Raw genomic sequence first — 57,671 nt, 5'->3', positions numbered from 1 at the left:
GTGCGTGGGCTCGCCAGCTGCGACCGGCACGTCCTCAGCATAGTGCTCCGATGCTTCCTGATGCAGCCGCTCCTGGATAGGCTCCGCATCAGCCTCGGCGTAATGAACAGCCGCCGGCGCCTGCACCTGCGGCGCCTCGAACCATTCCTCTACCGGCTCATGGTCGTCTGCGGACTGGTGCTGAGCGTGCGCGGGCTCCTCATAGGCGCGCTCCTCGTAAGCAGGCTCCTGGTGGGCGGGCTCTTCGTGGGCGGGCTCTTCGTGGGCAGGCTCTTCGTGGGCAGGCTCTTCGTGCACCGGCTGATAAGCGGTGACCTCTTCCTGCCTATGAGCCTCCGTATAGAGGGGTGGTGCCTCCTCGACATGGGGCTCTACAGCGGCATGATGTTGTTCAGGGGGCGCATGTTGCGGCTCCTCCTGCACCACGGGCGCTTCCGCCACGGGCTCTTCAGCGACCGGCAACGCCTCCGCATGCTCGGCTTCCACCTCGACGATCGCGGCTTCAAGCTTGTCGAGCTGACGGCGAAGCATCTCCTCCGGCGGGCGCGGCTTCATGCTCTCGAGCTGCCGCTGGACGGCACCACGAGCCCGCTCATAAACCTTGACCCGCATCTCGGGAGTATTATCGGCCAGGCCATCCACGGCCCGTCGAATGACTGCTACAAAATCCGCCATCAGTACTTTCTCATGATGCCCGGCATGTAGCCGGACCGGGATTCGTCATTGATCCGCGACATTAGTCCTCAAACGGATCGGTCACAAGTATAGTGTCTTCGCGCTCCGGGCTGGTCGAAAGCAGCGCGACCGGCGCGCCGATCAGCTCCTCAACCTGCCGGACATATTTGATCGCCTGCGCCGGCAGATCGGCCCATTTGCGGGCGCCAACCGTCGATTCCTTCCAGCCTTCGAGCGTGATGTAGATCGGCTCGACGCGGGCCTGCGCGGCCTGGCTCGCCGGCAAGTAATCGATCTCCTTGCCATCCAGCTTATAGCCGACGCAGATCTTCAATTCGTCGAGACCGTCGAGCACGTCGAGCTTGGTTAGCGCAATGCCGGTAATGCCGGAGGTCTTCACGGTCTGGCGAACCAGCACGGCATCGAACCAGCCGCAACGGCGTGGACGACCGGTATTGACGCCAACCTCGCGGCCGACCGTCGACAGGTGTTTGCCGATCTCATCATGCAGTTCGCACGGGAACGGGCCTTCCCCGACGCGCGTCGTATAGGCTTTTGTGATGCCCAGCACATAGCCGAGCGCCGTCGGCCCGAGACCGGAACCGGCGGCTGCCTGGCCGGCGACCGTGTTGGACGATGTCACGAATGGATAGGTGCCGTGGTCATTGTCCAACAATGCGCCCTGCGCGCCTTCGAAGAGGATGCGAGCACCCGCCTTGCGCTGCTCGTCGAGCAACCGCCAGACCTGATCAATATAGGGAAGTATGTGTTGTGCGACGGAGGTAAGCTCGTTATGCAACGCATCGAAGGAAATTTCGTCGAGGCCCATGCCGCGGCGCAGCGCGTTGTGATGCGTCAGCAGGCGGTCGATCTTGGCCGGCAGCGTTTCCGGTTCGGTGAGATCGACGACGCGGATCGCGCGACGGCCGACCTTGTCTTCATAGGCCGGGCCGATGCCGCGGCGCGTCGTACCGATCTTCGTGCCACTGTTGGAGGCGGCATCTTCGCGCAAAGCGTCTAGGTCGCGATGCAGCGACAGGATGAGCGGTGCGTTTTCGGCGATACGCAGTACGTCGGGTGTTACTGCGATGCCCTGGGCGCGCAACTTATCGACCTCGGCGACGAAATGATGGGGATCGACGACGACACCATTGCCGATCACGCTCAGCTTGCCGCGAACAAGCCCCGAGGGCAAAAGCGCGAGTTTGTAGCTGACACCGTCGACAACCAGCGTATGACCGGCATTGTGGCCGCCCTGAAAGCGCACAATCACATCGGCGCGTTCCGAAAGCCAGTCGACAATTTTGCCCTTGCCTTCGTCACCCCATTGCGAACCGATCACAACTACGTTCGTCATTTCTCCATACCCGCTTCCTGCGCACAAAGGCGCGCCTTGCTCAAACCCGCGCATCTATAAAGCTTTGTTTTTGGGAAAGCGACCCTGTTGTCTCAGCAGATTCGGCTTTTTAAGTGACGAATTAGCGCCTCCAACAGGATTTTTCCCGTCGGCGCTCCGACAGAGGCAATGTCACGATCGCGGCTTAGTCATTGCCGCTTCACAGGGAAACGCCGTGTGATTCTTGGAAATGTCTGGCCCCGAGGCAACAACGTTGAACTTCGTGGCCGGCGAGGTGATGGAACGATCGCCTGTCCGGTCAGACCGAACGGCCGATCTAGCCGAGTTCGAGCGTCGTTACCGCAAAAACGCGGCCAAGCGGCATTTCGGGTGCTTCGCCACGATACATTCGAGCCGTTTCGAACACGGGCGACAGCCCGAAAGTTTCGGCAAGCCTGATCGCGGCAGCGTTCTCTGCGGGCACGTCCAGATAGACTGGCCGACCCTTGGCCTCCGGCAGCAACTTGGCCAAAAGGGCCGATGCCACATCGGCACTGTTGGCAAACAGCGGGCCGATCTTATAGCCCTCGAAACATCGCCGGATCGTGCCGTAGCCGCGAATCTTGCGGCCGCTACCGACAATGAAGGATTTTCGTTTTTCCGGCGCGTTGCACCAGGCCGTCAGGAAGGAATAACGCAGCCCCGGAAAAATGCCGGCGTCGTATCGCAGCAAGCCTTCGAGCTTGTCCTGCTTGACCGGACCGACGTCTATCCCCCCTTCGTCCACATCGGACATTTCCGGAATGCCGCCATAACGCACGGTACGATAGGCCACTTCAAAGCCGTTGCGGCGATAGTATTCCTGCTGTGTCGCGACGCCGTCGAGACCGATCGTACGATTGCCCGCGAAGGCAACGCCCTTGTTCCATAGCGTCTTGCCGTAGCCTTGACCGCGAAATTCGGGATGGACGATGAAGAGGCCGAGAAAGGCAAAGCTTTCGCCGTAACGCACGACGGAAATGCAGCCGACGGGCACCTCGCCGATCGCACCGATAAAGAAGCCGGAAGGGTCCGCCTCCCAAAACGCCAGGGCATCATCGACACCGGGATTCCATCCCTCCTGCCGCGCCCATTCGAGAGCGAGCTCCAATTCCCCAGCCCGCATTGCACGCACGGCGAAAGTTGACTTCATGCAACAGCCCTGAACCGCCCATTCCACACCGTCCCCCACTGGACGATGTGCCCGTTTCATCATGGTGCAACGCGATAGCAATCACAAGCGATATGCTGTCATATGCCTAACGGGCCAGATCGCTGCCGGCGCTGGGCGCGTAAGTGGCGGGATCGACCGATTGCGGCCGGCCCTCGAGCGACAATTTTGCGATCCGCGCCGGCGTCTTGCTGATCACCTTGCCGCGTCTGACGACAAAGAGCCTGGTGGCGCGCAAGCGGATCGCTTCGATCGGATCCCGAGCCTGCAGCACCACGAGATCGCCGTTGCAACCAACCTCCAGCCCGTAACCGTCGAGACCCATTGCTTTGGCCGGATTGACGGTGACCGCGTCGAAACAGAACCGCATGGCCTCGCGCGACGTCAACTGGCCGACATGCAGTCCCATGTGCGCAACATCCAACATGTCGGCGCCGCCTAGCGAATACCACGGGTCCATGCAGCAATCCTGGCCGAAAGCGACGTTGATGCCGAATTCGCGCATCTCCTTGACCCGGGTCATTCCACGCCGCTTTGGATAGGTGTCATGGCGTCCCTGCAGCACGATGTTGATCAGCGGGTTGGGGATCGCATGCACCCCTGCCTCCGCGATCAGCGGCAACAGTTTTGAGACGTAGTAATTGTCCATCGAATGCATCGAGGTCAGGTGCGAGCCAGCCACCCTGCCCTGAAGCCCGAGCCTCACCGTTTCGGCGGCCAGCGTCTCGATGTGGCGCGACAGCGGATCGTCGGTTTCGTCGCAATGCATATCGACCATCAGACCGCGCTCTTCAGCGATCTGGCAGAGCGCACGCACCGAATGCGCGCCATCGTCCATCGTCCGCTCGAAATGCGGAATGCCGCCGACGATGTCGACGCCAAGATCGAGGGCACGCTCCAGGTTCCGTGCGGCCGTTGGCGAACGGTAGTAACCGTCCTGCGGGAAGGCGACGAGCTGAAGATCGAGATAGGGCGCGACTTGCCTCTTCACCTCCAGCAGTGCTTCGACGGCGAGCAGTCGATCGTCGCAAATGTCGACATGGATTCTGACCGCCAACAATCCCTGCGACACCGCAAGATCGCAGTAACGCCGCGCCCGCTCCGCCACCGCTTCATGCGTGAGCAACGGCTTCAACTCCCCCCAAAGCGCGATTCCCTCCAGCAGCGTGCCCGACAAATTCAGCCGCGGCAAGCCGAGCGACAGCGTCGCGTCCATATGAAAATGGCAGTCGACGAACGGCGGTGAAACCAATTGCCCATCGGCATCGATCATACGCCCCGCCTCACCCTGCACGCCCGGCTGAATAGCCACGATCCTACCGCCGTCAATGGCGATATCATGCCCCTTCCGGCCATCGGGAAGGTTGGCATTGCGGACGATGAGATCGAACGTCATGGGGATTGCCTTTGGATGAGTGGAAGGCTTAGCCGGAATGTCTAGCATGCCACACCGCGCAGGCAAGCCGCTCTATCGGTCGAAACAACGCCGCCGAGCGCAGGTTGTCTTTATGACACTTCTGTCTCAACCGGCTGGATAAGCACCGTCCCGTATAGGCGTCACCAGCGATCCTGTGTATAAGCGCAGGCAGCCGCCAAAGACGGGATCGCGTTTCGACGCTGAGCCCGGCATTAGCAAAAGGATTGAAGTTTCATGCACATCACGATGATCGGTTCCGGTTATGTGGGTCTTGTGTCCGGCGTCTGCTTTGCCGATTTCGGCCATGACGTGATTTGTGTCGATAAGGACGCAAACAAGATCGAGGCATTGCGCAAGGGCGAAATCCCGATCTTCGAGCCGGGCCTCGAGCAGCTCGTAGCCGACAACGTCCGCGCCGGCCGGCTGTCCTTTTCGACCGATGTCGAAACCAGCGTTGCCGCCAGCGACGTCGTCTTCATCGCGGTCGGCACGCCGTCGCGTCGCGGCGACGGCCACGCCGATTTGTCCTATGTCTATGCGGCTGCCCGCGAGATCGCCCAGCACGTCAAGGGCTTTACAGTGATTGTCACCAAATCGACCGTGCCGGTCGGCACCGGCGATGAAGTCGAACGCATCGTGCGCGAAACCAATCCGGAAGCCGACGTTGCTGTCGTCTCCAATCCGGAATTCCTGCGCGAAGGCGCAGCCATCGAGGACTTCAAGCGCCCCGACCGCATCGTCATCGGCCTCAACGACGAGCGCGCCCGTGGCGTCATGACGGAGGTCTACCGACCGCTCTATCTGAACCAGGCGCCGCTGCTCTTTACCGCCCGCCGCACCTCGGAGCTGATCAAATACGCCGCCAATGCCTTCCTTGCGATGAAGATCACCTTCATCAACGAGATAGCCGACCTCTGTGAGAAAGTCGGCGCCAATGTGCAGGAAGTGTCGCGCGGCATCGGCCTCGATGGCCGCATCGGCTCGAAATTCCTGCATGCCGGGCCGGGCTATGGCGGCTCCTGCTTCCCAAAGGACACGCTGGCGCTCGCCAAGACCGCGCTGGACCACGACAGCCCCGTGCGCCTGATCGAGACGACGATCTCGATCAACGACAACCGCAAGCGCGCCATGGGCCGCAAGGTAATCGCCGCCATGGGGGGCGATGTCCGGGGCAAAACCATTGCCGTGCTCGGCCTGACCTTCAAGCCGAACACCGACGACATGCGCGACAGCCCGGCAATCTCGATCATCCAGGCGCTACAGGATGCCGGCGCTTCGGTGACTGGCTACGATCCGGAAGGTATGGACAATGCGCGCCAGCTGATCGACAACATCGCTTACGCCGACGATGCTTATGGCGCGGCGCGCGGCGCCGATGCGCTTGTCATCATTACGGAATGGAACCAGTTCCGCGCACTCGATTTCGCCCGGCTGAAATCCGTCATGAACGCCCCGGTCCTTGTCGACCTCAGGAACATCTATCGCCATGACGAGGTCACAAAGCACGGCTTTGCCTATACGAGCGTCGGAAGACCCTCAAGCGACGACACACTCTAAGCAAAGGCCGATCCATGCGTTATCTCATCACCGGCACCGCCGGCTTTATCGGATTCCACCTTGCCAAGCGCCTGCTCGAAGAGGGCCATTTTGTCGTCGGCTTCGATGGCATGACGCCTTATTACGACGTCAGGCTCAAGCAAAAGCGCACCGCCATCCTTGCCCGATCCAACGGCTTTAAGGCTGTCACCGGCATGCTGGAAGACAAGGCGGCGCTGGATCGCGCTGCTGAATTGGCCGAGCCCGACGTGATCGTCCATCTCGCCGCCCAGGCCGGGGTGCGTTACAGCCTGGAAAATCCGCGGTCCTACGTCGATTCCAACGTCACCGGTTCGTTCAATGTGTTGGAGCTGGCAAAAAGCCTGCGGCCGAAACACCTGTTGCTTGCCTCGACCTCCTCGGTCTATGGCGCCAACGAGAAGATCCCCTTTGCGGAGAGCGACAAAGCCGACGAACAGATGACGATCTATGCGGCGACGAAGAAGAGCATGGAGCTGATGGCGCACAGCTATGCCCATCTCTTCCTTATTCCGACCACCGCCTTCCGCTTCTTCACGGTCTACGGTCCCTGGGGCCGTCCGGACATGGCGCTGTTCAAATTCGTCGACGCCATCAGGAACGACCGGCCGATCGAAATCTACGGCGAAGGCAAGATGAGCCGCGATTTCACCTATATCGACGATCTCATCGAGGGCATTGTCCGGCTGATCGATGTCGTGCCATCGGAAGATAACCGCATCGTTTTGGAAACGATCACCGATACGCTGTCGAAACAAGCGCCCTTCCGCATCGTCAATATCGGCGGCGGCCAGCCGGTCGGGCTGATGAGCTTTGTCGAGACCATCGAGGCGATGCTCGGCAAAAAGGCGATCCGGCATATGCTGCCGATGCAGCCCGGCGATGTGCACGATACCTATGCCGTGCCTGACCTCTTGGTGGCCTTGACCGGCTTCAAGCCGCGGATCGAAGTCGAAGAAGGCGTACGTCGCTTCGTCGAATGGTATCAGGAAAACTATTGAGATCGAATGATCCGGCCTATCCGGCGGGGTGATAGGCTCGGTCGAAATAGATGAGCCCCTGCCCGCCGTCGCGCAGGCGGATGGTGTCGACTTCGCACATCAGGATATCGTGCGTGCCGCCATCGGCCTGATGCACGATACGGCAATCGAACGAAACGAGCGCATCTTCCAATGCCGGCGAGCCAGTCGACAGTTCCGACCAAGCGGCCGCGGCAAAACGCTCCGCTACCGGCGTCTTGCCGCCGAAAAGGCGCGACAGGCCCTGATGACCCTCGGACAGCACGTTGACGCAGAGCACGCCGTTTTGCGTAACAGCCGGATGAACCGAAGCAGTCCGGTTCAGACAGACGAGCAGTGTCGGCGGACTGTCGGTGACGCTGCAAACAGCAGTCGCTGCAAACCCTGCCATCCCCGCCGGTCCATTGGTGGTCACGATGCTGACGGCAGCCGCCATCCGCGCCATGGCGTTGCGGAACTCGGATTTGACCATATCGGGATCGGCGACGGGCACCGCCTTCTCGATCGCCACGGATGTTTTCATATTCATTCCATCATCCCCACAACTCGCGCCGGATCTGGGGAAAGGTAGTGGGTCAAGACGCTTGCCTCAAGCAACGGCATTTCACAGAACCTGCCTTTGACGAGCAATTAGTTTTCTATAAAATCTATAAACAAACAGAAAACCAGTTCCGTTCCGACCCATATCGCATATTTCTTGAATTTGGAAAAGCGGACCATCGTTGACATCATTAAGCGCAACCCTTATAACTGAGGATGTACTCACTCATTAAATGAATTGAAGCCATGGCACGACCCCTCAGCGAAGAAAAGCGTAGCGCCATATTGGCGGCAGCCGCCGAGGCCGTAGCGTCTCTTGGAGTTTCCGCCTCGACCGCGAAGATCGCCAAGGATGCCGGCATCGCCGAGGGGACATTGTTTGTCTATTTCCCGACCAAGGACGATTTGCTCAACGAGCTCTACCTTGCGCTCAAAACGGACATGAAGGCTACAATCGCTGCCGGCTATCCGACAGAGGCGAGCGTGAAAGCACGTTGCGAGCACCTGTGGAACCAATCCATCGATTGGGGAGCGAAAAACCCGGCAAAACGGAGAGCGCTGCGCCAGCTTGGCGTTTCGGACAAAGTGACCGAGGCGACCCGCAAGGCCGGCATGGCCACTTTCCGAGATATCCAATCGATGCTGGAGGAGGGCTTTCAATCAGGCATATTCCGGCAGCAGCCGAAGGACATGCTTAGCGCCACCACCGACGTGCTGACTGATATGGTCCTCGAATTCATCCACCGCGATCCTGGCAATATCGAAAGCTACCGTCGCTCAGGCTTCGAGACCTACTGGGGCGCGATTTCCAATAAATGATCCCTTTTTATTTCGGCATATAATGAGCATGTACTCACTCAAAAGGAGACGAAGATGTCAAAGACATGGCTGATAACAGGAAGCGCCAGTGGACTGGGGCGCACGCTCGCCGAGGCCGTTCTCGGTAATGGTGACCGTCTGGTGGCGACGGCACGCAATCCGGGTCGGCTGGATGACCTGGCGAAACAATATGGCGATCGGATCACGATCGCCACCCTCGACGTCACCGACGCCGCCGCGGCGAAAGCGGCGGTCCAAATAGCCGTCGATACCTTCGGCGGCATCGACGTGCTCGTCAACAATGCCGGCTTCGGACATAGGTCGCCGTTCGAACAGACATCGGATGACGAGTTCAAAGCGCAGATCGACACGAACTTCTACGGTGTCGTCAACCTGACGCGAGCCGCCCTGCCGGTCATGCGCGCGCAACGTTTCGGCCACATCATCAACATCTCCTCAGTCGGCGGCCGCGTCGGCACACCAGGCCTCAGCGCCTATCAGGCGGCCAAATGGGCGGTCGGTGGCTTCACCGAGGTCCTCGCCAAGGAAGTCGCATCTTTCGGCGTCAAGGTTACGGCGCTCGAACCCGGCAGCATGCGCACCAACTGGGCACAGACTGCTGCCGGCACCAATGTCGAACTGTTACCCGACTATCAACCGAGCGTCGGTGCTGTCTATGGCATGCTGAAGCATCTCGCGGGCAAGGAATTCGGCGACCCGCAAAAAATCGCGAAGGTAATCCTCGATCTGGCGCAAAGGGACACTCTGCCCAACCACCTCCTCCTCGGCCGCGATGCCCTCTTCGTCTTTGGCTTGGCGGAAGCGGCGCGCACAAAGGAAGCGGCGGAATGGGAGCAAGTTAGCCGCTCAACCGATTTCGAGGGCAGCGACCTCTCGGTCTTTACCGGCGGTGCGCTCGAATGAAGCCTTGACTGGCATTTACAGCCATCCTCAGGAGACGGAGCTTCGCGGCCGATAACGGTCGCGATGCTGGGTGCGCACGACGTGCACGCAAAAAGGCAGCACCACGCCCGCAAATTGATGCTTTCCCCCGCTATCATCCTTGCCGTATCCGTTACAAAAGCGAAGCGCATGAGAGGAATTGGCGATGGCAAAGCCCTTCTATTGGAACGAACTGACGACCTATGATTTCGCCGGCCTCTCGCCCGACACCACGATCGCCATCCTGCCGATCGCCTCGACCGAGCAGCACGGCCCGCATCTGCCGATCGCGACCGACGTCGCCATCGCAAACGGCATGCTGGCCGAGCTAAGGACACAACGCCCAGACGACCTGGACTTCCTGGTGTTGCCGACGCAGGAAATCGGCAAGGCCAACGAACATATCCACGGCCCCGGCACGCTGTCCCTCGGCGCCGAGCTGCTGATCCCGGTCTGGACGGCGATTGGCGCGGAGGTTGCCGAGACCGGCATTCGCAAGATGGTGATCGTCAATTCGCATGGCGGCAATCTCGACATCATGGGCATCGTTGCACGCGAATTGCGGGTGCGCTGCCAGATGGCGGTCGTTGCCACGCAATGGACGCGTTTCGGCACGCCGGACGGCATGATCAGCGACCACGAGCAGCGCTACGGCATCCATGGCGGGGACGTCGAGACCTCGCTGATGTTGCATTTCCGCCCCGAGCTGGTGCAGATGGACAAGGCAGAGAATTTCGCCTCCAAGGCGGAATGGATGAAGGAGCAGTCGAACTATCTGCAGCCGCTGCCGCCGCATTCACTCGCTTGGATCGCCCACGATCTCAATCCCAACGGCGTCGTCGGCAATGCCGCCAACGCCACGGCGGAAAAAGGCGCGCTCATCTGCCGCCACCAGGTGCAGGGCTTCATCGAATTGATGCGCGATCTCAGGGACTATCCCTTGTCGAACCTCTATTCGAAATAAGCTTCCGGCCGGCGGCGTTCCGATGCCGCCGAAATGTGCCCCTTGACCTGCAGCTCCTCCACCAGCCCGGCCAGTTCGGCAAGCAGATATTCCACGAACAGGCTCGTCGCTGCGTCGAGCGGCGCACGCGTGCGGGCAAAGAGCTTCATCGGCTGATGCCGCGAATGCGGCTCGGCGATCGACCGGAACACGAGTTCGCCGCGCCGGCATTCGGTGATGACATCGAGCGGGTTCAACAGCGTCAGCCCTGCCCCGCATTTGACCAGCTGCTTCAACATCTCCGACGCGTTGCTTTCCAACACGGGCTCCACTTGTAGCGGTAGCCGCGCCAGAGTGAGATTGATGACGTCGCGCAGGCTGGTGCCTGGCTGCGCCAGCAGCAGCCGCTCTTCTACGACATCGGCGAGATTGATCGGCCCCGGCCCGATCAGCGGATGCCCCGGCGGCAGCACGACCCCAATCGGAATATCGAAATTGCCGAGCGAACGGATGCCCGGTGTCGCCGGGATGTTGAAGCCCAGGCCGATGTCGACTTCGCCCGACAGCACCGGCGCCAAGGTCGTGGAGCCGGAATCGTTTCGCAGCTGGATGAAGACGCGCGGATGTTCGGAAAGAAAGCGCGCGATGATCTCCGGCAGCGGCCCGGAGGCAAGCCCGACGGTCGTGACAATCCTGACCTTGCCGGCCTGCTGCATCTTCAAACTGCGGATGCGCCCTTCCAGCCGCTCATAATTCTTCAAAACCTCGCGGATATGCTCGATGCAGAGCTCGCCTGCCGCAGTCAGTCTGAGGCCGCGCGGCAGCCGCTCGAACAGCGGCGCTCCCATCTCCTCTTCCAGCGCCAGAATCTGCCGGTTGATCGCCGAGGACGCTACATTGAGCCTCGCCGCCGCCTTTCGGATCGAGCCGCAGCGGGCAATCTCGTTGATGTAAAGAAGCCGTCTCGAGTGCAGCATGCATATCCCCATTGCATAAATTTTGCCCAGGCCGCACAATTTAGGCACAGGCGCAAGCTGAGATGCCTAAAAGGCATCAATGCGCACGAATTTTGATGCTTTTCAAAGCGCAACGCAATCGCTCAAATGCGGAAAATGGGCGTCAATCGCGGCGTCCGATGGCAGATAAGGGGAACAACCGGCCATGTCCAATGCATTGAAGACCAAAGCATTTCTCGCCGTCATGGGCCTCGTCGCCGCTGTCGCTGTCGCGCAGCCGGCAAGCGCCCTCGACAAGGTGACCTATGGGACCAACTGGTTGGCCGAGGCCGAACATGGCGGCTTCTACCAGGCGATCGCCGACGGCACGTACAAGAAATATGGCCTGGATGTCGAAATCGTTCAGGGTGGCCCGAACGCTGCCAACCAAGCGCTGCTGATTTCCGGCAAGATCGATTTCTACATGGGCAGCCCGCAGCAGGAAATCGATGCGGTCAAACAGGGCATCCCGATCGTCGACGTCGCCGCCATCTTCCAGAAGGACCCGCAGGTGCTGATCGCCCATCCTGATGCCGGTGTCGAAAAATTCGAGGACCTCGCCAAACTGCCGACGATCTTCCTCGGCAAGGACGGCTACGTCACTTTCTTCGAATGGATGAAGGCCAACTTCCGGGGCTTCAAGGACGAACAGTACAAGCCCTATAATTTCAGCCCGGCGCCATTCCTCGCCGACAAGCAGTCGGCGCAGCAGGGTTACCTGACCTCCGAACCCTATGAAATCCAGAAGCAGACCGGCTGGGAACCGAAGGTCTTCCTGCTCGCCGACAGCGGCTATTCGCCCTATTCGACGATGATCACGACGCAGACGTCACTCGTTCAGAAAAACCCGGACCTCGTGCAGCGTTTCGTCAACGCCTCGATCGAAGGCTGGTACAACTATCTCTACGGTGACAACAAGGCGGCCAACGAACTGATCAAGAAGGACAATCCTGACATGACCGACGGCCAGATCGCCTATTCCATCGCGAAGATGAAGGAATACGGCATCCTGGAGTCCGGTGACGCAGCGGACAAGGGTATCGGCTGCATCACCGATGCGCACTACAAGAAGTTCTTCGACCAAATGGTGCAGATCAAGCTCTTCGAGGCGGATACGGATTACAAGAAGGCTTTTGACCCGCAGTTCGCGTGCAAGGGCGTTGGCATGTCGTTGAAAAAGTGACGATCAAGCAGAGCAGCCCCTCACCCTTTCCCTCTGCCCGCTCGCGGGGAAAGGCAATGACAGAGTATAAGACGCGTGCGCCGAACAAAAAGAGCTGCTGCTTCCGCCACAGGCCATGGTGACTGAGATCGGCGGGCAGGAACACGATAGTCCCCTCTCCCTTCACGCGGGGAGAGGTCTAGGGTTAGGGGCAATTCTTGCTCCGAAGCCGCCTGCTGACATCGACAGAGAGCCAGAGTATGACCACACCCAATGCAACCGCTGCCCCCACGACAGAAGCGCGCAAGCGGCCGCTGGTCGTCATGGAACAGGTCTCCAAAGTCTTTTCCAACGGCACGCTGGCGCTTTCCGGCATGTCGCTCAATGTTGAAAGCGGCGAGTTCATTAGCCTGCTCGGCCCTTCCGGCTGCGGCAAGTCGACGGCGCTGCGCATCATTGCCGGCCTCGGCGGCGCCTCCAGCGGCACAATCGACTGGCCGAGTTCACGCATTAATTCCAAAGGGGTGCCGGAGGGCGATATCGGTTTCGTTTTTCAGGAGCCGACACTGCTTCCCTGGAAAACCGTCTTCGACAATGTCCATCTGCCGTTGAAGCTGCGCGGCGTTGCCAAAGTCGCCGCCTACGACCAGATCATGGCAACACTGGCGACCGTCGGCCTGCAGGATTTCGCGGATGCTTACCCGCGCGAATTGTCCGGCGGCATGAAGATGCGCGTCTCCATCGCTCGCGCGCTGGTTACCAAGCCGAAGCTGCTGCTGCTGGATGAGCCTTTTGCGGCGCTCGACGAGATCACCCGCCAAAAACTCAACGACGATGTGCTGCGGCTGTGGAGGAACACCGGCATTACGGTGATCTTCGTCACTCACTCCGTCTACGAGTCCGCCTATCTCTCAAACCGCATCGTCGTGATGAAGGCGCGCCCCGGCCGTGTGCACGCCGATTTTCCACTGGACACCAGCGGCGAACGCGACCTCCTCTACCGGTCTTCCGAGGAATATCGCCAGGTTTGTGAAAAGGTCTCCCGTTCCCTGATCGAGGCCATTGGTTGGCCGGAGGCGCATTCATGAGCGACAGCACCAGCCTACCCGTCAACCTTCAGACAGAAACCGCCGATGCGCCATCAGAATTCGCCATCCGAACTGGGATTGCCGAACGTTCGCTCGGCATTCTCGTGCCGCTGCTGACCGTGACCGTATTGATCCTCCTCTGGCAGCTTCTTGTCGTTGGCGCCGGCATCCCGCAATATATCCTGCCTAGTCCGCTCGCCGTTGCGAAATCGCTGGTGTCCGATTGGGGCGTCCTTTCGCCGGCGCTCTGGGTAACGACCGAAATCACCTTCATCTCGTTGGCGCTTGCGCTGATCGGCGGCGTCGGCTTCGCGATCTTCCTCGTGCAATCGCGCTGGATCGAACTCGCCTTCTATCCGCTCGCCGTCATCCTGCAGGTGACACCGATCGTGGCGATCGCGCCGTTGATCCTGATCTACGCGCCTACCCGCGAATCCGCGCTGCTGATCTGCGGCTTCCTCGTCGCCTTCTTTCCGATCCTCTCCAACATGGTGCAAGGGCTGAAGAGCGTCGACCATAACCTCTTGAATCTTTTCGATCTCTATGGCGCCTCGCGCTGGCAGACGCTGTTGCATCTGAAGCTGCCGGCAGCCCAGCCTTATTTCATGACAGGCCTCAGAATCGGCGGCGGCCTATCGCTGATCGCCTCCGTGGTCGCTGAATTTGCCGCTGGCTCCGGTGGCCCCAATTCCGGCCTCGCCTTCCGCCTGCTGGAGGCGCAATACCGACAGAACATGCCGCGCCTGTTCGCCGCCCTGCTGCTGCTATCGGCACTCGGTGTCGCCATCTTCGCCCTCACCTCCTTCATCTCATGGCTGAGCCTGCATCGCTGGCATGAAAGCAGCCTCAAGCGGGAGAACTGATGTCCTACTCCTTCATGTCCCCGCCGAACGCCGCGCGCTTCGTGCTGAGCAACGCCACCGTCCCCGCAGTGACTGTCGCAGGCTTCACCGGTCCGTCAAGCGAAGGCCTCATGAAAGCCGACATCGTCGTTGCCGATGGCCTCATCAAGGACATCCTGCCAGCGGGCAGCGCGCCGGCGGAATTCGCCAAGGCCGACATGAGGGACGGCATGGTCTGGCCGACCTTTGCCGACATGCATACTCATATCGACAAGGGCCATATCTGGGAGCGCCGTGCCAATCCGGACGGCAGTTTCGTGGGCGCGCTCGAGGCCGTGCGTGCCGATCGCGAGGCCAATTGGTCGGCTGACGATGTCAGGAAGCGCATGGAATTTTCGCTGCGCTCGGCCTATGCCCACGGCACCAGCCTGATCCGTACCCATCTCGACTCACTGGCACCCCAGCACCGCATTTCCTTCGAGGTTTTCTCGCAGATGCGCGAGACCTGGAAAGAAAAGATCGCGCTACAGGCCGTCGCTCTTTTCCCGCTGGATGCCATGGCCGATGACGCCTTCTTCGCCGACCTCCTCATGGTGATCCGCGATGCCGGCGGCCTGATCGGCGGCGTCACGCAGACGAACCCCGATATCGACCGCCAGCTCGACAAGCTGATCCGTGCCGCCGCGGACTACGGTCTCGATATCGACCTTCATGTCGACGAGACCGAGGACAAACAGGTTCTGACGCTGAAGGCGATCGCCGAGGCGGTGCTGCGCAACGGCTTCACTGGCAAGGTTACCGCCGGCCATTGTTGCTCTCTCGCCCGCCAAGATGAGGATACTGTCGCTGCCACCATCGACCTTGTCGCCAAGGCGGGGATTTCGGTCGTCTCGCTGCCAATGTGCAACATGTATCTGCAGGACCGCCACGCGGGCCGAACGCCGCGCTGGCGCGGCGTGACATTGCTGCATGAATTGGCTGCCGCGGGCGTGCCGACCGCGGTTGCCTCCGACAATACCCGCGATCCCTTCTACGCCTATGGCGACCTCGACCCCGTCGAGGTCTTCCGCGAAGCCGTGCGGATCCTGCATCTCGACCATCCGCTGGATACCGCCGCCCGGGTGATCACCACCTCTGCTTCAGCCATTCTCGGCCGCCCCGATGTTGGTCGCATCGCCGTGGGTGGCCCTGCCGATCTCGTCCTCTTCAGTGCAAGGCGCTGGAGCGAATTCCTCTCCCGTCCGCAGTCCGACCGCGTCGTCCTTCGCAAAGGCAAGGTGATCGACCGCAGCCTGCCGGATTACCGCGAACTCGACACCGTTATTGGAGCCTGACATGCCGGACTATCAGCTCATCAAGAAAGAACTCGAAGGTATCGCCGTCGAAGACAATCCGGCGCTGGTGCGCCAGAAGAGCCGGGATTTCTACTGGTATTCGCCAATCCTGAAGGCACAGCTCGACAATGTCACCGCCGATCTCGTGGTGACGCCGAAGACTGAGGAAGAGGTTATCCGCACACTGAAGGTGGCCTATGCCCATGATGTGCCCGTCACCCCGCGCGGCTCCGGCACCGGCAATTACGGCCAGGCCATGCCGCTCTCCGGCGGCATCGTGCTGAACCTCGCTGCCATGAACAAGGTCAAGCAAATTCATCCCGGTCGCGTCATCTGCGAGCCGGGCATCGTCATTGCCGAACTCGACCGCCAGACCAAGGCGCATTCCGGCCAGGAGCTGCGCTTTCACCCCTCTACCGCGCAGACGGCGACCATCGGCGGCTTCATCGCCGGCGGCTCCGGCGGCGTTGGCTCGATCACGTGGGGCGGGTTGCGCGACATCGGCAATATCCTCCGCTTGCGCGTCGTCACGATGGAAGCCGAACCGCGCGTGCTCGACCTCACCGGTTGGGACCTGACCAAGGTCAGCCACGCCTACGGGACCAATGGCATCATCACCGAGATCGAAATGCCGCTCGCCCCGGCCTATGACTGGGTGGATGTACTGGTCGGCTATGACGATTTCATGGACTCCGTGCGCTTCTCGGACGCGCTGGCCAAATGCAACGGCATCCTGGTCAAGGAGATTGCGCCCATCGCGGCACCCATCCCTTTCGAATATTTTGCCCGCCACAAGCCCTACATTCGTCAAGGCCAATCGATCGTGGCGCTGATGATCGCGCCGCATGCCATGGACCCGTTCCTGGCCTTCACCAGCCAGCAGAAGGGCGAGATCACCTTCCGTTCCGACAAGGTCGAGAGCATGAAGGGTATTCCGCACGCCTATGAACTCGCCTGGAACCACACGACACTGCGCGCCATCAAGGTCGACCCGACCATCACCTATCTGCAAGTGCAATATCCGGGCCCGGATCACGTCGCCAAGGTACAGAAGATGGTCGAGATCTTCGGCGACGAGGTGCCTGGCCATCTCGAGTTCATCAGGTTCGACGGCCAGATCCAGTGTTCCGGCCTGCCGCTGGTGCGTTACACGTCGGAGGCGCGGCTGGAAGAGATCATCCGCATCCATCAGGATCACGGCTGCCCCATCTTCAATCCCCACCGCTATACGCTGGAGGAAGGCGGCATGAAGCAGACGGACACTGTCCAGCTCGCCTTCAAGAAGGAGACCGACCCGAAGGGCCTGCTGAACCCCGGCAAGATGATCGCCTGGGACAATCCCAACTTCGATTTCGCGGCCGGCCAGAACTATCTCTTCCCCGGTCTTGCGGCGCTGATGGAGGCCTCATGAGGGTTCTCGTGCTCCATTCGCATCCCGTCGAAGAGAGTTTTGGTGCGGCCCTGCACCGGCAGACGATCGAGAGCCTGAAGGCAGCCGGGCACGAGGTCGACGACTGCAACCTCTACGCCGAGGGCTTCGACCCCGTGCTATCGCGCCATGATCGGATGATTTACCACGACTATCCAATGAATACCGAAGCGGTGAAATCCTATGTCGAGCGGCTCCAGCGCGCCGAAGCACTGGTTATTGTCACGCCGGTCTGGAATTTCGGCTTTCCAGCGATCCTGAAAGGCTACTTCGACCGCGTCTGGCTGCCGGGCGTCACCTTCGAACTCGTGAACGGCAAGGTGACTTCGAAGCTACGGCATATCCGAAAGCTCGGCGCTGTGATGACCTATGGCGCCGATCCTTTTCGCGCCTTCATCGTCGGCAATCCGCCGAAGAAAATCATCAAGCGCATGCTCCGCGCCATGATCAAACCCTTCGCTCCCGTCGTCTTCCTCGCCCAATACGACATGAACCGTTCGACGGAAGAGACGAGAAAGCGTTTTCTGGAGAGGGTGCGGCGGGAGATGGAGCGCTTCTGATCGGCGAACAGACGGAGCACGGTTTGCCACGGAGGTTTTCCCTCACATCACCTTCGCCGCCGTTACCTCGACCTCCACGAGAAACTCCGGCCGCGTAAACCCACCGACGATGATCAGTGTCGAGACCGGCTTCGGATCGAGCGTATATCGGTCACGCACGGCCATATAGGCAGGGAAATCCTCGCGTCTGGTGACGAAGCCGGAAATGCGGATGACGTCGGCGAAACTCATATCCGCCTCTTCGAGGATCGCCTTGATCGCCAAAAAGCAGAGCTCGGCCTGGCTCGTGATGTCAGATGGAACGCTGTCACCAAGGGCGATACCAAGCTGGCCTGACGTGACCAAGAGACTCGCGCCCGGCGGCACCAGCAGGCCGTGATTGTAGTTGCCGAAGGGGCGGCGGACGGCTGGCGGATTGATGATCTTTTTCATTCTATCGGTTCCCATTGGTCGCGCCGATTTCAGCATTTCACCGGCAACTGGGCAAGGCGCTCAGAGCACCTGCGCCGGCTCTACTGCCCGGTTTCGCCGGACTTCCAGCAGGATATGGCCGAAGAGCGCTGCAAGCACGATCGCGCCGCCGATCAAGGTCGGCTGCGACGGCCGCTCGGCGAGGAAGATCCAGACCCACAATGGCGTCAGCGGCACCTCGAGCGAGGTCAGAAGGCTCGCATCGGCAGCCGGTATCAGCCGCGCGCCGAAAGTATAAAGGCTAAGACCCATGGCGTTCTGAATGATGCCGAAGGCGATGATCAGGCCGAGATCATGTCCCGACACCAGCATCGGCGAAGCGAACCAGAAGGTGATGAAGGAGCAGAGCCAGGCAGACAAGGCCATCGCCGGCAGCATCGGCACATCTCGGTGCTGGCGCATGACGACGGCAAGGCCGGCGACCGTAACCGTCATGATGCCCGCCAGGACCTTGCCGAGCCAACCACCGCTATCACCCGCATCGCCGGAGAGCATGACGAGCACCCCGACAAGAGCCACGGCGCTGGCAACCAAGGTCGCCATGCTTGGACGCTCCCTGATGAAGACATAGGCGACACCCGCAGTGACGAAGGGCACGGTCGCATAGATGACCATCGCATCGGCGACGGAGGTATAATAGATCGAGCCAATGCCGCTGATCATCGACGCGGTGGAAAACACCGTCGCCGCCAGCGACGGCCAACGCATGGCGCGAAGAATGCGCCAGGCCCTGCCGCGCTCAAGATAGAAGAACAGAGCAAAGACGCCGAGGCCCGAGACGATGCCGCGACAAAAGAGGATGGTCATCAAATCCGCATGGATCGAGCGCACGAACAGGCCGGAGCTCGACCAAGCCAGGGCTGAGCACGCCACATAGATTACGCCCAGCCGATATTGCTGCTGCTCCGCCAGCGTCACGACGAATCCCCCAACCCTTTTAGGCTTCGACTATTAGCGAGCGCCGGGACGAGCGACAAGCAGAGCTTGCGGCGCGGCGTGACGCGAATGCAAGAAGAAGTGCGGCGGTTGCAGGAGTGCCACGCTTATATTTGTGTACCTGATTTATCGCTGCCAGGCTTCCGGCGAATTCAACAGGAAACAGCCCGTCCGTCTTGCGGATATTTTGAGTGTCCTTACGGTGTGGCAAGTTTCGGGAGAGGGAGAATCAATGCAGCTTTTGCTGGCAAGCCTATTTGCATGCGGCTGTGTGAGCTTGGTGGATGCCGTACCATGGCCCGCCGCCGAAACCTTTATCAATCCCTTGGCGGAATGCAGCCAAAGCAGCGTTCCAAGCGCTTGCCGGAAGACACGGGATAGTTGGAAAACCGAATTTGGCGCCGCCATTGCAGGGAAATATCGGGCGCAACGAAATGTGGCGTTCTGCCTGAGTACAGGCTGCGACAACGCGATCCAGCCAGACAAGATCCTCGGCTGCGCATGGCAAATCGTGATCGCAAAATCCGGGCACTCGGAAACGGATAGCGCCGACACCATCAATCTCGAGCATTTCTGCGGATCGGGCTATATCGATCAGGCCGGCAGGCAGGCAGCTGATGCGCAAGCAAAGGCGATGTTGATCATGATCGGAAAATAGCTGGGCGCACAGCGGTCGATGACTGCCATGCGCCCAAAGCTTTGCCCGCATTTACGCGTAGGGTGCGAAGAAGCTGTGGATCGCTTCGATCTCGTTCTGGCGGATGTCGTGGCCGCCCGAATGCCAGTCGAGCCTTACCTCGGCCTTCTGCCGGGAAAAATAATCCGCCAGTGCCTTGGTCACCGGCGCCGGCGAGATCGGGTCGCGTTCGCCGGCGGTGATCAGCACTCGCCTACCGTCGAGCTTTTCGTTGTCGCGCGGCTGAAACGGGATCAGCGGATGCATCAGCACGGCGGCGTCGAAGAGCTCGCCATGCTCGATCAGCACATTGGCGAGAATATTGGCTCCATTGGAGAAACCGAGGCCGAGCACCTGCGAGGCACCGTGGTCTACGGCTAGGCCTTTGACATAGGTGGCCATCTTCTCCGTGGCGCGGGCAAGATCCGCCATGTCGTAGACCCCCTCACCCGTACGCCGGAAAAAGCGCGCTGCGCCATATTCCGAGACGTCGCCACGTGGCGAGACGATGGTCGCTTCCGGCAGCAGGCGGCTGGCGAAATCGAAGAATTGGTTCTCGTCGCCACCCGTACCGTGGAAGGTGAAGAGAATAGGCTTACCGGGTGCACCGGGCTTCACCCGGTGCACATAGGTCGCATTCGTCATGATAACCCCCGTAATTAGGCGTCCAGCGGTTCGAGATGCTGCTCGAGCAGTGCGCGCAGATGAGCGTGCTGTTCCGGCAGCTTCAGCGCCTCGCCGAGATGGGCCGTATCTTCGTCGCGGTTGAAACCGGGCTCGTTGGTGGCGACTTCGAACAGCACGCCGCCCGGCGTGCGGAAATAGATCGCCCAGAAGTAATCGCGGTCGATGACCGGCGTGACCTGATATCCCGTATCCATCAGCGCCTTGCGTACTTCGAGTTGCTTTGCGCGGTTCTCGACGGCAAAGGCAACGTGGTGGACAGAACCCGCTCCGGGAAGCGCACGGCCGATGTTCGGCATGGTTTCGAGGTCGACGAAATCTGCGCCGTTGCCGCCGGGAATAGCCAGCCGCTTGACGCCTTCATGCGTATCGACCACTTCATAGCCCATATACTTCAGCAGTTCGCCCGTTGCGCCCTCGTCCCGCAGCCGCATGGCGACGGAATGAAAGCCTCTGATGGCGTGTTCGGCATCGACCCCGCCATGCGTCCAGGGCTCGCGATGATCGTCCTTGACCTCGACAAGCGCAAAGCCGTCACCATCCGGACCGGCGAAATGCAGGCGCTTCTGGCCGAAGGATTCATCGGTCTTCAGAGCTTCGACGCCCTGCTTGCCGAGCCGTTCGGTCCAATAACCGATTGAGCCTTCCGGAACGGAGAATAAGGTATTGCCGACTTCGCCGGTACCCGGACGGCCGCGCGCCATCTTCGGGAACGGGAAATAGGTCATGACCGTACCTGGGGTACCGATCTCGTCACCATAGTAAAGGTGATAGACATCCGGCGCATCGAAATTGACGGTCTTCTTCACACGGCGCAGGCCAAGAGTATTCGTGAAGAACTTATTGTTGGTGCGGGCATCTTCCGCCATCGACGTAACGTGGTGAAGGCCCTTGATCTGAGTGAGCATCTTTAACCCCTTGTCTCGCCCGCAACAGCAGGCGTTTCTGATGAGCAGAAGATGGTCTCAGAGGCCGCTTTTCGATAGCCCCCAATAGCCAAACGGATTGTTTCTGATCGTTGAACAATAAAAGGCAGTCGTTCAATGCATCAGCCATTGCCCGGATCACTCGGCAGAGCCCAGTCGATCGGATCCCTGCCGTGCTCGCTCAAATAGGCATTGGCTTTGGAGAAGTGCCGGCAGCCGAGGAAGCCGTTATGGGCTGAAAGAGGCGACGGATGCGCGGCTTTCAGCACGAGATGCCGCTCGGTATCGACGAAGGCGGCTTTCTTCTGCGCGTAGGAGCCCCACAACATGAAGACGACGCCGTCGCATTCGTCATTGACGCGGCCAATGACAGCGTCAGTGAAGCGTTCCCAGCCCTTGCCCTGATGCGAGGCGGCCTGGGATTCCTCGACCGTGAGCACGCTGTTGAGCAGCAATACACCCTGCCTCGCCCAGCTTTCCAGAAAGCCGTGGCGTGCCGGCGGAATGCCGAGATCGGTTTCCAGTTCCTTGTAGATATTGACCAGCGACGGCGGAATGCGCACGCCTGGACGAACGCTGAAGCACAGGCCATGCGCCTGGCCGATGCCATGATAGGGATCCTGCCCGAGGATCACGACCTGCACTTCATCGAGCGGCGTCAGGTCCAAGGCTCGGAAATATTCGCTGCCGCGCGGAAAGATCACCTTGCCGCGCTGCTTTTCTTCAACAAGAAAGGATTTGAGCTGCTGCATATAAGGGCTGACGAATTCCTCCGACAGCGCCTCTTTCCAGCTTTCCTCCAGCTTGACGCCCGCCTCCGCCATCGTCCCTCGCCTTTATCTTTTGTCAGCATGTCGATTGAGGATGAAAGGGAAGGCAAGTCAAGAAAATGGCTGGTGCGGCGACAGGGAGATCACAGTTTTTGAGAGGTAGCACGGCCTGTTTCCAATCTCACGCGGCAAATGCCAATTGCGGCGACTTCCGGCCCAAGTGCACAGCATATTGCCTATCAATCTCAATCAAGGCAGCCGGCAGATCGTACGGCAAGCGACGTGACAGGGCTACCGGTGAAATCCCATTTCAAGCGAATTCGGCCAAAAGACGTTGTCGAGTGGGACGGCACTTACAGGTACGGCCCTGATATCAAAGACCCAATCTGAACGACAGCACGTCGTCCTCTAAAGGAACCCGTCGTTGGCGTTATAACGGCCGCTTCTGGCGGCGCAAACCGGCCAAAGTCACCACCCCCCTCAGACAAGTCTTTGCGTGATCAATCCTTGATCCGCGCCATCTGCGGATCGTAGAGCGGCTTCAGCGACACCCGGCAAGGCACGCGCTGCTGCGCGACATCGAGCTCGTACTGGCCGCTGAGCACAAAATCCTCGGTCACGCCATCGGGATCGCGGACGTAGCCGTAGCCGATCGGCTTGCCGATCGTGTAACCGTAGCCGCCGCTCGATAGCCAGCCGACGCGCTGGCCGTTGCGATAGATTGTCTCGCGGCCGAGGAGCACGGTTTCTGGATTATCAGGCACGAAGCAGGCGAGCAACTTCTTCACCCCCGAAGCCAGTTGTCGCTCGATGGCTTGCCGGCCGCGGAAAGCGATATTCTTCCTCATCTTCACCGCCCAGCTCAGTCCTGCCTCGACTGGCGTGTGATCGGGACCGATGTCGGAACCCCAGGCACGATATCCCTTTTCCAGCCGGCAGCTTTCGATCGCGCGGTAGCCGGCATTGGCCAAACCGTGCTCGCGGCCGGCGGCCATCAGAGCGTCGTAGACGGTGGCCGCATACTCCACCGGCACATGCAGCTCGTAACCGAGCTCGCCGACATAGGTCACGCGCAGCGCGCGAACCGGGCAACCGGCGATGCCGATGGTCTTCACGCGCAGGAAAGGAAATGCCGCATTAGATACATCATCCGAGGTGACGGCTTCCAACACTCTGCGCGAATTCGGTCCCATCAGCGACAGCACGGAATAGGCGGAGGTGATATCCACCAGTTCGGCATGCAGCTCGGCCGGAATATTCCTGGCGATCCAGTCGAAATCATGCGTGGCGAAGCCGGTGCCCGTGGTGATGCAGAATTCGTTCTCGGCGACACGCGCCACGGTGACATCGCATTCAATACCGCCCCTGTCGTTCAGCATCTGCGTATAGGTCAGGGCGCCGACCGGCTTGGCGACGTCGTTGGCGGCGATCCAGGAGAGCGTCGCTTCGGCATCTCGTCCCTTCAAAACGAATTTTGCAAACGAGGTCTGATCGAAGATCACGGCCGCCTCGCGCACCGCCCTGTGCTCACGCCCGACGGCATCGAACCAGTTCTGGCGGCCATAGGTGTAGATGTCCTTCGGCTCCTCGCCGGCAAAAAGGTCGGCGAACCAATTCGGCCGCTCCCAGCCGAGCTTTTCGCCGAAACAGGCGCCCTGCGCCTTCAGCCGATCGTAGAGCGGCGACTTGCGGCAGGGGCGGCCACTCGACTGCTCCTCGAATGGCCAGGCCATGGTGTAGTGCTTGCCATAGGCTTCGAGCGTGCGAGTGCGCACCCAATCCGTATCGAAATGTGGGCGACCGAAGCGCCTGATGTCGACCGGCCAGAGATCATAGGGCGGCTCGCCCTTCACCACCCACTCGGCGAGCGCCATGCCAGCCCCGCCCGCGGAAGCAATGCCGAAGGCGTTGAAGCCGGCGCCGACGAAGAAGTTCCGAAGCTCCGGCGCTTCGCCGAGGATGAAATTGCCGTCGGGCGTAAAGCTCTCCGGCCCGTTCAGAAGCTGCTTGATGCCCGCCGTCTGCAGCGCCGGCACACGCATCAGAGCCTGCTCCATGATCTGCTCGAAATGATTGAAGTTGCTATCGAGCAGCGTGTAGTGAAACTCCTTGGGAATGCCGTCGATCGCCCAAGGGATCGGATTCGGCTCATAACCGCCCATGACCAATCCGCCGACCTCTTCCTTGTAATAGGTCAACCTGTCGGGATCGCGCAGCGTCGGCAGGTTTGAGGGCACACCGAAGGATTCGGTGACGAGATACTGATGCTCGACGGACACGAGTGGCACGTTGACGCCGAAGCGCGCAGCAAAACTCCTCGTCCACTGCCCGGCGCAGACCACGACGCGCTCGCATTCGATGCGGCCTTTGGCGGTGATGACCGCACGGATTTTGCCCTTGTCGATTTCCAGATCGAGGACTTCGGTGTCCTCGAAAATGGAAACGCCGGCCATGCGCGCGCCCTTGGCCAGCGCCTGCGTGATATCGGAGGGATTGGCCTGTCCGTCGGTCGGCAGATAGGCCGCACCGACCAGATCGTCGATATCCATCAGCGGCCAGTGATCGAAAGCTTCCTTGGGCGTCAGCAGATGCATCTGCAGTCCGAAGGATTGCGCCGTCGTCGCCTGTCTTTTTACCTCCGTCCAGCGTGCTTCGTTGCAGGCAAGGCGCAAACCGCCATTCATCTTCCAGCCGGTGGCAAGCCCGGTCTCGGCCTCCAGCCTCTTATAGAGTTCGACGGAATAGCCGAGCATCTGCGTGATATTGGCACTAGTCCGCAATTGCCCAACGAGACCGGCGGCATGGAACGTGGTGCCTGAGGTCAGTTGCTTTCGCTCCAGAAGGACGGTGTCGGTCAGCCCGAGCTTGGCAAGATGGTAGGCTGTCGAACAGCCGACGATACCGCCGCCGATGACGACCGCCTTCGCTGTTTGGGGCAGTTCTTTCATCGCATCACCTCATAAACTCCGGAATGATTGATATGCGCGTTCAAATCGCGCCAAATTTTCGCTCGTATAGGCTGAATAATCGAAATTGATATGGGAATGGATTTCAGAAACCATGCTCCACATCGCCTCGCGCAGCAGCGAGGCGCATTTCATTGCCTGATAGCGCCGGCGCAGACCGTCGCCTGCCGGCGCCTCGAAATAGGCCTCCAGCATCACCGTTTCCTGGTCGACGGAGAGCTCGTTGTTGGATGCAAGGCCGCCAAGGTCGAAGAGCGGCGTGTTGAAGCCGGCATAGTCCCAATCGATCAGCCAAAGCCTTTTTCCATCGTCGAGGAAATTGCCAGCCAGCAGGTCATTATGGCCGAAAGCAATGTCGAAAGGCTTGGCAGCCTGCTCCAGTCGCTCGGCAATATCGAGGAAAGAAGGAAGCAACGCACTATGGCGACTACCGCCCTCTTCGAGAACGGCGGCATAGTCGCGCACCACGTGGAAAACCCAGAAAATCACGCCGGCGCCACGAAAATATTTCGCGACATTCTGGTGGCAGGAGCGAACAAGCGGTACAATGCGCGCCAGCATCTGGGGGTCGCGAATATCCTTCGCCGCAAGTGGTTTGGCATCGATGTAATCCAGTACAAGGACACCCGGCTCAAAGTGTATGACAGCGGGCGAGAGCCCGGCTGCATGTGCGGCTTTGCTCGCGGCCAACTCGTTGGCACGGCTGATATGGTGAACTGGAATGTCCGTTCCTAGTCTGACGACGAAGTGCTGGGCACCGTCGGTCACCAGGTAATTGCGATTGGTAATGCCACCCGCGAGCGGAGCAATCTCGATCGGTCCGCGCCAAATGCCAAGAGCGTATATCTTGTCTTCGGGCGTTACGGTCATCCCTCCTCCGGCGCGATTGTGACACGTCTTTCGGATGCAAAAGGTTCCCCACAAAAGGAGAACTGTCAAGAACTAGCCACAAAATGAAACGCGTATTTGGTTTTTTGTTGGATTATGCGGGCAAACAGGGTTTAATCCATATTGGGCTATGGATAATCGCAACACAAAGCTTCACCGTAGGCGGGATTTGACCTAAAAATTCAATCTCGAGGTGATTGGAGCGAAATCACTTGTATTCGCGTTGGTATCGCGCCCTGGATGTTTGACCAGATGTGGTCTTATCCGAAGCCGTTTGGCAGATTTTGAGATCATGCCGTAGACAGGATCGATACTATGTCGGAAATCGTCCAGGCGCCGCTTCATTCGAACCATCGGGAACGCGAGATCCTCGAGGAGCTTCGGCTCGCGGGCGGCGCAAGCCGTATTCAGTTTCTCGCGGAACGGCTGGCGGTCTCTGAAGAGACCATCCGCCGCAATATCCGCAGCCTGGAGGCCAACGGTCTCGTCACCAAAGTGCATGGCGGTGTCCATATCAAGGACTCAATCATCGAGCAGCCTCTGCATTTCCGGATGAACGAGAACGCAGAGGCCAAGCGCATGATCGCCGCCCGCGTCGCGGCTATGATCCAGAATGGCGACACGCTTTTCCTCGATATCGGCTCCACGACGGCGTTCATTGCGGTCGCGTTGCAGAAACATCAGAACCTGTTCATCGTCACCAATGCCGTCTCGGTGGCACACGCGCTCGCGACCCGCAACGGCAACCGCGTCTTCTTCGCGGGCGGCGAGCTGCGCGGCCACGACGGCGGCGCCTTCGGCATGGAAGCGACAAACTTCCTGCGCCGTTTCAATGTTCGCCACGCGGTATTGTCCGTCGGCGCCGTCAACGCCGTCTCCGGCTTCATGCTGCACGATCTGGAGGAGGCGGAATATTCTCGCGAAGCTGCGCGGCGCGCCGAAAACCGCATCATTGTCGCCGACAGCGCCAAATTCGGCCGCAGCGCCCCGATCGTTATCGATGATCCGGCCATCTACGACATGATGGTCACCGACGATGTGCCGCCTGCGGATATCCGCGCCATGCTCGACCGCAACGAGATCGATCTCGTCGTCGCGAGCCAGCGCAGGATGGAGCAGCGATAGCTACCAGCACATGCCTTCCAGCGTCAACGCCGCCTTGCTGGCATGGCGCTCCTTGTGGCGCAGTAGACGGAAGCTGCGGGCGGGCAAGTCGAAGGCTGCCCGAACCAGCAATCCTTGCTGCAGATAAGCCATGGCCGCCGCGCTCGAGATGGCGGCCGCGCTCTGTCCATATGAGACCGCCGACAGCACGGCTTCGTTCGATGGCAGCACCAATGCCACGTCGAGATGGTGCGGCGAGGTACCGAGCTTGATGATGGCATTTTCGAATTCGGACCTCGTGCCCGAACCTTCCTCGCGCATAACCCACGATGTACCGGTGGCAAGATCGGCGACGCTCAACTGCCGCCCATCGGCCCAGGGATGATCCGGCGGCACGACGATGACAAGCGCATCCTGCGCCACGACCTTCATCGACAGAACCGGCGCATCCACCTCCCCTTCGACGAAACCCAGCTCAGCGGTGCCCTCGATCACCGCCTCGGTGACCGTACGCGTATTGCCGATCGTCAGATCGAGGTCGATGCCGGGGTAGTCGCGATGAAACCGCATCAGCACGGTCGGCAGCCAATAGCTCGCTATGGTCTGGCTGGCGCGCAGGCTAAGCCGGCCGCGCTGCAATCCACCGAGCTCGGAAAGCATAAGCTCTGCCGAACGCACGCGGGCGAGCGTCGCCTTGGCCTCGCCGAGAAAGGTCCGGCCTGTTTCAGTCAGCTCGATCCGCCGGCCGACGCGATGAAACAGCTCGACACCGTAATAGGCCTCGAGGTTCTTGATCGCCGCGCTGACCGCCGACGGTGTCAAATGGATGGCCTCTGCCGCATGGGTCAGATGTTCTCGCTCGGCGACGGCGACAAAAATGGCGAGTTGCTCAAAGGTCATGGGAAATCATTCTAATTTATCGAATGAAACATAGGATAATATTCGATGGATGTCGACATCAGGAGGTGAGACTTTCCCGCCATATCAAATTCTCCATAGTCCAATGGCGGTTCCGCATGCCCCTATTTCACCGAGCCAATATTATCCTCCCAGGTCTTGCCCTGACGAGTGCTGTGGCCCTTCTCGCCTATGCCGGCGAGCGCATCGAGATCGGCATTCTCGGCGGCAGATGGATCGAGAGCCTGGTGCTCGCCATCGCCATCGGCATTGTCGTCTGCACCATAAAGCCGCTGAAACCGGCCTTGCGCCCCGGCATCGATTTCAGCGCCAAGATCCTGCTTGAAATCGCCATCGTCCTGCTCGGCGCCTCGATCAGCCTATCGGCCATCAGCGGCGCCGGTGTGTGGTTGATCGCCGGCATTGCAATTGTCGTCGTGCTGTCGATTGCAGCGACCTATGTCGTCGGGCGGCTGCTTGGCCTGCCGCCGAAGCTTGCCACGCTCATTGCTTGCGGCAATTCTATCTGCGGCAATTCGGCGATCGTCGCCGTTGCTCCGGTCATCGAGGCAGGTTCCGAGGAGATTGCCGCCGCCCTTGCCTTCACCGCCGTGCTCGGCATCGCCGCCGTCTTCCTGTTGCCGCTTCTCTATTTCCATGCCGGCATGAGCGTCCCGCAATATGGCGTGCTGGCCGGCCTGACCGTCTATGCCGTGCCGCAGGTACTTGCTGCAACCGCACCAGTTAGCGTCCTTGCCGTGCAAACCGGCACCCTGGTCAAGCTGGTCCGCGTGCTGATGCTCGGACCTGTCATTTTCCTGCTCGGCGTCATCACCAAGACCGAAACGGCGGAGATAGACAACCGCACGAACCGCCGTCGCTCGCTGGTTCCCTGGTTCATCTGCGGCTTTCTTGGGTTGATGGCGTTGCGTTCTTTCGGCCTGATCCCGGACACATTGGTCGCGCCGATGGCTCTGATCTCCAACATACTGACGGTGATTGCGATGGCGGCGCTTGGCCTGTCGGTGAACATTCGCTCCGTTGCCCATGCCGGCGGCCGGGTGATCACGGCAGCCACGCTGTCGCTGCTGACACTCGGTGTCATCAGCTATGGGCTGATTGCCGTCCTGCAAATTCGGTAGGTGTGGCATCGCCTTGGGAATTGCCGGAGGCATGGTGTATATCCGGCCTTCGGACCGATGCCAGAAGCGCAGCGATCTCGCCTGCGGACGAAGGATAACCGATCGCATAGCCCTGAAGTCCGTCGCAGCCGGCGCGCGCCAGGAGCCGCGCGTGGTCCTCGGTCTCCACGCCTTCGGCGATGACTTCAACGTTGAGGGCTCTTGCTATTTCCATAATCGAGACGATCAGGCGGCGTTGTTCGTCCGAGGCGGCAATCGCCGTCACCAACTGCCGGTCGATCTTCAGTCGCTTCGGCTTCAGCTTCACCAGGCCGATCAGCGAGGCATGGCCGGAACCGAAATCGTCGATCTCGATCTCGATGCCCATTTTTTTGATCGCGTCGATATTGGCGAGGACCTTGTCGTCGGGATCATCGAGGAAGATCGTTTCGATCAATTCAAAGGCGATGGCATGGCGCGGTAAGTTGAGAGCCTCCAGCCGTTCAATAAGGCGTGGATCGGCCAGACGGCTTGCCGAGATGTTGACGGCGACTCGCGGCGGCGTCAACCCCTGCAAGGCCCAGCTGGTGCGGTCGAACAAGACGCGATTGAGGATAGCCGCATCGATCTCTGCCGTCAGCCCATAGTCTTCAGCCACCTTCAGGAAGGCTCCCGGTGCGAGCAGTCCCTTCTCCGGATGCCACCATCGCGCCAAAGCCTCTAGCCCCACGATTCGTCGGCTGCGCGCATCCACCTGGATTTGGTAGAAAGGCACGATCTCATTCCGTATCAGCGCCAGTCGCAACTCCTCTGCCAGTTGGCGCTCGGCGAGCAAGTCGGATTGCAGCTTCGGTGTGAAGAATTCGACGCGGTTGCGGCCAAGTTTCTTGGCCTGATAGAGGGCGACATCGGAATCCGCCAACAGGTTGCCAGCCCCTTCGATAGCACTCCAGGCCGCGCCGATCGAGGCGCCTACCCGCAGCATGTCGTGGCCGTAGCGTATGTCGCGCCGCAGCCGCCATAAAATATCCTCGGCGATGCTTCTAAGCTCATCGGCGGTATCGATATCGACCAGCACCACGACAAACTCGTCCCCGCCGATGCGAGCAACCATATCATTTGCCGAGATCGCCCCGGAAATCCGCCCCGCCGCATTCTGCAGCGTCACGTCGCCAGCCGCATGCCCCCATTTGTCGTTGATCTGCTTGAAACAATCGAGATCGATATGGAGGACCGCCAGCGTTTTAACTGCTGGATCGGCGCGTAGCTCCGCCAGCCGACGATCGAAATAGCGGCGATTGGGAAGGCCCGTGAGATAGTCATGGTCGGCTGCGTGTTCGATGCGTGAGCGGCTCTGCTCGAGCGCAATTGCGCGCGCTTCCGCGACCGCCTTCTGGTCGGTCAGCTCGCGATTGAGCAGGACATCGGCCGTGACATCCCATTCAGCGCCGATGAAGGAGGGCTGGCCATTGGGGCCCTCGTAGAAATGGGCACGCGAGCGCAGATAGCGCACCTCTCCGCTAGGCAGGATGATGCGAAATTGTGAATTATAAAAACCTTTTCTTGCAACTGCCCCATCGAACTCGGCAATCGCCCGCTCGACATCGCCGGGATGAAGGGCGTTCATCCAGATCGACGACGGCACCTTGCGATCGGTGCGACCGGTCTGGTAGAGCTCGTGCATCTGCAGATCCCAAAGCACTTCCTCTTCGCTGAGATCATGCTCCCATACTCCGATACGCGACGCCTCCAGTGCCAATTCCAACCTCCTCAAGAGGTCTTGGAATTCTTGCTCGGATCGCCCTGACACCGCCTCTTCCACCGAGTTCGAACCCCCTCCGGACACATGGAAACTTTGCATGATTGCGGCGATATCTTTGCACCACTCCCTTTAGCGATATTTAATAACCCCTCAAGAGTTGCAGGCTTTAGCTTGCAACTCTTGCTGCATTCGTTTTTTGGTTAATGATTATGACGCGGCGGATTGGCCGCGATGTCGCGGAAATCGGCGGCACCGTCGAGCACCGCGCCATCGGAAAGTTGCGTGACCGAACGCCGGTAGATTCGCTGCCAGGGCGTCGCGTCCGGCGGAACCGCCGGAATGCCGTCGCCCTTGCGCCGCTCGATTTCCGCCTCCTCCACCAGCATGTCGCAACGGCCATGATTGAAATCGATGCGGATGATATCGCCGGTCCTGAGCCAGGCAAGGCCGCCGCCCGCCGCACTTTCGGGCGAGGCATTGAGGATCGACGGACTGTCGGCCGTACCCGACTGGCGGCCGTCACCGATCGTCGGCAGGCTGCGGATGCCGCGCTTCAGCAGCGCATCCGGCGGCTGCATGTTGACGACTTCTGCAGACCCCGGCCAACCGATCGGCCCAGCCCCTCGAATGACAAGGATGGTGTTCTCATCGATACCGAGGGTCTCGTCGTTGATGCGCTTGTGATAGTCCTCCGAGCCGTCGAAAACCACCGCCCTGCCTTCGAATACGCCCTCGTGGCCCGGCTCCTGCAGATAGCGGCGGCGAAAATCTTCCGAAACGACACTCATTTTCATGATGGCGAAATCGAAGAGATTGCCCTTTAGCACCAGGAAACCCGCACGTTCCTTCAACGGCTCGCCAAAGGGGCGGATGACCTCACGGTCGGTCGATTCCTTGCATTTCAGGTTCTCTGCCATCGTCTTGCCCGTGACCGTCGGACAGTCGCCATCAAGCTTGCCGGACTGCAGTAGCTCCCACATGACGGCGGGCACGCCGCCGGCGCGATGGAAGCGCTCGCCCAGATAGGCACCCGCCGGCTGCACATTGGCAAGCAGCGGAATGTCGAACCCATAAACCTGCCAGTCATCGGGATAGAGATCGATGCCGGCATGCTTCGCCATGGCCGCCAGATGCGGTTGCGCATTGGTGGAGCCGCCGATCGCCGAATTGACCCTGATGGCATTCAGGAAAGCCTGACGAGTGAGCACGTCGGAAGGCTTAATACCTTCGATCACCAGTTCGACGGCGCGGCGACCAGTGCGATAGGCCATCTGCCCACGCTCGCGATAAGCACCCGGAATGGCGGCGCAGCCCGTCAGCGACATGCCGAGCGCTTCGGCCATGGCGTTCATCGTCGATGCGGTGCCCATTGTGTTGCAGTGACCGACCGAGGGTGCCGAGGAAAGCGCCGTTTCCAGAAACTCCTCTTCATCGATCTCACCGGCAGCGAGCCTGCGGCGCGAGCGCCAGATCGCCATGCCGGAACCAGCCAACTCGCCATCATGCCAGCCATCGAGCATGGGGCCGCCAGAAAACACGATCGCGGGTATATTGACGGTGGAGGCCGCCATCAGCGCCGACGGCGTGGTCTTGTCGCACCCGGTCGTCAGCACGACACCGTCGAGTGGATAGCCGTAAAGCACCTCAACAAGGCCGAGATAGGCAAGATTGCGGTCGAGTGCTGCGGTCGGGCGCTTGCAATTCTCGAAAATCGGATGGGTCGGGAATTCGATCGGAATGCCTCCCGCATCACGAATGCCGTCGCGGATGCGCTTGGCGAGATCGAGGTGATGGCGGTTGCAGGGCGTCAGGTCGCTGCCGCTCTGGGCGATACCGATGATCGGCTTACCCGAACGCAGCTCTTCCGGCGTGATGCCATAATTCATGAAGCGCTCGAGGTAGAGTGCGGTCATGTCGATATGATTGGGATTGTCGAACCAATCCTGCGAACGCAGACGACGTTTGGATATGCCATTGTCGGTCATGTCTTCCTCAAGCCTTTCCTCGAGCATTCTTGTCTTCCAGATGCACCAGCAAGCCGCTGTGATCGCTTTCGCCGCCGCCCTTCTCTACGAATTCGGCGAACTCCGCCCTGACGGCTTCGGTCAACGGCAAATGAAGCGACAAGCTTCGAGCAGCGTCAAGAACGGCGTCGAGATCTTTCAGTTGATTGCGCGCCGTGCCGCCGGGTTCGAAATTGCGCTCGATCATGCGCTGGCCGTGCAACTCCAGAATCCGGCTTTCGGCGAAGCCGCCGCGAATAGCGGCGCGGAATGCCTCGCGCGAACCGCCGCCTGCTTCGACCAGAAGCATGGCTTCGGCGATCGCGCCGATGGTCACCGCGACGATTTGCTGGTTGCCGAGCTTGGCAAGCTGGCCTGCGCCGCTCGGTCCCACGTGAGTGACGCGGCCGAGCGGAGCCAGCACATCGCGGACGCTATCGATGACTTCGGCATCGCCGCCCGCCATGATCGCCAGGGTCCCGGCGGCGGCGCCGACCACGCCGCCAGAGACCGGCGCGTCGATGTGCCGGATGCCACGCTCCGCCAGCTTCGCCGCGTGCTCACGGGCGATTGGCGGCGGGATGGAGCTGTTGTCGACCACGACGGCACCGGGCTTCAATGCATCGGCGACACCACTTCCGAACAGGATTTCGCTCACCGCGCCGGCATTGGTCAGCATCGTGAACAATATGGAGGCACCGTTGGCCGCCTCCACCGCCGTCGCGGCGACGGTCGCTCCGTCGGCCGCCAATGCGTCGGCTTTGCTCCGATCGCGGTTCCAAACGGTGACGGCGAAGCCGGCCCCAAGCAACCGCCGCGCCATCGGAGCGCCCATCAGCCCGGTTCCGAGAAAAGCAATTTTCCGATCGGTCATGGAAGGCGTCCCTCCAATTCGTCATCGATATGAACTCGAATGATCTCGTCGAAGGAACTCTCAGCCACAAAACCGAGTTCCCTCGCCCGCGTCGCCGTAAAGCTTTGAGCCCAGCCGGAAACAATGCGCATCACCACCTCATCCGGTTCGCGGCGGATCAATTTTACCGCCTTGTCGCCGGCGATCCGGCGCAACGCCTCGATCTGCTCGCCGACCGTGGCGCTGACACCCGGCATGGAAAGATTGCGTTCGGCACCAAGCGGGGCAAGATCGATCGTCGCACCGTGAATGAGAAACCCGACGGCCGAACGCGGCGAGGCATGCCAATGCCGCACGTCCTCCGGCACCGGCAGCACGGCTTCCATGCCAATCAACGGTTCCCGCAATATGCCAGAGAAGAAACCCGAGGCGGCGCGATTCGGCTTGCCCGGACGAATGCAGATGGTCGGCAGGCGAATGCCGATGCCATCGAAAATGCCGCGGCGCGTATAGTCGGCCAGCAGTAGCTCGCTAATCGCCTTCTGCGTCCCGTAACTGGTGAGAGGCGTTAGATGGAAATCGTCGGGGATAGGCGTCGGAAAGGGTGAGCCGAAAACAGCGCATGAAGAAGTAAACACGACGCGCGGCTTGTAGCCGTCCTCGGCATGTGCGGCACGGATCGCCTCGAACAGTTGCCGGGTGCCATCGAGATTGATGCGATACCCCTTATCGAAATCGAGCTCCGCCTCGCCCGAGACGATCGCCGCGAGATGAAAGATCACATCCGCCCGGCGGGCCACGATCTTCTCCGCGGTCTCTGGTGCGGACAGATCATGGGCGCGCGCTTTCACCTTGCCGCTGAAACCTTCGGGCCGAGGCGGCTCGATGACGTCGATCAACGACAGCCGCGCAATCTCTGGGCCTCCGAGACCGCCGTCGGCCACCAGCCTTGCCGTCAATTTTCGGCCGATCATACCGGCTGCTCCGATGATGGCTACGTGCATGGAATCCTCCCTCGCAAATGACCATCAGCGGGCGGCTCCTCCGGCCCGATGTACGTCAATCATTTCGCCTGGGTTTTTGATAAACCCATGGCGTCAGCATGCAAACGAAATTGGCGGGGGAGAGGCAAAATCTTCGAAAAACAGATTGGCCAAAATGGAAAATATCAAAAGCGACAGGAGACCAAAAAGAAGGGCGAGACCTTGCGGTCCCGCCCCTAAAGTATCGGGCACGGGGGTAACACCCGACACGGCGTTCCTATTCGGCGGCGATAGGGAGAATTTCCGCCGAATGGTTGTTGTCGTTATGGTGATGCTGTTTCAGCGGACGGTTGCCTGTCAGCCTGCGGATCAGCACGTAGAACACCGGCGTCATGAAGATGCCGAAGAAGGTCACGCCGATCATGCCCGAGAACACCGCGACACCCATGGCGGCCCGCATTTCCGCGCCGGCACCCGTCGAGGTAACCAGTGGCACGACGCCCATGATGAAGGCCATGGACGTCATCAGGATCGGGCGCAGACGCAGGCGACTGGCCTCGATGGCGGCTTGCACCGGGGTTCGGCCCTCGAATTCCAGCTCGCGGGCGAATTCCACGATCAGGATCGCGTTCTTCGCCGACAGGCCCACCAACACCATCAAACCGATCTGAGTGAAGATGTTGTTGTCACCCCCAATCAGCCAGACACCCGTCAAGGCGGCAAGCACACCCATCGGCACGATCATGACGATCGCAAGCGGCAAGCTGACGCTTTCGTACTGGGCTGCCAGCACGAGATAGACGAGCAACAGGGCCAGCGGGAAGATGACGACGCCCGAGCTGCCGGCCAGGATCTGCTGATAGGTCAGATCGGTCCATTCGAAGCCGATACCCTTGGGCAGGGTTTCGTTGGCGATGCGCTCTACTGCAGCCTGCGCCTGGCCGGACGAAAAGCCCGGTGCCGGTCCGCCGTTGATATCGGCGGCAAGGAAGCCGTTGTAGCGCGTCGTACGTTCCGGACCTGTGCTGGCCTCGACCTTCAAGAGCGCCGATAGCGGGATCATCTGGCCCGATGCCGAACGGACTTTCAACTGGCCGATGTCGCTTGCATGGGCGCGGAACTTGGCGTCCGCCTGGACACGCACGCTGTAGGTTCGCCCGAAGGCGTTAAAGTCGTTGACATAGAGCGAACCCAGATAGATCTGCAGCGTATCGAAGACATCGGTCACCGAGACACCCAATTGCTCAGCCTTGGCGCGATCGAGATCGGCGAAAAGCTGCGGCACGTTGATCTGGTAGCTCGAGAACAGACCGGCGAGCTCCGGCGTCTGATAGGCCTTGGCGAGGAACGCCTTGTTGGCCTCGTCGAGTGCCTGGTAGCCAAGCCCTGCACGATCTTCGATCTGCATCTTGAAGCCGCCTGTCGTGCCGAGGCCCTGGACGGGCGGCGGCGGGAACATCGCGATGAAGGCATCCTGGATCGCGCCGAACTTCTGGTTCAGCTGCATGGCGATGGCGCCGCCCGACAGGTTCGGCGTCGTGCGTTCTTCGAACGCCTTCAAGGTCACGAAGACGATGCCGGCGTTGGACGAGTTGGTGAAGCCGTTGATCGACAAGCCCGGGAAGGCGATCGCATGTTCGACGCCCGGCTGCTGCATGGCGATGTCGCTCATCCGGTGAATGACGTCATCCGTGCGGTCCAGGGTCGCACCGTCAGGCAATTGCGCAAAGCCGATCAGGTACTGCTTGTCCTGCTGCGGCACGAAACCGCCGGGAACGGCCTGGAAGAGATAGTAGGTCGCGCCAATTAGCGCGATATAGACCACCATCACCAGGCTCTTCAGCGACAGGATCCCGCCGACGCCCTTGCCGTACGCGTTCGATCCGCGGTGGAACACCTTGTTGAAGCCGCGGAAGAACCAACCGAACACCCCATCCATTACGCGCGTCAACAAATCCTTCGGCGCGTGGTGGTCCTTCAAAAGAAGGGCGGCCAGAGCCGGAGACAGCGTCAGCGAGTTGAAGGCGGAAATCACGGTCGAGATGGCGATCGTCAGCGCGAACTGGCGATAGAATTGACCCGACAGGCCGGAGATGAAGGCGAGCGGCACGAAGACGGCAACAAGCACCAGCGCAATGGCGATGATCGGACCCGACACTTCCTTCATGGCGCGATAGGTGGCATCGCGCGGACTGAGGCCGTTTTCGATATTTCGTTCGACGTTTTCGACAACCACGATCGCATCGTCCACGACGATACCGATCGCCAGCACCAGGCCGAAGAGGCTGAGCGCGTTGACCGAGAAGCCGAAGACATACATCACCGCGAAGGTGCCGATGATCGAAACGGGAACGGCGATCAGCGGAATAATCGAGGCGCGCCAGGTCTGCAGGAACAGGATGACGACGACAACGACGAGCGCGATGGCTTCGAGCAGCGTGTGAACGACCTTGTCGATCGAAGCGCGTACGAACTGCGTGGTATCGTAGACGATCTCATACTTGACGCCATCAGGCATCGCCGTCTGCAGCTCGTTCATGGTCTTGACGACCTCGTCGGAGATGGTGATGGCGTTCGAACCGGGAGCCTGGAAGACCGGAACGGCAACCGCAGGCTTACCGTCGAGCAGCGAGCGCAGCGAATAGTCAGATGCACCGAGCTCGACGCGGGCGACGTCGCGCAAACGCGTGATTTCGCCGTTGGTACCGCTCTTGACGATGATGTTACCGAACTCTTCCGGCGTCGTCAGGCGGCCCTGGGCATTAACGGAAAGCTGGACATCGAGACCCGGAACGCTCGGAGATGCGCCGATGATGCCGGCAGCGGCCTGGACGTTTTGCTGACGGATTGCGTTGGCGATGTCGCTCGCAGCGAGACCACGTTCTGCAGCTTTCTGCGGATCGACCCAGACGCGCATCGAATAATCGCCCGAACCGAATACCTGAACCTGACCGACGCCTTCGATACGGGCGAGCCTGTCCTTGATGTTCAGCGTGGCGTAATTGCGCAGATAGGTGATGTCATAGCGATTGTCCGGCGAGATGAGGTTGACCACCATCATCAGGTCGGGCGAGCTCTTGACCGTGGTGATGCCGAGGTCGCGGACGTTCTGCGGCAATCGCGGCTCCGCCTGCGAGACGCGGTTTTGCACCAGTTGCTGCGCCTTGTCGGGATCGGTGCCGAGCTTGAAGGTGACGGTCAGCGTCAGCAAACCATCCGATGTCGCCTGGCTGTTCATATAGAGCATGCCGTCGACGCCGTTGATCTGCTCTTCCAGCGGCGTTGCCACCGTTTCGGCGATGACCTTCGGGTTGGCGCCCGGATATTGCGCGGTGACGACGATCGAGGGCGGCACAACTTCGGGATATTCCGAAATCGGCAGCAGCTTCATGCCGATCAGGCCGGCGACCACGATGAGCACCGATAGCACTCCGGCAAACACCGGACGGTCGACAAAGAATCTTGAGATGTTCATGGCAGAACCCTCTCCAGGGGTAAACATGAGGACACGAGGTCTGGGCCCGTCGGCGACCAGCACCACGAGCATTTCAAAAACAGGGCATCGCAGGGGTCGCCGGGAGACCGTGCCTCCCGGCGACATCAATTACTGTGCGGTGGCAACTTTTTCTTCCGGCTTCGGATCGACCACGGCGCCCGGGCGAACCCGTTGTAGGCCGTTGACGATGACCCGGTCACCGGCGTTCAGGCCGGTTTCGACGATGCGCTGGCCGTCCGCGGTGTCGCCGAGACCGATCTGGCGATAGACCACTTTGTTGTCGCCATCGACCACGAAGACGAACTTCTTGTCCTGATCGGTGCCGATTGCCCGCTCGCTGATAACCAGCTTGCTCTCGGCTTTCGGCTGGCCCATGCGTACACGCACGAACTGACCGGGGATCAGGCGTCTGCCCGGATTATCGAAGACGGCGCGCACCGCAACAGTGCCACTTGCTGCATCGACTTCATTGTCGATCAGTTGCAGCTTGCCCTTGATCGGGGTGCCATCGTCGTTGGTTGTACCAATCTGAACGGGAATCTGTTCGACCGGCGGAACCGCGCCGTCAGTGACCGGGAGCTGTGCAAGCGCCTGGGTGACCGTCTGTTCGCTTGCATTGAAGCTGGCATAGATCGGATCGACCGAGACCAGCGTCGTCAACGCGGGAGAAGCAGAGCCTGCGGCAACGAGGTTGCCGACCGTGACTTCGATCTTGCCCACCCGGCCAGCGATCGGAGCGCGAACCTGCGTGTAGTCGAGGTTCAATTGCGCCGTCTGCAGAGCGGCTTGCGCTGCCTTCAGATTGGCGGCGGCCCCGGCATAGTTGCTGGCGCGCGTATCCATGTCGCTCTGCGAAATCGTCTTGTTATCGGAGAGCTTCTGACCGCGGTCGACTTCGACCTTGGCGAGATCCAGCTTGGCCTTGGCCGCGCCAACTTCCGCCTGCGCCTGGGCGACGGCCGCCTCATAGGGTGCCGGGTCGATCGTCACCAGCAGGTCGCCCTGCTTGACCAACGCGCCTTCGCGGAAATGCACCGACTGGATGGCGCCGGCCACACGCGGGCGCACCTCCACACGATCGATGGCTTCGAGCCGGCCGGAAAACTCTTGCCAGGTCGTGATATCGCGCGCCTCAACGGCGGCGACCGTAACGGGAATGGCCGGCTTGGCAGCCGGGGCGGCGGCCTCGGTCGCCTGAGCGCCGCGCGGCAAATCCAAATAGAAGGCTGTGCCTATAATGGCCACAGCAACACCCATGCCAGCGCCCCACAGGGCCCAGCGCTTACCGTTGGACTTCATGTTAGTCTCTCCTTTGGTCCCGGCTTGGGGCACGGGACCGAAAATTCCTATCGTCTCGACATCATCAGACTTGGTCGATCAAGCCTGCACATCTTCGACAAAGCTCTTGAAACAACAGCAAACATCCTGTTGCCATGACGGCTTGTCTTTCGACTGTCCGCCGTAGATGGTGGGCCAGCCCGTCCCGGCGGGAAGGACTTGCTGGCGAACACGGACGCCGGCCGCTTTCAGGCGGCTGCCGTATTCCATGCCCTCGTCGCGGAGCGGGTCGTCCTCGGCCGTGAGCACCAATGCCGGCGCAAGGCCCGAAAGCCGCGAACAGTATCGAGGCGCCGCGTAGGGGTGACAAACACCGCCCAGAAAACCCAGGTACCGGTTCCATCCCTCTGTCCAGCGCTCGCGCATGCCGCTTTCCTCCGCCTGGAGGAAAGATTTCGACCCCATGAAGGGATCAAGCAGCGGCGATATCAGCACCTGTCCGTCGAGCGAACCCGGCATCTGATCGCGCGCCTTCAAAGCCACGCCAGCTGCAACATTGCCACCCGATTCCTCACCGGCGACAAAGAGCAGCGATTTTTTCGCCCCGCCCAGCGCAAGCATGTTCCGCTTGTTGCCGAGATAGGCGAGAATCCCGTAGGCACATTCCAGCACCTGCGGAAAGGCATTATGGTTGCCACTGCTATAATCGGCAGCAACCACGATCGCACCAGCCTCCGCAAGACTTGCGGCCACCGGTCGGTCAATGGCATGCTCGGTATCGAGAAAGGCGCCACCATGCAGATAAAGCACAATGGGTGCAGCCTTCTTCATACCTTCGCCGTTGTAGATCCGAGCTGCGACCGGCCCCGTGGGCACGTTTTCCAGCATCACATCTTTCCACGGCGCACTCATGAACCCACATCCTTGTCTATTCGATCGAACATGATCTCTTCCGAAAGCGGCTTCTACACATTTCGGACCATGTTCCAAATCCGCGGATCCAAGCGCCCCATGCCGCGTTGCAACATTCACATTTACAACATATTGTTATTCCGTTCTGAGAATAAGTAGCCTATATTCGATCAGACTATTCATCAGAGCAAACAATCGACCTTTTTCGCTGCGGTCGAAGGGTACCTTGGAATGGACCAGCTATCAGCAATGCGGGCATTCGCACGTGTGGTGGAGACGGGCAATTTTACCCGCGCAGCCACAACTCTCTCCATGCCGAAGGCGACGGTGACGACGCTCATCCAGTCGCTCGAGGCGCATCTACACACCAAGCTCCTGAACCGCACGACGCGGCGCGTCATGGTAACAACTGACGGAGCGCTCTATTACGAACGTGCCATTCAGATTCTCTCCGAAATCGAGGAACTGGACGGCAGCATCAGCAATTCGCAGAGCCTGCCGAGCGGCCGTCTGCGTGTCGAAATGGCAGGCGCCTTCGCAGACAAAATCGTCATGCCGGCGCTTTGCGATTTTCACAAGCGCTATCCGGACATCCATATCGACCTCGGCGTCGGCGACCGGTTGGTGGATTACCTGGCGGAGAATGTCGACTGCGCCCTGCGTGCGGGCACGCCGAGCGATCAGTCGCTGATTGCCCGACGCGTCGGAGAAGTGCATCTCGTCACCTGTGCCGCGCCGATCTATGTCGAAAATTACGGCATTCCCGAACGGCCGGAAGAGCTGGAGAGCAGCCACCGCGCAGTCAGCTATTTTCGCGCACAGACCGGGCGGACGATTCCGTTCGAATTCAATCGCGGCAACGAGTCGCTGGAGATCAGTCCGCGCTACATCCTCTCGGTCAATGACAGCCGTAGCTATGTCAACGCCGCATTGATGGGCCTCGGCATTGCCCAGGCTCCGAATTTCATGGTTCGCGACGCGCTTGCAAAGGGCGATCTCATCCCCATCCTTCCCGGCTGGACCCGCAGCCCTCTGCCGCTGCATATCGTCTATCCCCCGAACCGGCACCTGAGTAACAAGGTGCGCGTGTTCGTCGACTGGCTGGCCAAATTGCTGGCGACGTCGCGGCTTGGAGCGGTTTAATGACCTTCTCCCCAGGGCGGGGAGAAGGTTATGTCATGTCGCCATGATCCGACACAATCAGTTCCAGGAGCCTCCTGCCGGCTGCCGGACGGTCGCGTTTAGCCGATTCCACACATTGTCGACGGCAATTGAGACGATCAAAGCCGACAATGCTTTTTCGTCATAATATTTGGCCGCCTCGTTCCAGACTTCATCGCTGACCGCATCCGGCCGATCGGCAAGTCGGGTCATTGCTTCGCCGAGCGCAAGGGCTGCGCGTTCAGCCTCCGTGAAGTAGGGCATTTCGCGCCAGGCGGAGACGCCGACGATCCGCTCGATCGTTTCTCCTGCCTTCTGCAGCTTGCGCAAGCCCATATCGGTGCAGACGCTGCAGCCATTGATCTGGCTGACGCGCATATGCACGAGATCCATGGTGTTCTCGCAGACGCCGCGATCCTTGATCGAGGCGCTGACTGCCAAGAGCGCTTGCAGGGTTTCCGGCAGGTTGACGGCGGGGTTCTTCATGCGGGCTTGCATCATCTTCTCCATGAGATGTTTTCAGGTGAGCCCAATTCGGGTTCGATCTTGACGACCTGACCCCATGCCGATCCATTGTCACACCGGCTTGGTTTCGTTCGTCATAGGCATGACGCAGCGCACGCAAGGAATCTGACCGATGGACGAAAAAAAGTGGCAGGCAGAAAAATTCGAGGCGAACCGACCGCACCTGCGCGCGGTCGCCTACCGCATGCTCGGCTCGCGCGCAGAGGCCGAGGACGCGGTACAGGAGGCTTTTCTGCGGCTCAGCCGCGCCGATATCTCCGACGTCGATAATCTCAGCGGCTGGCTGACGACAGTGACCGCCCGCATTTGTCTCGATTGGCTGCGCTCTCGCAAATCCCGCCGCGAAGAGCCGCTGACCATTCACGTCCCTGAACCAGTCGTCAGCCATGAAGCTGGCACCGGGACCGACCCGGAACACGACGCGCTACTCGCCGATTCGGTCGGCCTGGCGCTGTTGGTCGTGTTGGAAAAGCTCACTCCGGCCGAACGCCTGGCCTTTGTGCTGCACGATATGTTCGACATAGCCTTCGACGACATCGCCAAGATCGTCGAACGCACGTCGGTCGCCACCGCCAGCTCGCCAGCCGCGCCCGGCGCCGGGTGCAGGGAGCGCCGGTTGTCGCGGAAGCCGATCTCAGGCGCCAACGCCATGTAGTCGACGCCTTCCTGACCGCCTCGCGCGAAGGTGACATGCACGCTCTTCTTGCCGTTCTCGATCCCGACGTCCTCTTCCGCGCCGATGCGGTGGCCGCACAAATGGGGTCGCTTTCGGAAATCCGCGGCCGGACCGCGGTGGCCGAAACCTTCCGTGGCCGTGCCCAAGGAGCCCGGTCGGCCGTCATCAATGGCGCCGTCGGCGCTATCGTCGTCCTCGGCGGACAATTGCGCATCGCGCTCCGTCTCACCGTCGGCAATGACGGTCACATTATCGGCATCGACGCGATGGCTGATCCCGAGCAACTGCGCAAACTCGACGTGCTGCTGATCGATCGGTGAAGGTGTCAGCGCATCCGCGTCGGGCTCGTCCCTGTCAGCCGGCGGAACATGGCGATGAAAGCGGAAGCGTTACTGTAGCCCAGTTGCGCCGCGATCCGTTGCACCGGCAGACCGGCCTCGATCATTGCCAGCGCCGCGACCAGTTTCAGACGCTGACGCCACTCGTTAAAGGAGATGCCGAGGTCATCGTGGCAGCGGCGCGAAAGCGTCCGTTCGGTCGTTTTCATACGGTGCGCCCATTCAGCCAGGGAAAGGCGGTCGCCAGGATCAGCTTGCAGCGCCCTCAGAACCGGCCCGAGCAGCGCATCGTCCGATAGCGGCAAATAGCTCTCGCTGCGCGGCGCCAAGCGTATCTGATCGACTAGCACATGCGAAAGCCGCAAGTCCTCCTCGCTCTTCGGGAGCGTGATGTCGCGGGCGGCAAAATCCGCAAGGATCGCCTTCAGAAGCGGGCTGAGGCCAAGTGTTGCCGGTGCCGGCGGAAGGTCGGCGCAGACAGAGCGCTCAACATAGACGGTGACATAGCGGACATCGTGCTGGTTCCATGCCTCGTGCAGCACATCAGGCGGAATCCAGATCGCATAGTGCGGGGGCGACAGATAACGCACACCTTGAATATCGAAGTCGACGACACCGGCGAGCGCATAGTTCAGTTCGCCCCAGGTTTGGCGCTTGGCGGGAAAGACCGTGCCGCCCTTATAATTCTCCGTCCGGAAGGAAACCGGCTGCGGCGGATCTCCTTCTATGCGTGGTTCGCGCGCACTCATGTCTGTAATCCGCTACTGATGTCCGAAACTCGCTATATACCAGTAATCAGACAGCCAGTAAAAGCGGTATCAACGCAATCCCGACCGATCCGATCAGGCCGACCATCCGACAGGAGGACTGCCATGAGCAGCAACCCGCCCTCTCCCGCCACCTCCATCATGACGAGCGCAGCACTTGCACCGCTCGGCACCGTCCTCATCTGGTCCGGCAACACCATAGTCACGAAAGCTGCGTCCGGCGTGATCACGCCCGGCTCGATTTCGTTTTATCGCTGGCTGCTGGCATTCGTCGTCCTGCTGCCCTTCATCGGCCGGGCCGCATGGCGCAGCCGTGCTTTCGTCAAGCAATATTGGCTGAAACTCGCCACTCTCGGCGCGCTCGGCATGGTCATCTATCAAAGCCTCGCCTATGAGGCCGCCAAGACAACCTCGGCTGTCAACATGGGTGTGATGCTTTCGCTGATGCCGCTGCTGTCGACGTTGCTCGCAGGCGCATTGGCCGGCGAAAGGCTGACGGCGACCAGCCTCGCGGGCGGGGTCATCTCGCTGATCGGCTTGATTTATTTGACATCCCAAGGCCACCCCGCGAGCCTGGCGGATGGTGGCTTCCATATCGGCGACGGACTGATGATCATTGCCGTGCTCTCCAACTCGCTCTACGGCGTAATGTTGAAGCGCTGGGCGATGCCCCTTTCCATGTGGCAGCAATTGTTCTGGCAGATCGGTTTTTCGACCATCCTGTTGATCCCGGTTTTCCTGATGGGCGACATTTCGCCGATCACCTCGGCCAACCTGCCGTTGATCCTCTACGCGGCCATTCCGACATCACTGGTCGCGCCTCTCTGCTGGATGATCGGCATCCAGAAACTTGGTGCCGCGCGCACCTCGCTCCTCATCAATTTGCTGCCGGTCATCGTCGCCATCCTTGCCTGGGCAATCCTGCGCGAGGAACTGCACGCCTATCACGCCATTGGCGGCGCGCTTGCCCTCCTCGGTGTCGGCCTCGGTCTGCGGCAGGGGAAAATCGCCAAGGGCGAAACGGAACCGGGCGCCGATCAAGCAGCTTGGGAGAGCGAAGAAGTTTGACGTTCCGGTCTTAACGTCGAAACACTTCCCATCCGGCCGCCCTTCGTTCTACCATGACCGTTATGTCTGGAGTCGCCCGAGCAAGAAGGAAACGAGCGTGCGCATAGCCCTGGAACCGGTGTCTTCGAGAACGACCATCCAAGAGGGCGTGTACCAGCAATTGCGCAATGCGCTTATGGCCGGCAACTTCGACCCTGGCCAGACGCTAACCATCGCGTCGCTCGCCGAAACATTCGGCACCAGCAACATGCCGGTGCGCGAAGCCTTGCGGAGGCTGGCTGCGGAAAATGCGCTGGAGGTCGCACCGAACGGTTCGGCCCGCGTCCCGATCGTAACACTTGCCCGCCTCGACGATCTCTGCCGCGCCCGCATCGCCGTGGAAGGCCTGGCGGCCGAACTCGGCATTCCGAGGCTGACCGCCACCGACATCGAGACACTGCAGCGCATCGCGACCGAACAGCACGCGATCGGCCGCAGCAGCAATGTCTATGAACTCATGGAGAGGAATCAGCAGTTCCATTTCACCATCTACCGCGCCTCGGGCTCGGATGTGCTGCTGCAACTGATCGAAACCCTATGGCTACGTTTCGGGCCCTATATGCGCATGCTCTCAGCCTCCGTCGAACCGCTGATGCGCAGCGGCGAAATCGATCCCGCCGGTCCACATGTCCCGATCATCGAAGCGCTGAAGGCCGGCGATTTCGCCCGCGCCCGCGATGGCGTCGTCGCCGATATCCGTCGCACCCACGAGATCCTGCGCGACTATTGCCCGGCAACGGAAGACGAACCACGCGCCAAGGGACCAGCCTCCATCCAGCGAAGGTAAGACATTCGGGCGGGAGCGATGAATTTAGTTGAAACCTCAAATATTTTGTGATCAAATGATCATGACAAAAGTTCTGAACCACAAATTTGCAGCGAGATCATCATGAGCGCCTCCCCTTCCCCGTCGACATTTGCCGGCCAGAACAGCTTCCCGGTCGATGAAATCCGCGCCATGTTTCCGGCAATTCGGAAGGCTGGCGATTTCGTATTTCTCGACAACGCCGGCGGTGCGCAGGTGCCGCAAACGGTTGTCGATGCCGTTGCCAACCATCTTATCGATTACAACGTCCAGCGTATGGCGAAATATGAGCACAGCCAGGGCGTCGACCGCAATCTGGACGAAGCGCGCGAGAGCGTCGCGATGCTGGTCAACGCTTACCGTCCCGAAGAAATCTCCTTCGGGCAGAACGCAACGTCCTTCATCCGCCTGGTAAGCCTCGGCATCGCCAAACTGCTCGGCGAGCGCAACGAGATCGTCATCACCGATATGGACCACGACGCCAATATCGCCACCTGGCTGGCGCTGGAGGCCGATGGCGCAAAGATCGTCTGGTGGCGCATGCGCGAAGACGGCACGCTGCACACCGAAGACCTGAAGCCGCTGCTGAACGACAACACCCGCCTCGTCGCCTGCACCGTAACCGCCCACTCCATCGGCACGATCGTCGACGTCGCGACAGTGGGCAAACTGGCACATGCGGCCGGCGCCGAGGTCTTCCTCGATTGCGTTCACTATGGCCCGCACGGCCTGATAGACGTTCAAGCCTGGAATTGCGACTATCTCGTCTGCTCGGGCTACAAGAATTTCTCGCCGCATATGGGCTTCCTCTGGGGCCGCTTCGACGCACTGGTCAAGCTGCCGACCTTCAAGGAAGACTTTATTCCGGACGTGCCGCCCTACAAGATCGAGGTTGGCACCTTCACCTATGAGAACGTCGCCGGCATGAATGCCGCCGTCAAATATCTCGAAGCCCTCGGCCTTCGCTTCCTGCCGGCCGGCACGCATTCTCGCCGCGAAGCGCTTGCCGCTGCCATGAGTGCAATCCGCGAATACGAACTGATGCTGTCCCGCAAGATGATCGCGGTTCTGAAGCGCCACGGCGCTGTCATCTACGGCATTTCAGACGAAGCCCGCCTCGAACAGCGCGTGCCGACCATCTGCTTCAACATGCCGGGTATTACGCCGCAGCAATTCGCTGCCGAAATGGGCGAAGCCCGGATCGGGCTGCGCGACGGTCACATGTTCGCCCCGCGCTTGATGAAGCGCCTCGGCCTCTCGATGGAAACCGGCGCGATCCGTGTATCCCTGGTGCACTACAACAAGGTCGAAGAAATCGCGCGCTTCGAAAAAGTGCTCACTGAAGTCATGGCGCGGCATAAGTAGGCCGCGTATGAGCAGTGGCGGGCGCCCGAACAACTCCGCCACCGCAACGCTCCCTGTCGGCCTCAGCTGACAGGGAGGTCTGCAAAAATACTTCAAGCCTAAAGTGGAATGCTGCTTCGCAGCTTTGTATTTTCAGTCTATCCGTCTTCGCAGAGATCGTTGGAGAGCGAAGAAACCCATGGGCAATTTCCGCAAAAATTGCATCGAGAAAAACCTGCTCATCGGCACCTTCGCCGCCATCCCGCATCCCGTTGCCATCGAGGTCACTGCTGCATCCGGCGTCGATTTCCTTTGCATCGATTGGGAACATTCGCAGATCAGCCGCGAGCGTATCGAGGACCTGATCCGCGCCGCCGATGTCCATGGTGTTCCAGCAATGGTCCGTGTGCCAGGCCATACGCCGGAGGCCATCGCATCGGTGCTGGATGCCGGCGCTGCGGGCGTTCTGGTGCCGCGCGTGTCCACGGCGGCGCAGGCGAAGGCCGCAGTCCTTGCGACGCGATATCCGCCAATGGGCGAACGCGGTGTCGGCCCCGGCCGGGCAGCGGCCTACGGCTATCGCATACCGGATTATCTCGCCAAGGCCAATGCTGAACTCGTCCTCGCAGTCCAGGTCGAGACCGCGGAGGGGCTCGCCAATATTGCTGATATCGCAGCGGTCGATGGCGTCGATGTCATCTTCATCGGCCCCGGCGACCTCTCCGTCTCGATCAACGCGATAGGCCCGGCCGGCACGGAAAAGCTCAATGCCGCCATCGAAACCATCGTGAAAACTGCGCTTGCCACGGGGCGCACGGTCGGCATTTTCCGACCGTCGCCAAACGACATCGGAACGTGGTCAGCAGCCGGTATCAGCTTCTTTCTCTTGGCAAGCGACACCATGTTTCTCGGCGCCAGCCTTGCTGGCGGGGTTGCCCAAGCACGACAGCAAGGCGCAACGAAGCCATAGAACCGCCGGGTTAAAGACCCGCCGCTTTCGAAAAATCATCGCGAAATGCGGCAAGATCGGGCGAGGCGACATCAGAAACCGCCGAGAAGACCAGCCCGCCGCCGGACCATTCGAATATATTATAGCCGTCATGCATCGTTTCGCTCTGCGCGACCTTCTCACCCGGCCAGACAAAGAGATTGATGACGTGACCGTGGCGGCGATAGACGAGCGCTGCCACGACCCGGCCGTTGATATAATCCACCCGCCCACCGATCAGCGGAAAACCGGCCGCCGCAAGATCGACCACGGGCGGCGAGAAATCGATCTTGCCATTGAACCAGGGTTTGACCGTGTGCTGATCGGATGTCTCCACATCGACCAGATGGTTGGCGAGCATGGAGCGCACATGGCTGGCGAGTAATTCGTTTTGGATGGGTACGCTTGTCTGCGGATTGCCAAGGATCAGCATCAGGCTTGCGGCCAGGGCTGCCAGTGATGGTATGAAGCTCCATTGCCCGAACAATTGCAGGCCACGCCACCACACGCTTTCGCGGCGCCTCCGCTGCGGTACCCGCGTCTGTCGCCGGGCCTCTTCGAGAGATAGAGCGGTCATAATGTGCGCCCGAACCTCATCGGGAGCCTTCCACTTCACATCATCGCGGCCGAGGACCCGCTTCATGTCTTTGAGCCCCTCCAGGGCGGCGGTGCAATCCTGGCATGTCGCAAGATGCTGTTCGAATTGTATCGTGTGGACCGCATCGAGTTCGTCATCCACATAGCTATGCAGGATCGTTTCCCATTCCGGGCAGCCTTCCAGGGTTTTCCCGCTGATCATGCGACCCCGCCTTTCTCGCCTAGCTGCCATGCCTCGCCGAATTCTCGTCTCGCTCTTGCGAGCCGCGACATGACGGTTCCGATCGGCACGTCGGTTATCTCTGCGATCTGGCGATAAGACAGATTTTCCAGCTCCCGCAGCACAAGAACCTCCCGTGACAGGTCCGGAAGAGAGCTGATGACTTGCCGGACCCGCAGCGACTCCGTCTTGCGGATCAACGCCGCCTCTGGTGAATCCTCTTCAGAAGCAACGTCGTGAGCGTCCGCATATGGCTGATCGCCGTCCTTCGCGTCGCTCGCCACCATCGCCGTCTCGAAGCGCGCCTTGCGCCGGCCCTCGCTCAGCCAGACGTAGTAACAGTTTCGCACAATGGCAAACATCCAAGCGCGGGGCTCGCCGCCACGATAGCCATCGAAATTGCGGTAGGCCCGCAGGAAGGCTTCCTGCACGATATCCTGCGCCGCATCAGCATCCCGGCTCAAAAACCGTGCAAAGTTATAGGCGGCATCCAGATGCGGAACGACGGTATTTTGGAACCGCAGCATCAAGTCAGGTGACGCCGGTGATACGCTTCCGAAACTTTCGTGATGCAGCGATTGCAGCATCGGACCGACCGCATCTATGGCGACGGCAAAGCAGATCTTTGTAAATAGCGCGACGGATTGCCGGACAAGGGCGAGAACAGATCGCATCCCGATCATCGGCCGACTGAACGCTGAAACGAGACCCGGCGGCCGACCGTCAAATGTAGAGAAGGCGAAATGGATATCCGTCGTCATGATCCCTGCATTGCTCCAGCGTCGGTTCCGGTCGGGTGAGATCCTGACCGCGGATGTTGCTCTTCACTCTCCAGATCGATTGAAACGACGTTTTATTCTCGCGGTTTGCAAATATTTTTCGTCAGCGACGCACCGAGCTGCAATGTTCCCTCGATTGCTGTTTACCCAATCACTCCACTGTGCACCTCTCACAGTAGCCGCGCCAGTAGAATTAGCTCAAGTATATCAAAATCTTATCAGAAAGATGCCTTGAACAGGGAATAATCCCCCAACGCCGACGATCTCCTTCGACAGCGGAGGCATTGATCGACCCCTGTCCTCCGCTTCGCGTGGCGATGCCACTCAAAGAGGAGACAAGACGATGTTGAACATGACGCGCCGCACCGTACTCAGCTCGGCCGCCGCCGCTGCCGCTTTCGGCCTGTCGGCGAAACTAGAATTCATCCCGTCACTTGCCATGGCCGAGACCCCGCTGGAGCCGACCGTCGGCTTCTATCGCTACAAGGTCGGGGATGTCGAAGTCACCGCCATCTATGACGGCATATGGCGCAAGCCGCATGATCCTGCCTTCATCAAGAACGCTTCCATCGAGGATACCAAGCAAGCCTTGGCCGCGGCAGGTCAAACCACCGATTTCATGCCGATCCCCCTCACCGTCGTCGTCCTGAAGATCGGCGACCGGCTGATCATGATGGACGCAGGCTCCGGCGTCGGCCAATGGCAGGCCAATGCCACCCATCTGCCGGCCAACATGGCCGCCGCCGGCATCGACTACAAAAATATCGACACGGTGATCATCTCGCATTTCCATCCCGACCATGTTTGGGGCCTGATGGAAAAAGGCACGAATGCGCCGGTTTTTGCCCATGCCGAACTCATCACCAATGCCGACGAATATAATTGGTGGACGGCACCCGGCCGCATCGACACGCTTGCGGCAGGCCGCAAGGATGCCGGACGCCGTATCGCCGACGTCTTCCCGAAATGGCAAAACTGGAAGCTGGTCGGCGACGGCGCGGAAGTCGCCCCCGGCGTTCACCTCGTCTCCGCACCCGGTCATACGCCCGGCCATTCCACCTTCCTCGTCACCTCGGGCAAGGAGCAACTTCTGGTCTCGGCCGACATCATGTACGTGCCGGCATTGCTCGCTCCCCATCCCGATTGGCAGGGCAGCTACGACCAAGACGGGCCGGCAGCCATCGTCACACGGCGCAGGCTCATCGACCGCATCATCGCCGACAATATCAAGATTTGTGGCTCGCATTTCCCCTTCCCGGGCTCCGGCACCTTCGTGAAGGACGGCAATGCCTATGGTTTTACCCCAACAACACAAGCCTAAAAGCTCAAGGAGACATGTCATGATCAAATACGCAATCTTCGGCGCCGCCAGCCTTTGCGCGGTTGTTATCATTCCCGCAGCCGCGGCTCTACCGGCCTTTGCCGTCGACAACATGGAAAGCACTGATGCGCCGGACTTGACCTCCGTTCGCGCCAAGATCGACGCAAAGGATTACCAGGGAGCATTGGCCGAACTTCGCGATCTGGCTGAGGATCACCAGCAGGCTGACGTCTACAATCTGTTGGGCTTCACCCTCAGAAAGACCGGCGATTTCAAGACCTCGCTGACCTACTATACCAAAGCGCTGGAGCTCCAGCCCGATCACAAGGGCGCCCGCGAATATCTCGGTGAGCTCTATGTCGAGACCGGCAATATGGACAAGGCCAACGAACAACTGGCGACGCTGAAGCAACTTTGCCCAAGCGGCTGTGAGGAGCTCGAAGACCTGCAAAAGGCAATCGATGCCAAGGCTGCCACGACCAAGGCTGCCAATTAACCTCAAACCCACGCGCGCGCCTGTGACGCCAAACGACCCCTCGCAGGCGCACCGCCCAAATGGGAGGTGACACATGGACTATTCGGAAAATTCAAATGTCATGCATCCGATGGACTTGACGCTTCTGGCTGGCCGGCTGCTGATGGCCTGGATATTCCTGCATGAGAGCATGGCGCTGGCGTTCAATTTCGATGCCGCGGTCACCGCCATGGCGAAGCTCGGCGTTCCCGAACCGCTTGTCGTGGCAGTGATCGCGTTGCAGCTTGGCGCGGGCCTTTCCATAGCTCTCGGTTTGCTGACCCGTCTCGGCGCCCTATCGCTCGGACTGTTCTGTCTATCTACGGCGTTGATATTCCACACGGATTTCGCCAATCACAACGAAATGCTGCATTTCGAAAAGGACCTGGCGATCGCCGGCGGCATGTTCGTACTGGTGACGGCGGGCGCCGGCGCATTGTCGGTGGATCGTTTTCTTGAGCGCCGCATTTTGGCCTGGGACGACGACAAGTCCGCACGGCCGCTGCGCCGCGCGATCGAAAAAGGGAACCTCTGAATGCCCGGCAAGGATCCATCCGCGTGAAATCCCTGTCGAAAACAGCCTCAACCGGGGTTGTTTTCGGCATTTCCACCGATTTTTTAAGCTTAAAACTTTTTCCTTGAAATGCGTCTCGTTTTGGATAACCATCCAAAATGAAGGGCGACTTGAACGCCGTCATTCGCGACGGAACGCCCCTTTGACATCAGGCTTCCAGGGAAAATTCTTTGTCTCTTTTGCCACCGCACAGCTTGTCCGAGAAGACACATAGCCGCAACGCCTTCGAGGGCATCCGCGCCCAGATCCGTGACCTGCGCACCGATAATATCGCCGTACTTGCCAAGAAAGCCCGTGAGCTCGGCGGCGTCATCCCGCTATGGTTCGGCGAGGGCGATATGGTGACGCCTGCCTTCATCCGCGACGCCGCCAAAAAGGCGCTCGACGACGGTCAGACCTTCTATGTTCCGAACATGCGTGGCCTGCCGGCGCTCAACGAGGCCCTGTCCGACTACCAGACCCAATGGCACGGCCGCCCAATCCCGGTCGAGCGCACCACGGTCGCGCCCGGTGGCATGCAAGCCCTCTATATGGCGTTGGAGCTGCTGGTCGATGTCGGCACCAATGTCGTCTACGTCGCGCCGCAATGGCCGAACATTCACAATGCCATCCATCTGATCGGCGGTGAGCCGCGCGCCGTCTCGCTGGATTTCGACACGGATTGGCGGCTCGACCTCGACAAGCTCTTTGCTCGTTGCGATGCGCGCACCCGCGCCATTTTCCTGTCGACGCCGGCCAACCCGACCGGGTGGACCGCGACGCGCGAGGAATTACAGGCGTTGCTCGATTTCAGCCGGCGCACTGGCATCTGGGTCATTTCCGACGAGGTCTATGCCCGTCTCTATTTCGACGGCGAGATCGCACCGTCGATCCTCCAGGTGGCCGAAGATGGCGACCGGGTGATCGCCGTCAACAGCTTCTCCAAGGCCTGGGCAATGACCGGTTGGCGCATCGGCTGGCTCACGCACCCATCTGAAATTGCCGATCAGCTCGGCGCGATGACGCAATATGTCAACAGCGGCACGTCCGCGATGATTCAGGCGGGTGCCGCCGCCGCCATGCGCGATGGCGAACCGCTGATTGCCGAAATCCGTGCTAGAATCAAGGCCGGCCTTGATCTCGCTTACGAAAAACTGCCGCAGATACCTGGTATCATCCTTCCGGAAAAACCGCGCGGCGGCATGTATGCTTTTTTCACGCTTAAGGGCGAAGCCGATGCTACCGCCGTTTGCGAGCGCATTCTGGAAACAGCGCGCGTTGGCCTGGCGCCCGGCTATCATTTCGGGGAATCATCGCGCGCATTCCTGCGCATGTGCACATTCCGCGATACAGAAGAAATGCGCATCGCGCTCGACCGCATGGTCGACGCCATGAGATGACGGCCCGCGATGAGCCGCGGACCGGCAATACCCGCAGGCACGAGGCGCCCGCGGTCATAACCAGAGGGAGACAAACCACATGAACTTTACCCGTCGTAATCTACTGGTCCTTGCGACCGTCGTCGGCATGGCCGGCGGAAGTCACTTCGCCTATGCCGCCGACGTGCTGAATGTCGGTTCCTATCCGAACAACCCGCCCTTCGAATACAAGACCGCCAATGGCGGCTTCGAAGGCTTCGAAGTCGATGTCGTCAACGAAGCAGCCAAGCGCGCCGGCATGACGACCAACATCGCTGACTATGGCTTCCAGGCGCTGTTCGCGGCAACGAGCTCCAAGCGCATCGACGTGGCGATCTCATCCATTACCATCACGCCTGAACGTTTGAAGTCGCAATCCTTTACACAGCCCTTCTATGATTCCGACATGGGCGTTGCCGCCAAGGAAAGCAGCTCGATCAAGTCGCTCGCTGATCTCAAGGGCGCGGTCGTCGGCGTACTCTCCGGATCGACTGGCGAAAAATGGGCCAACGACAACAAGGCCGCGCAAGGTTTCGCCGACGTCAAGGGCTACAACTCGCAGCAGGATATGTTCCTCGATCTCGGCGCCGGCCGCATCGACGCGGTCGTCAGCGATATCCCCGGCATGCAGTATCTCTTCATCAAGACGAAGGGGTTTGCCATCAAGGACCGCATCAAGACCGGCGAACAATACGGCCTGATGATGACCAAGGACTCGCCGCTTGTCGCCAAGATCAATGATGCCATCACCGCGATGAAGAAAGACGGCACGCTGGAAAAGATCCACGAAAAGTGGTTCGGCAGCAAGGCTCCCGCCGGCTCCTCCACCGTGACCGAAATGCCTATCCCGAAGGCGTGATCAAAAGATCATTTCCTGGATCAAATTCTGTCGCCGGCCGTCGCGGCCGGCGCAATTGTGATAATAGACCTTCATCTTGTTTCGCCTAATGGGAGTGCCAATGTCGCTCGTCGATACCTTCTTCAACTCCGACGTCATGATTTCGGCCTTCCCTCAATTGCTGCATGGTCTCTGGATGACCCTGGCGCTGGGCGTTGTCAGCATCGTCATCGGTGTTTTGGGCGGCCTCGTCGTCAGCCTCATCCGCCTCTATGCGCCCAAGCCGTTCCAGCTGCTGATGGTCGCCTATATCGACATCATGCGCGCCATGCCGATGCTGGTGGTGCTGATCCTGATCTACTACGCTCTTCCATTTGTCGGCATCAGCTTCTCCGCCTGGTGGTCTGCGATCCTGGGGTTCTCCATCGTGCTTGCCGCCTATTCAGCGGAAGTCTTCCGGTCAGGCATCGAGAGCGTGCCGCGCGGCCAGTTCGAGGCGGCTGCCGCGCTTGGCATTCCCTTCCTGATAACGCTCTACAAGGTCGTGTTGCCGCAAGCGATCCGCATTGTCATTCCGCCGACCACCAGCAACTGCGTTTCGATGTTCAAGGATACCTCGCTCGCCTCGACGGTGGCGCTACCGGAGCTTTTGAAAGAGGGACAGAATGCGCAGGGCTTCTATGCGAACCCCTCGCCGCTGATCATGGCCGCCCTGATTTACATCATCCTTCTCTGGCCGATGGTGCGCCTGGTGAGCGTGCTAGAGAAGAAATTCAAGAGCGAGAAGGCGCACTAAAGCAACTCCAGGAGAAGCGCTCCGCGGTTTTCCGTCCGGAACTGCCAGGCAACACAAAGATGGAGTGGTCCTGCGCAACCGTGAAAACTGAACCGCTTCAGCCGCCGCCATCAATCGAATGCAGCGCCCGAAAGGTGATTGTTCACGGACGACTTCACCCCGCCGATATCTCTCCAGAGTTCGGCGATGATGGCAGGATCGACGTCGCCCATCATGTCTCGCAACCAGCCCTCATGGGCGGCGGCCATGGCCGCGAAGAGTTCCTCGCCCTTCTTTGATAGCTTGGCAACGGTTACACGCCGGTCGCCGTCGGGCGTCTCGCGCAGCACCAGGCCGTCCGTTTCCAGGCGCTCCACCAGTCCCGTCACATTGCCGTTGGTAACCATCGTGCGTTTGGAAAGTTCACCGAGCCGCAAACCATCGCGTTCGCGATAAAGCTGCGCCATCAGGTCGAATTGCGGCAGCGTCGCGCCGAATTCGTTGCGCAGGCGGCGGCGGATTTCCTGTGATATCAACTTTGTCGTCGATAGCATGCGCAGCCAGAGCCGCAGCTCTTGCTTTTTGCCCTCTTGCGTCCCCTGGACGATGATTTCCAGATCGACGGTTCCACTCTCGGACTCAGCCATCATGTCAGCTCAAATTACCGCGTTGCAACTTCATATGTGAACGGTCTACGGAGCTATATTTCAAATGTCAAAGGTTTACGCATCAGGCCCGAAAAGGTTCACTTCGCCAGCATTTTCCCCAGCAAGAAACCGGAACCGGCGCCCGTGCCTGCACCCGGCCAGGTAGAAGCGCCGCACATGTAGAGCGAACCCACGGGTGTCTTGTAGCGCGAATAGCCGGCAACAGGGCGAAACAGAAAATTCTGGTCGAGATGGTGGCTGCCGGATAGATTGTCGCCACCGATCAGATTGGGATTTTCACGCTCAAGATCGGCAGGTGAAAAGACCGACCGGCCCAAAATCTTGCCGCGCAGGCCCGGTGCGTAGCGCTCGATAATGTCGAGCACGCGCTCGGCATAGGCATCCTTTACCTCGTCCCAATCCCGCCCGTTGATCTCGCCGGCAGCGTCGCGACTGAACTCGGCCGGCAGGACACGCACCTGCACCCAGAGTACATGCTGGCCATCCGGCGCACGCGACGGATCGATTGCCGTTGGTTGACCGACCACCAATGCCGGCTCGGCCGGCAACAATCCGCCCATGGCCTCTGCATAGACGCGCGACATCATCTCCATGTCCGGCGCGATGTGGACATAGGCGAAAGTCTTGAGCTCCTTGCCTGCTGTCCAATCCGGTAGGCCGGAGAGCGCCAGATGGATCATCATCGTGCCGGGACCGGCGCGGAAGCGCGCAATCCTACGGTCGAACTCCTGACGCGAGGCATCCTGATTGAGAAGCTTTCCAAACAGGATCTGCGGATGGACATTGGCAATGACAGCACGCTTGGCTTCATAACGGCGTCCATCGGCCAACAATACGCCGGTCGCCTTGCCGCTGGCTGTGATGATCTTGTCGACGCGCATGCCGAGCATCAGCTCGCCACCTTTAGCTTCGAGCACGCCGACCATCGCCTTGACGATCGTATCTGCGCCCCCCTTCCCAATCACCATGCCGAAGGCTTGGTTGGCCATCGATTCAAGATAGGGAAACAGCGCGCCGCCTGCGACATCCGGTGCGAAATCGAGATGCAGTCCCCAGGCGGCCATCATCGTCTTGAGCTTGGCGTTTTGGAACCGCGCATCCAGAAAATCGCGCGGCGAAGCAAACAGCATGCGCGCGGTTTCATAGAGCCAGCCGGTCCCCTTTGCCCGCCAGGCTTTCCAGACGACTTTTGCCGCTGCCACCGATGGCATCGGCGCACCGAGCAGGCCAAAAATATGCGGCGCATCCGCGCCGAAGTCCGACAGCATGGCGCGCCAGGCCGCAGCATCCTGCGGAGAGATATCGGCGATCGCGCCCGTGGTCTTTTCCAGATCGGTGCTAACGCCGAGATGGGTGTTGTCGCGGAAGACGCTGGCAAAACAATCGGCGGCCGGCACGAAGCCGAGGCCCGCGGCGGTCAGCTCATTCTTGTAGGCAGCGAAAAACGCAGAGCCGGCGAACATCGAGAGGTTCATGGCGCAGAGGTCATGCCGAAAACCCGGCAGCGTCACTTCGCGGGTTTTCGCCGCACCACCCGGTTCGGCATTGCCCTCGATGACGGCGACCTTCCAGCCCTTCGCCGCCAGATGCACCGCCGCTGCAAGGCCATTGTGACCGGCGCCGACAATGATCGCATCATAACTCATTGATTGATCCCCCATATAT

General features: G+C 60.2%; 52 protein-coding genes and 1 pseudogene (1 of these 53 only partly in view). 26 read left to right on the top strand and 27 right to left on the bottom strand.

All coding sequences use genetic code 11. The features are described 5' to 3' along the window. The 4 genes from PY650_RS06495 to PY650_RS06480 form a co-directional block, all read right to left on the bottom strand. Nucleotides 1–675, bottom strand: the 5' portion of a protein-coding gene (locus PY650_RS06495) for a hypothetical protein (protein WP_285878229.1). It extends 1,734 nt beyond the left edge of the window; the window shows 675 of its 2,409 coding nt (coding positions 1–675); the start codon lies at nt 673–675; its stop codon lies beyond the left edge, outside the window. Between the two features lie 61 nt (nt 676–736). Continuing rightward, entirely contained in the window at nt 737–2,032 is a 1,296-nt protein-coding gene (locus PY650_RS06490; protein WP_285878228.1) for an adenylosuccinate synthase, read from the bottom strand. Nucleotides 2,033–2,348: 316 nt separating this feature from the next. After that, complete coding sequence (locus tag PY650_RS06485) at nt 2,349–3,203, bottom strand: GNAT family N-acetyltransferase (protein WP_285878227.1); 855 nt, start codon at nt 3,201–3,203, stop codon at nt 2,349–2,351. Between the two features lie 106 nt (nt 3,204–3,309). Then, a complete protein-coding gene (locus tag PY650_RS06480; protein ID WP_285878226.1) occupies nt 3,310–4,617 on the bottom strand; it encodes an amidohydrolase family protein in 1,308 nt (435 codons plus the stop codon). 255 nt (nt 4,618–4,872) lie between these two features. On the opposite strand from PY650_RS06480, the gene PY650_RS06475 reads away from it, so the two are divergent. Together PY650_RS06475 and PY650_RS06470 are read left to right on the top strand one after the other, a co-directional pair. Next, nucleotides 4,873–6,195 carry a UDP-glucose dehydrogenase family protein gene (locus PY650_RS06475; protein WP_285878225.1) on the top strand — a complete coding sequence of 441 codons (1,323 nt, stop codon included), beginning with the start codon at nt 4,873–4,875 and terminating at the stop codon, nt 6,193–6,195. A 14-nt stretch (nt 6,196–6,209) separates the two neighbouring features. Then, a complete protein-coding gene (locus PY650_RS06470; RefSeq protein ID WP_285878224.1) occupies nt 6,210–7,214 on the top strand; it encodes an NAD-dependent epimerase in 1,005 nt (334 codons plus the stop codon). Between the two features lie 16 nt (nt 7,215–7,230). Here the strand turns inward: PY650_RS06470 and PY650_RS06465 are convergent, their stop codons facing one another. Next, nucleotides 7,231–7,761, bottom strand: a complete 531-nt coding sequence (locus PY650_RS06465; RefSeq protein WP_432761494.1) for a flavin reductase — start codon at nt 7,759–7,761, stop codon at nt 7,231–7,233. Nucleotides 7,762–8,018: 257 nt separating this feature from the next. On the opposite strand from PY650_RS06465, the gene PY650_RS06460 reads away from it, so the two are divergent. The 3 genes from PY650_RS06460 to PY650_RS06450 all read left to right on the top strand — a co-directional run bounded on the left by PY650_RS06460 (nt 8,019) and on the right by PY650_RS06450 (nt 10,497). Beyond that, entirely contained in the window at nt 8,019–8,591 is a 573-nt protein-coding gene (locus PY650_RS06460; RefSeq protein ID WP_285878223.1) for a TetR/AcrR family transcriptional regulator, read from the top strand. A gap of 54 nt (nt 8,592–8,645) precedes the next feature. Beyond that, nucleotides 8,646–9,515, top strand: coding sequence for an oxidoreductase (locus tag PY650_RS06455; protein WP_285878222.1), 870 nt, complete (start codon nt 8,646–8,648; stop codon nt 9,513–9,515). Nucleotides 9,516–9,699: 184 nt separating this feature from the next. Beyond that, nucleotides 9,700–10,497 carry a creatininase family protein gene (locus PY650_RS06450; protein ID WP_285878221.1) on the top strand — a complete coding sequence of 266 codons (798 nt, stop codon included), beginning with the start codon at nt 9,700–9,702 and terminating at the stop codon, nt 10,495–10,497. On the opposite strand, the gene PY650_RS06445 is transcribed toward PY650_RS06450, so the two are convergent. Next, nucleotides 10,485–11,453 (bottom strand): LysR family transcriptional regulator, encoded by a 969-nt coding sequence (locus PY650_RS06445; RefSeq protein ID WP_285878220.1) that lies wholly within the window; start codon nt 11,451–11,453, stop codon nt 10,485–10,487. The genes PY650_RS06450 and PY650_RS06445 overlap by 13 nt on opposite strands. A gap of 184 nt (nt 11,454–11,637) precedes the next feature. Between PY650_RS06445 and PY650_RS06440 the strand changes: the two genes are divergently transcribed. From PY650_RS06440 to PY650_RS06415, 6 genes are all read left to right on the top strand, one after another. Continuing rightward, nucleotides 11,638–12,654 (top strand): ABC transporter substrate-binding protein, encoded by a 1,017-nt coding sequence (locus PY650_RS06440; RefSeq protein WP_285878219.1) that lies wholly within the window; start codon nt 11,638–11,640, stop codon nt 12,652–12,654. Between the two features lie 239 nt (nt 12,655–12,893). Then, a complete protein-coding gene (locus PY650_RS06435) occupies nt 12,894–13,721 on the top strand; it encodes an ABC transporter ATP-binding protein (RefSeq protein ID WP_285878218.1) in 828 nt (275 codons plus the stop codon). Beyond that, nucleotides 13,718–14,584: an ABC transporter permease gene (locus PY650_RS06430; RefSeq protein WP_285878217.1), complete on the top strand. Its 867-nt coding sequence runs from the start codon at nt 13,718–13,720 to the stop codon at nt 14,582–14,584. Before PY650_RS06435 ends, PY650_RS06430 begins: the two co-directional genes overlap by 4 nt. After that, nucleotides 14,584–15,897: a cytosine deaminase gene (locus PY650_RS06425; RefSeq protein ID WP_285878216.1), complete on the top strand. Its 1,314-nt coding sequence runs from the start codon at nt 14,584–14,586 to the stop codon at nt 15,895–15,897. The genes PY650_RS06430 and PY650_RS06425 overlap by 1 nt, the downstream gene beginning before the upstream one ends. Nucleotide 15,898: 1 nt before the next feature. Further along, complete coding sequence (locus tag PY650_RS06420) at nt 15,899–17,308, top strand: FAD-binding oxidoreductase (RefSeq protein ID WP_285878215.1); 1,410 nt, start codon at nt 15,899–15,901, stop codon at nt 17,306–17,308. Further along, nucleotides 17,305–17,886, top strand: a complete 582-nt coding sequence (locus tag PY650_RS06415; protein WP_285878214.1) for an NAD(P)H-dependent oxidoreductase — start codon at nt 17,305–17,307, stop codon at nt 17,884–17,886. The genes PY650_RS06420 and PY650_RS06415 overlap by 4 nt, the downstream gene beginning before the upstream one ends. Before the next feature lie 42 nt (nt 17,887–17,928). On the opposite strand, the gene PY650_RS06410 is transcribed toward PY650_RS06415, so the two are convergent. Then, a complete protein-coding gene (locus PY650_RS06410) occupies nt 17,929–18,318 on the bottom strand; it encodes a RidA family protein (protein WP_285878213.1) in 390 nt (129 codons plus the stop codon). Between the two features lie 60 nt (nt 18,319–18,378). Beyond that, on the bottom strand, nt 18,379–19,275 hold the full coding sequence (locus PY650_RS06405; protein WP_285878212.1) for a DMT family transporter: 897 nt from the start codon (nt 19,273–19,275) through the stop codon (nt 18,379–18,381). 250 nt (nt 19,276–19,525) lie between these two features. Between PY650_RS06405 and PY650_RS06400 the strand changes: the two genes are divergently transcribed. Next, on the top strand, nt 19,526–19,951 hold the full coding sequence (locus tag PY650_RS06400; protein WP_285878211.1) for a hypothetical protein: 426 nt from the start codon (nt 19,526–19,528) through the stop codon (nt 19,949–19,951). A 51-nt stretch (nt 19,952–20,002) separates the two neighbouring features. On the opposite strand, the gene PY650_RS06395 is transcribed toward PY650_RS06400, so the two are convergent. From PY650_RS06395 to PY650_RS06375, 5 genes are all read right to left on the bottom strand, one after another. After that, complete coding sequence (locus PY650_RS06395) at nt 20,003–20,614, bottom strand: alpha/beta hydrolase (protein ID WP_285878210.1); 612 nt, start codon at nt 20,612–20,614, stop codon at nt 20,003–20,005. 14 nt (nt 20,615–20,628) lie between these two features. Further along, nucleotides 20,629–21,561, bottom strand: coding sequence for a VOC family protein (locus PY650_RS06390; RefSeq protein ID WP_285878209.1), 933 nt, complete (start codon nt 21,559–21,561; stop codon nt 20,629–20,631). A 140-nt stretch (nt 21,562–21,701) separates the two neighbouring features. Further along, nucleotides 21,702–22,403, bottom strand: a complete 702-nt coding sequence (gene ung, locus PY650_RS06385; RefSeq protein ID WP_285878208.1) for a uracil-DNA glycosylase — start codon at nt 22,401–22,403, stop codon at nt 21,702–21,704. Nucleotides 22,404–22,849: 446 nt separating this feature from the next. Beyond that, complete coding sequence (locus tag PY650_RS06380) at nt 22,850–25,297, bottom strand: GcvT family protein (RefSeq protein WP_285878207.1); 2,448 nt, start codon at nt 25,295–25,297, stop codon at nt 22,850–22,852. Between the two features lie 9 nt (nt 25,298–25,306). After that, entirely contained in the window at nt 25,307–26,185 is an 879-nt protein-coding gene (locus PY650_RS06375; RefSeq protein WP_285878206.1) for a phosphotransferase, read from the bottom strand. A gap of 333 nt (nt 26,186–26,518) precedes the next feature. Here PY650_RS06375 and PY650_RS06370 point away from each other — a divergent pair, with 333 nt between their 5' ends. Beyond that, a complete protein-coding gene (locus tag PY650_RS06370; RefSeq protein ID WP_285878204.1) occupies nt 26,519–27,328 on the top strand; it encodes a DeoR/GlpR family DNA-binding transcription regulator in 810 nt (269 codons plus the stop codon). On the opposite strand, the gene PY650_RS06365 is transcribed toward PY650_RS06370, so the two are convergent. Next, nucleotides 27,329–28,207 (bottom strand): LysR substrate-binding domain-containing protein, encoded by an 879-nt coding sequence (locus tag PY650_RS06365; protein ID WP_285878203.1) that lies wholly within the window; start codon nt 28,205–28,207, stop codon nt 27,329–27,331. It lies immediately after the preceding gene. Nucleotides 28,208–28,323: 116 nt separating this feature from the next. Between PY650_RS06365 and PY650_RS06360 the strand changes: the two genes are divergently transcribed. Continuing rightward, a complete protein-coding gene (locus PY650_RS06360) occupies nt 28,324–29,346 on the top strand; it encodes a YeiH family protein (RefSeq protein ID WP_285878202.1) in 1,023 nt (340 codons plus the stop codon). Here the strand turns inward: PY650_RS06360 and PY650_RS06355 are convergent. From PY650_RS06355 to PY650_RS06325, 7 genes are all read right to left on the bottom strand, one after another. Next, nucleotides 29,309–31,186, bottom strand: coding sequence for a bifunctional diguanylate cyclase/phosphodiesterase (locus PY650_RS06355; RefSeq protein ID WP_285878201.1), 1,878 nt, complete (start codon nt 31,184–31,186; stop codon nt 29,309–29,311). The genes PY650_RS06360 and PY650_RS06355 overlap by 38 nt on opposite strands. 101 nt (nt 31,187–31,287) lie before the next feature. Next, a complete protein-coding gene (locus PY650_RS06350; RefSeq protein WP_285878310.1) occupies nt 31,288–33,072 on the bottom strand; it encodes an IlvD/Edd family dehydratase in 1,785 nt (594 codons plus the stop codon). 7 nt (nt 33,073–33,079) lie between these two features. Then, nucleotides 33,080–33,964, bottom strand: a complete 885-nt coding sequence (locus tag PY650_RS06345; protein WP_285878200.1) for an NAD(P)-dependent oxidoreductase — start codon at nt 33,962–33,964, stop codon at nt 33,080–33,082. Continuing rightward, complete coding sequence (gene denD / locus PY650_RS06340; RefSeq protein WP_285878199.1) at nt 33,961–34,947, bottom strand: D-erythronate dehydrogenase; 987 nt, start codon at nt 34,945–34,947, stop codon at nt 33,961–33,963. Before denD ends, PY650_RS06345 begins: the two co-directional genes overlap by 4 nt. Before the next feature lie 256 nt (nt 34,948–35,203). Further along, nucleotides 35,204–38,401 carry an efflux RND transporter permease subunit gene (locus PY650_RS06335; protein WP_285878198.1) on the bottom strand — a complete coding sequence of 1,066 codons (3,198 nt, stop codon included), beginning with the start codon at nt 38,399–38,401 and terminating at the stop codon, nt 35,204–35,206. A 129-nt stretch (nt 38,402–38,530) separates the two neighbouring features. After that, nucleotides 38,531–39,721, bottom strand: coding sequence for an efflux RND transporter periplasmic adaptor subunit (locus PY650_RS06330; RefSeq protein ID WP_285878197.1), 1,191 nt, complete (start codon nt 39,719–39,721; stop codon nt 38,531–38,533). A 78-nt stretch (nt 39,722–39,799) separates the two neighbouring features. Then, nucleotides 39,800–40,612, bottom strand: coding sequence for an alpha/beta hydrolase fold domain-containing protein (locus PY650_RS06325; protein WP_285878196.1), 813 nt, complete (start codon nt 40,610–40,612; stop codon nt 39,800–39,802). A 231-nt stretch (nt 40,613–40,843) separates the two neighbouring features. On the opposite strand from PY650_RS06325, the gene PY650_RS06320 reads away from it, so the two are divergent. Continuing rightward, entirely contained in the window at nt 40,844–41,755 is a 912-nt protein-coding gene (locus PY650_RS06320) for a LysR family transcriptional regulator (protein ID WP_285878195.1), read from the top strand. Between the two features lie 57 nt (nt 41,756–41,812). Here PY650_RS06320 and PY650_RS06315 read toward each other — a convergent pair whose 3' ends face one another. Further along, the gene (locus PY650_RS06315; RefSeq protein ID WP_285878309.1) at nt 41,813–42,271 is read right to left on the bottom strand and encodes a carboxymuconolactone decarboxylase family protein; all 459 of its coding nucleotides are present in this window, start codon (nt 42,269–42,271) and stop codon (nt 41,813–41,815) included. Between the two features lie 139 nt (nt 42,272–42,410). On the opposite strand from PY650_RS06315, the pseudogene PY650_RS06310 reads away from it, so the two are divergent. Further along, nucleotides 42,411–43,294 (top strand): annotated as a pseudogene (locus PY650_RS06310) (sigma-70 family RNA polymerase sigma factor). A gap of 5 nt (nt 43,295–43,299) precedes the next feature. Here the strand turns inward: PY650_RS06310 and PY650_RS06305 are convergent. Beyond that, the gene (locus PY650_RS06305; RefSeq protein ID WP_285878194.1) at nt 43,300–44,061 is read right to left on the bottom strand and encodes an AraC family transcriptional regulator; all 762 of its coding nucleotides are present in this window, start codon (nt 44,059–44,061) and stop codon (nt 43,300–43,302) included. Nucleotides 44,062–44,184: 123 nt separating this feature from the next. Between PY650_RS06305 and PY650_RS06300 the strand changes: the two genes are divergently transcribed. The 4 genes from PY650_RS06300 to PY650_RS06285 all read left to right on the top strand — a co-directional run bounded on the left by PY650_RS06300 (nt 44,185) and on the right by PY650_RS06285 (nt 48,305). Further along, complete coding sequence (locus PY650_RS06300) at nt 44,185–45,147, top strand: DMT family transporter (RefSeq protein WP_285878193.1); 963 nt, start codon at nt 44,185–44,187, stop codon at nt 45,145–45,147. 97 nt (nt 45,148–45,244) lie between these two features. Continuing rightward, a complete protein-coding gene (locus PY650_RS06295) occupies nt 45,245–45,973 on the top strand; it encodes a GntR family transcriptional regulator (RefSeq protein WP_285878192.1) in 729 nt (242 codons plus the stop codon). Nucleotides 45,974–46,075: 102 nt separating this feature from the next. Further along, the gene (locus PY650_RS06290) at nt 46,076–47,356 is read left to right on the top strand and encodes a cysteine desulfurase-like protein (protein WP_285878191.1); all 1,281 of its coding nucleotides are present in this window, start codon (nt 46,076–46,078) and stop codon (nt 47,354–47,356) included. Nucleotides 47,357–47,534: 178 nt separating this feature from the next. Then, nucleotides 47,535–48,305, top strand: coding sequence for an HpcH/HpaI aldolase family protein (locus PY650_RS06285; RefSeq protein WP_285878190.1), 771 nt, complete (start codon nt 47,535–47,537; stop codon nt 48,303–48,305). A gap of 10 nt (nt 48,306–48,315) precedes the next feature. Here PY650_RS06285 and PY650_RS06280 read toward each other — a convergent pair whose 3' ends face one another. Continuing rightward, a complete protein-coding gene (locus tag PY650_RS06280) occupies nt 48,316–49,122 on the bottom strand; it encodes an anti-sigma factor family protein (RefSeq protein WP_285878189.1) in 807 nt (268 codons plus the stop codon). After that, on the bottom strand, nt 49,119–49,814 hold the full coding sequence (locus PY650_RS06275; RefSeq protein ID WP_432761499.1) for a sigma-70 family RNA polymerase sigma factor: 696 nt from the start codon (nt 49,812–49,814) through the stop codon (nt 49,119–49,121). The genes PY650_RS06280 and PY650_RS06275 overlap by 4 nt, the downstream gene beginning before the upstream one ends. Nucleotides 49,815–50,262: 448 nt before the next feature. On the opposite strand from PY650_RS06275, the gene PY650_RS06270 reads away from it, so the two are divergent. The 6 genes from PY650_RS06270 (at nt 50,263) to PY650_RS06245 (ending at nt 55,359) form a co-directional block, all read left to right on the top strand. After that, nucleotides 50,263–51,240 carry an MBL fold metallo-hydrolase gene (locus PY650_RS06270; protein WP_285878187.1) on the top strand — a complete coding sequence of 326 codons (978 nt, stop codon included), beginning with the start codon at nt 50,263–50,265 and terminating at the stop codon, nt 51,238–51,240. Nucleotides 51,241–51,259: 19 nt separating this feature from the next. Then, nucleotides 51,260–51,736, top strand: coding sequence for a tetratricopeptide repeat protein (locus PY650_RS06265; protein WP_285878186.1), 477 nt, complete (start codon nt 51,260–51,262; stop codon nt 51,734–51,736). Between the two features lie 73 nt (nt 51,737–51,809). Next, nucleotides 51,810–52,289 carry a DoxX family protein gene (locus PY650_RS06260; protein ID WP_285878185.1) on the top strand — a complete coding sequence of 160 codons (480 nt, stop codon included), beginning with the start codon at nt 51,810–51,812 and terminating at the stop codon, nt 52,287–52,289. Nucleotides 52,290–52,498: 209 nt separating this feature from the next. Next, nucleotides 52,499–53,707 carry a pyridoxal phosphate-dependent aminotransferase gene (locus tag PY650_RS06255; protein ID WP_285878184.1) on the top strand — a complete coding sequence of 403 codons (1,209 nt, stop codon included), beginning with the start codon at nt 52,499–52,501 and terminating at the stop codon, nt 53,705–53,707. Between the two features lie 79 nt (nt 53,708–53,786). Then, nucleotides 53,787–54,584, top strand: coding sequence for an ABC transporter substrate-binding protein (locus PY650_RS06250; RefSeq protein ID WP_285878183.1), 798 nt, complete (start codon nt 53,787–53,789; stop codon nt 54,582–54,584). A 100-nt stretch (nt 54,585–54,684) separates the two neighbouring features. Continuing rightward, entirely contained in the window at nt 54,685–55,359 is a 675-nt protein-coding gene (locus PY650_RS06245) for an amino acid ABC transporter permease (RefSeq protein WP_285878182.1), read from the top strand. 110 nt (nt 55,360–55,469) lie between these two features. Here the strand turns inward: PY650_RS06245 and PY650_RS06240 are convergent, their stop codons facing one another. Together PY650_RS06240 and PY650_RS06235 are read right to left on the bottom strand one after the other, a co-directional pair. Then, nucleotides 55,470–55,985, bottom strand: a complete 516-nt coding sequence (locus PY650_RS06240) for a MarR family winged helix-turn-helix transcriptional regulator (RefSeq protein WP_285878308.1) — start codon at nt 55,983–55,985, stop codon at nt 55,470–55,472. 98 nt (nt 55,986–56,083) lie between these two features. Next, nucleotides 56,084–57,652 carry a phytoene desaturase family protein gene (locus PY650_RS06235; protein WP_285878180.1) on the bottom strand — a complete coding sequence of 523 codons (1,569 nt, stop codon included), beginning with the start codon at nt 57,650–57,652 and terminating at the stop codon, nt 56,084–56,086. Nucleotides 57,653–57,671: the final 19 nt, after the last annotated feature.

Origin of the sequence: Martinezella calliandrae, from assembly GCF_030272695.1 — a bacterium.
GTDB lineage: Bacteria > Pseudomonadota > Alphaproteobacteria > Rhizobiales > Rhizobiaceae > Rhizobium > Rhizobium calliandrae.
Note: the sequence above shows the minus strand (reverse complement) of the source record. Positions and strands in the feature narration are given on the sequence as shown.

Excerpts from the sequence above, each read along its gene's own strand:
- PY650_RS06490 (WP_285878228.1), bottom strand. The coding sequence starts at position 2,032 with ATGACGAACGTAGTTGTGATCGGTTCGCAATGGGGTGACGAAGGCAAG.
- PY650_RS06485 (WP_285878227.1), bottom strand. The coding sequence starts at position 3,203 with ATGAAGTCAACTTTCGCCGTGCGTGCAATGCGGGCTGGGGAATTGGAG.
- PY650_RS06480 (WP_285878226.1), bottom strand. The coding sequence starts at position 4,617 with ATGACGTTCGATCTCATCGTCCGCAATGCCAACCTTCCCGATGGCCGG.
- PY650_RS06475 (WP_285878225.1), top strand. The coding sequence starts at position 4,873 with ATGCACATCACGATGATCGGTTCCGGTTATGTGGGTCTTGTGTCCGGC.
- PY650_RS06470 (WP_285878224.1), top strand. The coding sequence starts at position 6,210 with ATGCGTTATCTCATCACCGGCACCGCCGGCTTTATCGGATTCCACCTT.
- PY650_RS06465 (WP_432761494.1), bottom strand. The coding sequence starts at position 7,761 with ATGAATATGAAAACATCCGTGGCGATCGAGAAGGCGGTGCCCGTCGCC.
- PY650_RS06460 (WP_285878223.1), top strand. The coding sequence starts at position 8,019 with ATGGCACGACCCCTCAGCGAAGAAAAGCGTAGCGCCATATTGGCGGCA.
- PY650_RS06455 (WP_285878222.1), top strand. The coding sequence starts at position 8,646 with ATGTCAAAGACATGGCTGATAACAGGAAGCGCCAGTGGACTGGGGCGC.
- PY650_RS06450 (WP_285878221.1), top strand. The coding sequence starts at position 9,700 with ATGGCAAAGCCCTTCTATTGGAACGAACTGACGACCTATGATTTCGCC.
- PY650_RS06445 (WP_285878220.1), bottom strand. The coding sequence starts at position 11,453 with ATGCTGCACTCGAGACGGCTTCTTTACATCAACGAGATTGCCCGCTGC.
- PY650_RS06440 (WP_285878219.1), top strand. The coding sequence starts at position 11,638 with ATGTCCAATGCATTGAAGACCAAAGCATTTCTCGCCGTCATGGGCCTC.
- PY650_RS06435 (WP_285878218.1), top strand. The coding sequence starts at position 12,894 with ATGACCACACCCAATGCAACCGCTGCCCCCACGACAGAAGCGCGCAAG.
- PY650_RS06430 (WP_285878217.1), top strand. The coding sequence starts at position 13,718 with ATGAGCGACAGCACCAGCCTACCCGTCAACCTTCAGACAGAAACCGCC.
- PY650_RS06425 (WP_285878216.1), top strand. The coding sequence starts at position 14,584 with ATGTCCTACTCCTTCATGTCCCCGCCGAACGCCGCGCGCTTCGTGCTG.
- PY650_RS06420 (WP_285878215.1), top strand. The coding sequence starts at position 15,899 with ATGCCGGACTATCAGCTCATCAAGAAAGAACTCGAAGGTATCGCCGTC.
- PY650_RS06415 (WP_285878214.1), top strand. The coding sequence starts at position 17,305 with ATGAGGGTTCTCGTGCTCCATTCGCATCCCGTCGAAGAGAGTTTTGGT.
- PY650_RS06410 (WP_285878213.1), bottom strand. The coding sequence starts at position 18,318 with ATGAAAAAGATCATCAATCCGCCAGCCGTCCGCCGCCCCTTCGGCAAC.
- PY650_RS06400 (WP_285878211.1), top strand. The coding sequence starts at position 19,526 with ATGCAGCTTTTGCTGGCAAGCCTATTTGCATGCGGCTGTGTGAGCTTG.
- PY650_RS06395 (WP_285878210.1), bottom strand. The coding sequence starts at position 20,614 with ATGACGAATGCGACCTATGTGCACCGGGTGAAGCCCGGTGCACCCGGT.
- PY650_RS06390 (WP_285878209.1), bottom strand. The coding sequence starts at position 21,561 with ATGCTCACTCAGATCAAGGGCCTTCACCACGTTACGTCGATGGCGGAA.
- ung (WP_285878208.1), bottom strand. The coding sequence starts at position 22,403 with ATGGCGGAGGCGGGCGTCAAGCTGGAGGAAAGCTGGAAAGAGGCGCTG.
- PY650_RS06380 (WP_285878207.1), bottom strand. The coding sequence starts at position 25,297 with ATGAAAGAACTGCCCCAAACAGCGAAGGCGGTCGTCATCGGCGGCGGT.
- PY650_RS06375 (WP_285878206.1), bottom strand. The coding sequence starts at position 26,185 with ATGACCGTAACGCCCGAAGACAAGATATACGCTCTTGGCATTTGGCGC.
- PY650_RS06370 (WP_285878204.1), top strand. The coding sequence starts at position 26,519 with ATGTCGGAAATCGTCCAGGCGCCGCTTCATTCGAACCATCGGGAACGC.
- PY650_RS06365 (WP_285878203.1), bottom strand. The coding sequence starts at position 28,207 with ATGACCTTTGAGCAACTCGCCATTTTTGTCGCCGTCGCCGAGCGAGAA.
- PY650_RS06360 (WP_285878202.1), top strand. The coding sequence starts at position 28,324 with ATGCCCCTATTTCACCGAGCCAATATTATCCTCCCAGGTCTTGCCCTG.
- PY650_RS06355 (WP_285878201.1), bottom strand. The coding sequence starts at position 31,186 with ATGCAAAGTTTCCATGTGTCCGGAGGGGGTTCGAACTCGGTGGAAGAG.
- PY650_RS06350 (WP_285878310.1), bottom strand. The coding sequence starts at position 33,072 with ATGACCGACAATGGCATATCCAAACGTCGTCTGCGTTCGCAGGATTGG.
- PY650_RS06345 (WP_285878200.1), bottom strand. The coding sequence starts at position 33,964 with ATGACCGATCGGAAAATTGCTTTTCTCGGAACCGGGCTGATGGGCGCT.
- denD (WP_285878199.1), bottom strand. The coding sequence starts at position 34,947 with ATGCACGTAGCCATCATCGGAGCAGCCGGTATGATCGGCCGAAAATTG.
- PY650_RS06335 (WP_285878198.1), bottom strand. The coding sequence starts at position 38,401 with ATGAACATCTCAAGATTCTTTGTCGACCGTCCGGTGTTTGCCGGAGTG.
- PY650_RS06330 (WP_285878197.1), bottom strand. The coding sequence starts at position 39,721 with ATGAAGTCCAACGGTAAGCGCTGGGCCCTGTGGGGCGCTGGCATGGGT.
- PY650_RS06325 (WP_285878196.1), bottom strand. The coding sequence starts at position 40,612 with ATGAGTGCGCCGTGGAAAGATGTGATGCTGGAAAACGTGCCCACGGGG.
- PY650_RS06320 (WP_285878195.1), top strand. The coding sequence starts at position 40,844 with ATGGACCAGCTATCAGCAATGCGGGCATTCGCACGTGTGGTGGAGACG.
- PY650_RS06315 (WP_285878309.1), bottom strand. The coding sequence starts at position 42,271 with ATGCAAGCCCGCATGAAGAACCCCGCCGTCAACCTGCCGGAAACCCTG.
- PY650_RS06305 (WP_285878194.1), bottom strand. The coding sequence starts at position 44,061 with ATGAGTGCGCGCGAACCACGCATAGAAGGAGATCCGCCGCAGCCGGTT.
- PY650_RS06300 (WP_285878193.1), top strand. The coding sequence starts at position 44,185 with ATGAGCAGCAACCCGCCCTCTCCCGCCACCTCCATCATGACGAGCGCA.
- PY650_RS06290 (WP_285878191.1), top strand. The coding sequence starts at position 46,076 with ATGAGCGCCTCCCCTTCCCCGTCGACATTTGCCGGCCAGAACAGCTTC.
- PY650_RS06285 (WP_285878190.1), top strand. The coding sequence starts at position 47,535 with ATGGGCAATTTCCGCAAAAATTGCATCGAGAAAAACCTGCTCATCGGC.
- PY650_RS06280 (WP_285878189.1), bottom strand. The coding sequence starts at position 49,122 with ATGATCAGCGGGAAAACCCTGGAAGGCTGCCCGGAATGGGAAACGATC.
- PY650_RS06275 (WP_432761499.1), bottom strand. The coding sequence starts at position 49,814 with ATGCGATCTGTTCTCGCCCTTGTCCGGCAATCCGTCGCGCTATTTACA.
- PY650_RS06270 (WP_285878187.1), top strand. The coding sequence starts at position 50,263 with ATGTTGAACATGACGCGCCGCACCGTACTCAGCTCGGCCGCCGCCGCT.
- PY650_RS06265 (WP_285878186.1), top strand. The coding sequence starts at position 51,260 with ATGATCAAATACGCAATCTTCGGCGCCGCCAGCCTTTGCGCGGTTGTT.
- PY650_RS06260 (WP_285878185.1), top strand. The coding sequence starts at position 51,810 with ATGGACTATTCGGAAAATTCAAATGTCATGCATCCGATGGACTTGACG.
- PY650_RS06250 (WP_285878183.1), top strand. The coding sequence starts at position 53,787 with ATGAACTTTACCCGTCGTAATCTACTGGTCCTTGCGACCGTCGTCGGC.
- PY650_RS06245 (WP_285878182.1), top strand. The coding sequence starts at position 54,685 with ATGTCGCTCGTCGATACCTTCTTCAACTCCGACGTCATGATTTCGGCC.
- PY650_RS06240 (WP_285878308.1), bottom strand. The coding sequence starts at position 55,985 with ATGGCTGAGTCCGAGAGTGGAACCGTCGATCTGGAAATCATCGTCCAG.
- PY650_RS06235 (WP_285878180.1), bottom strand. The coding sequence starts at position 57,652 with ATGAGTTATGATGCGATCATTGTCGGCGCCGGTCACAATGGCCTTGCA.